This is a genomic window from Hyphomonas atlantica corrig. (genome assembly GCF_000682715.1).
Classification (GTDB): domain Bacteria; phylum Pseudomonadota; class Alphaproteobacteria; order Caulobacterales; family Hyphomonadaceae; genus Hyphomonas; species Hyphomonas atlantica.
The window spans coordinates 1-56,423 of the sequence record NZ_AWFH01000004.1; the positions used below are offsets into that span (position 1 = coordinate 1).

The following is a 56,423-nucleotide window of genomic DNA, read 5'->3' on the forward strand; positions in this document are numbered from 1 at the left end:
ATTATGGAGCAGACTCACCATAAATGGTGACTTGATTTCCCTCACCTTTTATGGTGATAGTCCGTCATGGAACAAGAAATCAGATACGACCGTCCGAACACCGTGTCTGGCCTCATCGCCAAACACAAAGAGCTTACCCAACTTCGCGACTGGCACAAAGCTGAGATCAAGCGGCTAAATGCTGGAATAGATCAGATTGCGGCGGTCATCACGTTGTTTGACCCGTCCGCTGAAACGGAGGCCGCTAAGGAATTTGCGGAAAAAAGGAAACCAGCACGCCGAACCGGTATAAAGCGCTTTCTTCTAGCTACATTGCGCGAAGCTTCCGAGCCGATGACCTCTCGCCAGCTTGCCGAACTATGGGCGCGGGAGCGTGACATGGGCGACGATCGCCAAACCATCAACAAAGCTCGAAGTAGCGTCACCTACGCGATAAAGGACTCTATAAAGCAGGGGCTCGTTGAGTGCGCGGGCCAGACTACTGACCACGGGGCATACGGGCCTTACAAATTGTGGAAAGTAAAAGAAGGCGACGACTAGCGTCGCCCTCCTCTGTTGCTACGCCATCGGGAAGTCCGGTGGCAGACTCATTGCTGGCGGAATGTCGGGACAGATGCGCCCCTTCATAACGTCCGCAATGCGGCCCTGGTTGATCTGAAAGTACGACGCGATCCGCGCATAGTTGTACTTTTTCAACCTAGCCAACTTGATCACCGGAACCATGTCCGGAGTTACCTTACGGTCTTTCATAACCTTCCTTTCTGAAGGCTGCGACCGATCAGCGGGTTGACGGATTCGAAAGAATGAATCACATACAACGTACTGCACTGTGATGTCCGCTGAGCGGTCATCTGTTGCGCTTCGAGACCATTCTCGGAGCGGGTGGAGCCGGGGCGCAAGGCCCCGACCCCTGCCGCCCTAGTGGCGACTGCTGACGCAAACGGGTGGCTAGACCCGAGAGCACCAGGAAGCGGTCGTCATATGGGTTCCATCAGTCGTCGTCCTCCAAATCATCGAACAGGTCGAGGTTCATAGCGCCGTGGGGATCCGCAGCACTAGGGAACGCTTTGTAGAAGTTCCTTTCGAATTGCCTCTTGTTGCTGGACAACCTGCCAATTGCAACGACTTGCCAAATATGCGCTCGTAACGCTGGCATGCCCACTTCATCACTTAGGAACTGGAACAGCTTATAGCGCCGTCCACCATTGGCGTAGATGACTGGATTTTTCTGCTCTAACTCCTCAAGGATTGCGCCGTTAGATGAGGCGAGCGGCTTATAGATGTATTTCCGGATCAGTTTGCCGAAGAATTTCGGATGCTTTGTAGATTTTGGGTTCAGGCGTTTCAGGCCGTAGATCTGATAGAAGGCTTCAAAAAGCTCGTTCGGGAACTCTTGTTCCCAACGGGCATACTCGTGCCGAATGAACTGTAGCCATAGTTCCCGGTACTCGTCCTTACGCTTATCCTCGATGAAGCCCGTTGCTTCATCGACTAGTGCGATGATACCAATTTTAGCCGCAGCTCGGAGGATAATCTCAGCCTGATAGGCCAAAAACTGTTGAGAGGGGTGGAGCTGCGTTCGTCCAACCATCAACGCATCGCATAGATCAATCAGCACAGTGGCCTCATAGCCATGCGCCGGATCCCCGTTTAGTGGCTTGAAAACAATCGGGTTATCAATCTTTTCGCGAAGTTCTAGTGGGATAATGGATCCCAAGGATTTCCGGGAAAGCGTCTTCATCAGGGCGTTTCCGCCATCTGACTTCAAGCCAATCGCGCGTGCCATAGCTCGTTTGTGGATCAGTCGCCTCCTGTCCTTGAGGACATAACAGTCGATCTCAATTTCACCGATGCGTAGGGAGCCTGCCGAGTTAGCCTCTGGCATCTTCCCCACGTCTTCAGGCTTTGCCCAACGGGCTTTAGCAGCAGCGCGCGCGATCTCAGAACGTCGGCTAACCGAAAGCGCAGCGGTACGAGCAAGGCCGCCCTTCTGTTGAGGAGTTTCAGTCATATCAGCTTCCAGCAAGCACCCGAATAAGAACAACCCCCGCATGCATGCAGGAGTCGCAGCATGCATGCAAGCATTTTTTTCCGCTCTATGCTTGCTGGCGCTGCCAGTATCCACACCACACGTCAGACTTTGGTGCGATAGCCGCTGCACTCACTATCATGGCAAACTGCGAGCCATTGGCGACGCGGCGGGCATCCTCGCGCCATGCCATCTCGCCAGCATAGGCGGCGAGGTACTTGCCAGCGATATGGTGGTGAGTGCCGATCTCGGCGCGGCGAACGCGGCTAAAGAAGCTCTCAGCTTGGTTGGTGCATGCGCCATCCAGTGAGTAAGCCTTCTGGTGATTGATCCGCTTTATCGGGAAGTGAGCCGCCAGCTTGTCCCAATGCGAAGCCTCGTCAGCGTGGACAGTCGCGCCAGTGGCAACGTTCGCTTTGGCGGCAGCGACGCCTTCCGCTTCAGATACGCCCACATGCGTCAGGGTACGGCCGCCACGTTCACGCATGACAACAACGACTTGGCGCTTGCCAGACTGGTGGATTTTCTTGCGGCGGTCCTTGCGATCTTCGCGCTTGTTGGCAGGCTTTACGTAGCCACCGAAATAAGCGCCATCGACCTCAACGTCTCCACTGAGCGCGCCAGCGTCACGGGCAAGCCCTATCGCTTCACGGCATTTGTGTAGCAGCACGAAGGCGGTCTTGTAATCAATATCCAAATCGCGGGACAGTTGGAGTGCGGAATATCCTTTTGCGCCATTGGTGAAGATGGCAATCGCGCCGAGAATGTCGCGGATGCTCAGCTTGCGGCTGTGAAAGATCGTGCCGCTGGTCCGGCTGAACTGCTTTGAACAGCCCTTGCACTTCCAGACTGGACGGCTCTTAAGGTTGTAGTGCTCAAGGCAGCCGCACTCAGGGCAGACCGGCTCACCATCTGTGTCCGCCCAGCGGATCATGCGGAAGGCCTTCTCGGCATCCTGGTCCGACATGCGGAGGATTTTCGCCAGTGAAAGCGTCTTTGCTGCGGGAGAGAGAAGGAAGTGCTGAGCCATTTCGTAATCACCATTTTTGGTGATTTGAATATGGCCATTTACGGAATCGCCGTCAAGTGGTATTTTCACCGAAAATGGTGATTTGTTTGGAGGTCCCATGACACTGGTAAAGTCGAGCCCGCCACCCAAGGCGCAACCGCGCAAGGATGCCCCCATTAATGCAGAGTACCAGGAGAAGGCAAAGGCCCTGCTTCGCGACATGATCGAAGGGGATTACGCCATGCTCGCTGAAAAGCTGAATGCTATGGGTATAGAGATAACCGCTCGCGGGCTGGAGAACAAAATTAGTCGCGGCGGGTTTTCGGCCGCATTTCTTCTCCAGTGCCGAGATGCTCTTGGCCTGCAGGTCATAAGGTGAAGGTCTGGACTCTGCGGTTGAATTAAGCGTCACTTGCAGTTGAGCCCGCGCTGATTCGTGGTCAGGGCGGGCTCTGTCTGTAACCCCGGAAGGGGCTTGGTGTGCACAGGTTATTCGTGGATTGTAACGCCTGACTCGTCAAGCCCCCTCCAAGCAGGAAAGGGCCAACACATGGCCATATATCTGATTGCTTACGATCTTCGCAACGAAACGGGATCACACGATTACCAGCCTCTCTGGGATCGATTGGAAGAGCTCGATTGTCACAAGACCCAATATTCAGTCTGGTTGGGAAACTTCAGCAATTCGGCAAAGGAAGTGCATGATCACCTCAAAACCTATATGGACGATGACGACCGCCTGATGGTGAGCGAGTTCACCAAGTATCATTGGTATTCCAACGCCATCGGCGGAACTAATGAATGGCTGAAGAAAAATCCCCCTCAGCGGTAGGTCTGCGAGCACCCCTTGATACCTCTCCGATCTTGATCGATATGCCGAGCGCCTTGGCCATGATGTGCAGAATATAGTTTCTCATTTCACTCTCCATACTGAGGCCCGGCACCATGCTGGGCCTTGAAGTTCCATAAATTACAAGTGGTCACCATTTATGGTGAGTCTGCTCCATAATGCCGCAGGACCGTACACCTCCCGCAAAGCCCATCCTGTCCCTGACCCCACAACCAGAACGGCACCTGATCCGGCTCCTGTGAGGGCAGAGGGAGAGTATGGGACGCGCGGGTATCAGACGGATTGGGGGCGGTAACTTGCCGTCGTCACCCCCGATGGCACAGCCATCAGGGGGCCCATCTCCGGACGGCGCGGCAGGAAATCCGGGGCATGGAAGAGACTGAATCCCCTGAACCGTGCAGGACGCACTCGTCGCATCTTTCAGAGATGGGCCCCCAGACCGCTGGCGCGGTCGGGGTGACGCCAAAGAGGGTAAACCGTGTTCCCTACCCCGTAATCTCGAACCACAAATCCTTCCAATCGGGATTGCGTTCCGTGATCAGATTGATCTTGTTTTTCCGGCGATAGGATTTCAGGGATTTTTCGCGAGCAATCGCTGTGCTGATCTCATCATGCAACTCATACCAGACGAGCGTCTTGCACCCATACTTCTGCGTGAACCCGCCGAAAATGCCTTCACGGTGTTGCCAGACACGCTGGACAAGGTGGGACGTAACCCCGGTGTAGAGCGCGCCCTGCTTGCGATTGGCCATCATGTAGACGGCAATTATGCGGTCCTCATTGGCCATGCCCAGCCCCCTTCCCCAACCTCCCTACACAATAACAAAGGTCGCGTCATTCCCGATGGCCGCAGGCCATCTGGGAACCCATCTCTGAACGAAATGACAGAGTACGCCATGTAATGTGTGGGGAAACCCGCACGCCCCCCGCACCGGACGCACCCGGTCGCCGCGTTCAGAGATGGGCCCCCAGACGCTGCGCGTCGGGGGTGACGCCAGGAGGGGAGGAAATGCGTAGGGCGGGTCATGACCCGCCATGCCGCGAGAACGGACGGAGGGTTACACTTAGCTAACCGGCCCTTCTGCGAAGGCTGAGCATTGCATTGCTTCATTTTGCAAAGCCTTTAACTTTCGTTCTGAAATTCAGAGAATTCGTCTGCAGCCTCAATCCACCACATTCAAAGTCCTTCAGTATACCGAAGAACGGTCGAGCGCTTGGGTTTGAATAAAGCAAGTGAATGTTTTCTTGCTGGACCTGTTTCATTTTTTCCCTTTGGTTCCGAGAAAGAGAATTGATCCACTTGGGCTCAAAGAAAATGTTCTCAGAGTGCTCAAGACCAAGCTGAAACACAAACTCCTGCAATGCTGACCGAGCAAATTTGAAACGCTTCACAACTGGAGCAACAATTCGCTCGGCCCCTTTCTTCCAAGCAAAAATGAATTGGCTCCCTCCTTCCACAGGTATTACTCCAATCACACATCCATCCTCAGAAGCATCAGCCTGATGGTCAACCTCATGGTACTGAGGGAAAAATTTGAAGTTTGTTGCAGCCAAATATGCGAAAGGAAGACGCTTTGGAAAGGTTATGCTTGCATACTTTATTCTGGAGAAATCCTGTGAGTTGATCAATTTCCGCTGGGCCATGAATGCTGCGTGGTTATCCCTTAATCCAAGAAGGGTACCATACTCCATTGCGCGTTTTTCAATACTGGGTAAACCAGCATCATCTAAAATCTCGTATGAGTCGAAGATCGCCAAGTTTCGTGACTTCTTGAAAAGTTCTTGAGCGGTAGCCCTAAACATATAGAGCGCTATGTTCTCTGGCGTCACGTCGAGTCGATTGCTGTCTATTGGCTTAAATATGTCACGATCATGGTCTTTGCAGAACCCTTTGAAACAAGAGGCTAACCTTACCGTCATGGGGCGCTCTTCAAGGAAGTCTTGCTCAGTACTTGAGACCATATTCATCCCAAAACGGATCACTTCGGAATCATTGGCTATCAGCTTCAAATTTGCTGCAGAAATAGAGTGTGAATTTACTGCAGCACCATTGCATTCATCAAAAAGTGACAGCACGCAAAGCGAGTTGTTGTCGAACCTCCTAATCACTCTCTTATAGTGATTGGACAGCTCGAATAAGCGCTGCATGTTTCACCTCAGGCACGACTCATTGAAATCATAGATCAATATTTGTGTTCACCAAAGATATTCGATCGATTCGCTATAAAGGCATGTGGTTTGGATTCACCCCTAACTCATCCACCTCAGCACCCGCGCCTCAATCGGGTTCGCGAAATCCCGCCCCTCGGTCCGGCATTCCGTCCACTCACGTTTTAGCCGCTGGTACCATTTGGCCTGGATGTCGATGTCGTCGATCCACATCATCGCCTTCTGGTGGGCCATGCCCTGGTTTTGCAGGTCCACCATGTCGCCATCCTGGCGCAGGAATTTGCGGGCCATCGGCTTGGCGATCGGCACGGCGAGGTGGAGCAGCGGCGCGCCGGTCCACCAGGTGAACTGGGTGATCCGTGTACGTTTCGGGGCCTCTGGCGTCAGGCAGGTAAGCGTCAGGAGGCGCGCCTTGTCGTTCGAGATGATTTCCCAGCGATAGCCGGGCAGCTGAAACCGGATTTCGGTTTCCACATCATCGCCAAACACCCAGCGATAGAGTTTCGAGTTCGAGCTGGGCGGGTGACGGTCAATCGCCCAGCCGCGCGTCGTGGGCACAAAGGGCTTTTCCTTCAGCTTCAGGCCCACCGAGGGCGGGCGCCACCACCATTGATTGTGCACGAACGGAACATGGGCCGGATCCATCAGGCCGACCACGGCATCATCCATATGCGCGTTGAACACATCATGGATGACGAAACCGGGCTTGTCCGGCAGCGGGCCGAATTCCGGCGGGGGCACGACCGGCGGCTCCGCGCTGCGGGGGTTGTGCGCGACATAGAGATAGACCGCGCCATTGGCCTCATGCACCGGATAGCGACGCACCTTGACCTTTGACGGGTCATAGGGGCTGTCGTCTGTAAGGGATGGCATCAGCTTGCAGCCGCCATCCGTGCCGAAGCGCCAGCCATGATAAGGGCATTGCAGCGTCCACTCGCCATCGGTTTCCAGCTGCTGGCCCGCCGATAGCGGCACAAGCCGGTGCGGGCAGATATCGCGCAGGGCGAACGCCTCCCCTGCCGGAGTGCGGCCGACCACGACGGGTTCGCCCAGCACCATGATGCGCTGCTGCTTGCCGGGCTTCAGCTCATCCGAGGGCGCGGCCAGATACCAGCTATCCGTCAGGAAGCCATTATCGGTGATGCCCTGCTTGGGCGCATTGTGCTGTGTGTCGGGCATGGGCGGGGCCGTTTGTTCAAGTGAGACGCCTGATTACCGCATTTGACAGGGGCGAACCAGTGTTCGGGCTGTCGCGCATATGGCGCCGAATATTGCCAGCGCGGCAATTGGCAATATGGTGTCGCCTTTGGCGAGGAAACAATGGGGTATCGGGCATGGCCGAGACAGTGACCAATAAGGGATTCCTGGGATGGGTGGAGAAGACGGGCAACCGCCTGCCCGATCCGGTCTTCCTGTTCTTCTACCTGATCATCGCCCTGATGGCGATTTCGCAGATCGCGGCCTGGACCAGTTTCAGCGCGCCGCACCCGACGCAGGTAACAGACGGCGGCACGCCGTTGATCATCGAGTCGGCCAGCCTGTTCTCGGCGGAAAACATCCAGCGGCTCTGGGTGGAGATGCCGAAAACGTTCACACACTTCCATCCACTTGGCTATGTGCTGGTCGTGATGCTGGGCGCGGGCGTGGCAGAGCGCTCGGGCCTGTTCTCAAGCGCAATTCGCGCGGCCGTGCGCAATGCGCCGAAATTCCTGCTGACGCCGCTGGTCGCGCTGGTGGCCATGCTGTCGAACCATGCCGCCGATGCGGGCTATGTGGTGATGATCCCGCTGGCAGGCATCCTGTTTGCCTCGGCCGGGCGCCACCCTCTGGCAGGGATCGCCGCGGCCTTTGCGGGCGTCTCGGGCGGGTTTTCGGCCAATATCTCGCCCGGCCAACTCGACGCGCTGTTGTTCGGCATCACTGAAGCAGCCTATGGCGCGAGCAATATCGATGCGGGCTGGACGATGAACATTGCCGGCAACACCTACTTCATCATCGCGCTGCTTCTGATCTACCTGCCGGTCATCTGGTTCGTGACGGACAAGGTGATCGAACCGCGCCTTGGCAAATGGACCCCTGCCCCGGACGCAGCTGTTCAGGCGGGCGATGAAGACAAGCCGCTGACCGCTGAGCAGCAAAAGGGCCTGCGCATGGCCGGGCTCGCCGTGCTGGGCGTGTGCGCCCTGTGGGCCCTGATGACGTTCGGGCCGGGTACGCCGCTTCTGGCGGATGGACCGGGCACAGATGGCGACCCGTGGTACCAGAAGGCCGGGCCATTCTTCCGGTCGCTGGTGGCAGGTTTCCTCATCCTGTTCCTGGCGGCAGGCTGGGCCTATGGCGCGGCGGCCAATACGATCAACAATCACCGTGACCTCGTGAACATGATGACCGAGGCGATGAAGGATCTGGGCTATTACCTCGTCCTCGCCTTCGCGGCGGCGCATTTCGTGGCAATGTTCGGCTGGTCGAATCTAGGCCTGATCTCGGCAGTGCATGGCGCAGATGCGATCCAGTCCAGCGGCCTGCCGCTGCCGATCGTTCTGGGCCTCATCGTGCTGTTCTCGGCGCTTTTGAACCTGTTCGTCGGCTCGGCCAGCGCGAAGTGGGCGCTATTGGCGCCTGTGCTGGTGCCGATGCTGATGCTGCTGGGTGTCAGCCCGGAAGGTGCGACGGCAGCGTATCGCGTGGGCGATGGCGCAACCAACATCATCACGCCGCTGATGGTCTACTTCCCGCTGATCCTGGTGTTTGCGCGTCGCTGGCAAAGTGATTTCGGCCTCGGCAGCCTGACGGCAATGATGATCCCGTATTCGGTCTGGATGCTGATCACGGGCGTGGTGCTGATGATGGGCTGGATCTTCCTGGGGCTCGATTTCGGCCCCGGCGCGCCGGCGCACATCACCGTTCCTGGTACCGGCGGATAGGCAAGAGACAGCGAGAGACATGGCAAGCCCGGCCTGACAGAAGTCAGAGCCGGGCTTCCTCCCCTATTGGCAGGGTATGCGAGGCGCCTTAGGCGGCTTCGCGGTTCACTTCGCCTTCGGCCAGCTGAGACATTTCCCGGTCGCCGGAATAAGTGCTGTCGAGGCAGGCTTGCAGCGTGCGTACATCATCGCTCAAGCGCAGGCGGCGGGCAAAGGCAACAACGGTGCCATAGCCGGCCAGGGCATAGTGGGTCATGCGCTGGTATTGGGAGATGATCGACGCATCGAGCACATCCTTGTCGTCAATATCGGCCTCAATGGCGTGCGCCTTGGCTTCCTTCACCAGGCCTTCCATGCCCTGGCAGAATTCGCCGCGCGGATCGGCCTCGTGCTTGCGGATCAGGCCCTCAACGGCGTCAATACCGTCTTCGATACCCTTCACGCCGCGCTGGAGCGCGTCTTTCAGCTTTGCATTGCTGGCCTTGTCGGCAAGCTTCTGCGTGACTTTCAGGGACTGGCGGTTGGCGCTGTAAAGGTCTTGCAGCTGGTCAATGTAGAGATCATTCAGAGTGGTGATACTCATGGGGGAATCCTTCCGTGCGTTGGTATTCTTGTGACGTCGAATCAATGGAAGGCCGGGCCAATCGTTCCGGAATTGCCCGAATTTAATGGAAAACAGCGATATTCTGCCCGTCTGCGGCCCTGTGGCATGCTCTGCCTGAACGAGACCGCTTCCCGACAGGGCAAAGCGCGGCTATATCCCGCCCATGATATCACGTGACAAAATCCGCAATTTCTCGATCATCGCCCATATCGACCATGGCAAGTCGACGCTGGCCGACCGCCTCATCCAGCATTGCGGCGGCCTGACCGACCGTGAGATGAAGGAACAGGTGCTCGACTCGATGGACATCGAGAAAGAGCGCGGCATCACCATCAAGGCCCAGACCGTGCGCCTGACCTATACGGCGCAGGACGGCGAAACCTATGTGCTGAACCTGATGGACACGCCGGGGCATGTGGACTTCGCCTATGAGGTCAGCCGCTGTCTCGCCGCATGCGAAGGCTCACTTCTGGTGGTTGATGCCAGCCAAGGCGTCGAAGCGCAGACACTGGCCAATGTCTATCAGGCGATCGACCAGGATCATGAAATTGTGCCCGTGCTCAACAAGGTGGATTTGCCCGCCGCAGACGTTGACCGCGTGAAAGCGCAGATCGAGGACGTGATCGGGCTCGACGCGTCTGACGCACTGGAAATCTCGGCCAAGACGGGTCTTGGCGTCCCCGATGTGCTGGAGGCCATCGTCCAGCGCCTGCCCGCCCCGCAAACGGGCGAGGCGGATGCCCCGCTGAAGGCCGCGCTGGTTGACGCGTATTACGACCCATATCTGGGCGTTGTCGTCATCGTGCGCGTGCATGATGGCGTGCTGAAGAAGAAGCAGAAGATCAAGATGATGCGCACCGGCGCGACCTATGAGGTCGACAAGGTGGGCACGTTCAATCCGAAGATTACCGAAACCGATGCGCTGGGGCCGGGCGAAGTCGGCTTCCTCGTCGCCTCCATCAAGGAAGTCAGCGACACGGCCATCGGTGATACGATCACGGAAGAAAAGCGCCCAACGGACAAGGCCCTGCCCGGCTATAAGGACGTGCAACCAGTCGTATTCTGTGGCCTGTTCCCGATGGACGCAAATGATTTTGATGAACTGCGCGCCGCGATGGGCAAGCTGCGCCTGAATGATGCGAGCTTCACGTGGGAGATGGAAACCTCTGCCGCGCTGGGCATGGGCTTCCGCTGCGGCTTCCTCGGCCTGTTGCACCTGGAAATCATCCAGGAACGCCTCAGCCGCGAGTTCGACCTGGACCTGATCGCGACCGCGCCGAGCGTTGTCTATGAAATGACGATGACGGACGATACGGAGATCGAGCTGCACAATCCGGCCGACATGCCGGAAGTGACCAAGATCAAGGAAATCCGCGAGCCGTGGATCAATGCCACGATCTACACGCCGGACGAATATCTCGGCGGCATTCTGAAGCTCTGCCAGGACCGGCGCGGCATCCAGACCGAGCTATCCTATGTCGGCGGGCGCGCAATGGTGAAGTATGAGCTGCCGCTCAACGAAGTCGTGTTCGATTTCTATGACCGCCTCAAATCCATCAGCCGCGGCTATGCCAGCTTTGACTATGAGATTGTCGGCCACCGCGCAGAGAATCTCGTCAAGCTGCAGATCCTGGTGAATGACGAGCCGGTCGATGCGCTCGCCATGCTGGTGCACCGCGACCGCGCCGAAAGCCGGGGCCGGCAGATGTGTGAGCGGCTGAAGGATCTGATCCCCCGCCAGATGTTCAAGATCCCGATCCAGGCAGCCATTGGCGGCAAGGTGATCGCACGCGAAACGCTCAGTGCCCTGCGCAAGGATGTGACGGCGAAATGCTATGGCGGCGACGCCAGCCGGAAGCGGAAACTGCTCGACAAGCAGGCCGCCGGTAAAAAACGCATGCGCCAGTTCGGCAAGGTAGAGATTCCGCAGGAAGCCTTTGTGGCGGCACTCCGGATGGATGGGGACTAATCGTTCCGTCCGTTAAGGCCCGTTGATCTACCAGAGCCCACCGAAATCCGCCCCGTCATGGCGGCGCGGAGGATGCGGCGGAAGTGCGGACATTCCATATGGCTCGGCGCGCGGCAATTGGCGGCGTGGCGCAGGCCATCGCGCATGATCGTCAACTGACGGATTTTTTCGTCCAATTCTTCCGCCTTTGAGACGAGCGCGGTGCGTTCGATGCGGGGCCCCTCTTCCGACATCATGGCGGCAATCTCTTCCAGCGTGAAACCGGCGGCACGGCCGAGGGAAATGAGGCCGAGCCGTTCCAGCACGTCCGGCTCGAATAGGCGGCGCAGGCCCCGCCGCCCGGCCGAGCGGATCAAGCCACGCTCTTCATAATAGCGCAGGGTGGAGGCCGGGATGCCGGATTGCTTTGCGACGTCGGAAATTTCCAACATAGGTCTTGACCTCAAGCTGACTTGAAGTGGCAGGATGCCGTCATCAACGCAAGTAGGCAAGGAAAAGGCAGGCAGGATGAGCATCGCAAACAAGGATCAGGAAGAGTTGTGGAACGGCCCGGGCGGCAAGGCTTGGGTGCGGGCGCAGGCGCTGCTGGATGCGGCCTTCACGCCATTCGAGCGCATACTGGTTGAGACCGCGACGGCAGCGGGGGCGGCCCGCGTGCTGGACATTGGCTGCGGCACCGGCGCGACGACCCTGGCGATGAGCAGCGCCCTTGGCGCGGATGCAGAATGCCTTGGCCTCGACATATCCGGGACGATGATCACGCATGCCCGCAAACGGGCTGCTGAAGCCGGGTCAAACGCCGAATTCATTGTGGCTGATGCCCAGACGCATGAATTTGCCGCCAATCATCATGATCTGATCACCTCCCGCTTCGGCGTGATGTTCTTTGAAGATCCCGTCGCGGCCTTTCGCAATCTGAACCGCGCCGCTGCACCGGAAGCCAGTATGGTGCTGCTCAGTTGGCGTGACCCGGCGGAGAACCCGTTCATGACGGCCGCTGAAGCCGCCGCCCGTCCCTTGCTGCCAGACCTTCCAGTGCGCGAGCCGAACGCGCGGGGCCAGTTTGGCTTTGCCGATTCTGCACGCGTGGAGCGCATTCTGTCCGAGGCCGGATGGCAGGATGTCACGACTGGCAAGCTGGACGTGGAATGCCGGTTTCCGCTCTCTGCGCTGGACCTCTATGTCTCACTGATGGGCCCGGTCGGGTATGCGATGGCGCAAGGCGTGGATGAGGCGATCAAAGAAAAGGTAATCGAAGTGGTCCGAGCTGCCTTTATGGAATTTGCCGTGGGCGACGAAATCGTCTTCACGGCAGCCTGCTGGAAGACTGCCGCGAGGGCAGCCTAGGCCCACTCGCCTGACCGCGTTACCTTCCCTTCCAAAACAAGAGGGAGATACGCCGTGGCGGACACAGACACAAAACCAGCCGAAATTCTTTATGAGGTGGCCGACCATGTGGCGACCATCACGCTGAATGCGCCGGAGCGGATGAACACGATTTCCGGCCCCATGCTGGATGAATTGTGCGAGGCGCTGCTGAAAGCGGACGCCGACAAAGGTGTGCGCTGCGTGATCCTGACCGGTGCGGGCAGGGCCTTTTGTGCGGGGCTCAATCTGGAAAGCGCGACCAAGGGCGAAGGCATCGGGTCTGGCGCAGTTGCGAGCGCGACGCTGGACCTGCGCAATACACCGCCAACTGTATTGTTCAACATGGACACGCCCACCATCTGCGCCATCAATGGCGGCGCGGCTGGCTATGGCATGGACACCGCGCTCGGCTGTGACATCCGCATCATGTCGGACAAGGCCAAGATGGCGGCGGCCTTCACCAAGCGCGGCATCCTGCCGGAATCGGGCGGCACCTGGTTCCTGCCCCGCATGTTGGGTTGGGAGAAAGCATGCGAGCTGATCTTCACCGGCCGAACCCTGAGCGCTGAGGACTGCCTGGCCGAACGCCTGTGCGCAAAAGTCGTGCCGCACGACACGCTGATGGATGAAGCCCGCGCAATGGCAAAGGAAATCGCCGCCAATGCGCCGCTCGCCGTGCAGGCGTCCAAGCGGTTGATGCGGATGGGACTGTCTGAGCCGTTTACGGAACATGTGCATCATGTCTTCCTGCAATTGCTGCCCCTGTTGAAAACAGAAGACGCCCGCGAAGGCATGATGGCGTTCCTCGAAAAGCGACCGGCTGCCTTCAAGGGTCAATAGAGCCAAGCGCTCCGGCCTGCCTGGCTCAGGCCGGAGCGTGGTTCATACTGGCGATCTCTGACAGAATCTCCGCCCACGCAGTGTCCATGGCAGGGGTCCACTCCCCTGCCAGCGTGTCCCGGCAGGTATCACGGATAATGGTGAACATGTCGTCCAGCCTGGCCTCCGGCACACCATAGCCCTGATGTGAGAGGCGGGCGGACTGAAGCTCAAAGCGCGGCAACTGGCTGCCTTCGGCAAGGCCAATGATGCATTCGAAACAGGTGGTCAGCATGGAGCCACGTACGCCGCCATCACTGTCCATCGCGAAAAGGTCTTCAAACTCCGGATGCTGCGCGAACAGGCGCTGGTAAATCAGCGGTGCGGGATCGGCGCACAACGCGCCGAAGCGTTCAAGGGAATGCATGATCTGGTCAGACGAGGTCATGAGTCACCCTACCGGCCCCTCACCCGCCACGCAATCGCAAGACGAGACGACGCGTGGCGCGTTGGTTCATCTTTCGGTGACGGGCGATGCGTTTGGCAAGATTCTGGCGCTCTTCGCGTGTCCGGCCAAGATCATAGAGCTGCGTCGCAAAGCCGAGCGCGGCCTGCTGGTCACGGCTGGGACGCCGCGCCGCGCCTTCCTCCTCGGCCCATCGCCCCGGATGAAAGCTGGCAGTCACCTTGGGTTGGTCATTGCCCAGATAGTAGAGAAAGGCGGCAGGCGCGGAGACATTGCGGATGATCGTGTCCGGAATGAAGTGCAGCCAGTCCTGATGCTGTTGCCAGCGCCAGGTATTGGGGGAGTTCTTCGTGCGCACACGCAGGCCAATGATGCGCAGTCTTCGCTGAACGGCGGTCCAGTCCTGCCCTTCTTGTTCTGCCTGCATCTTCATCAGGCGGATCAGCCCTTCCATCGTGCCGCCGGACGCGACGAAGTCGACCAGGGCAATCGGGCGTGGCCCCGTCGCAATGGCCTTTGGTCCGAGGCCCAAGGCAGTAAGATAGTCAAACAAGCCCTGTCGCGTAGACTCCGGCAATTGCTCAACCGAGCCCGCATTGCGGAGCGAGTATTGGACAAGATGAAGCTGAGGCGTATCGCGCAAGCCCTCGAAACATCCGGACAGGTAATCATAGAGGTTTTCCGGCGTGCGCCCGATGAAGGCGAGGTCAGACCGGTTGGCATGGGCCAGGATGCGCGCAGCGGTCGCGCGAAGGGATTCAAGGAACATGTCGTTCAGCCGCTGCGGCGGCGAAACCCCGGAAATCAGGCTACCCAACTGCTCCCGACGGGCGATGTTCCACCGAAACGGTGTCGCCACAATGCTTCCTCCCATTGTTTTTCCTGAATATAGCGCCTGCGGGCCGCGCTTTCCAAATGGGAATGAGGCGCTTACATGCCCTGCATGAGCAAGACGCTGACAGTTCTGGGCATTGAAACCAGCTGCGACGAGACCGCCGCCGCCGTTCTGCGCCTGACGGATGGGCGGGCCGAGCTGTTGTCGGACGTGATCCGCACTCAGCTGGAAGAACACGCACCTTATCTCGGCGTGGTGCCGGAAATCGCTGCGCGAGCGCATGCCGAACTCGCGGACCTCACCGTGAAGGCCGCGATGCATGAATCAGGCGTTTCCTATTCAGAGCTGGATGGCGTGGCGGCCACATCGGGGCCCGGCCTGATCGGCGGGGTGCTCGTCGGCATGATGACCGGCAAGGCGATCGCGCAGGCAGCCAGCAAGCCCTTTGTGGCGGTGAACCATCTGGAAGGTCATGCGCTGAGCCCGCGGCTCGGGAATGACTGCCCGTTCCCCTACCTGTTATTGCTCGTCTCAGGCGGGCATTGCCAATTCCTGGAAGTCAGGGGTCTTGGCCAGTATCGCAGGCTCGGCTCGACGATTGATGACGCCGTCGGAGAAGCGTTCGACAAGACGGCCAAGACACTTGGCCTTGGCTTTCCGGGCGGCCCTGCAGTTGAGCGGCTGGCGGAAGGCGGGAATGCGGAGGCCTTTGACCTGCCCCGCCCCCTGCTTAACCGGCCGGGACTGGACATGAGCTTTGCAGGCTTGAAAACGGCTGTTGCACGCGCAGCCGCAGACACGGACATGTCAGAAGCTGAGCTGAAGGATCTCTGCGCCAGTTTCCAAGGCGCCGTGACCGACATTCTCTCAACCAAGGCCGCATTGGCTCTGGCTGATTTTGATCCGGGTGAAGACGGACATAAACGCTTTGTCGTCGCTGGGGGTGTTGCGGCCAACAAAGCGATCCGGGCCGCATTGACCCGCGTGGCCGAGGAGGCTGGCGCGACACTGATTGCGCCGCCGCTACGGCACTGTACGGACAATGCGGCAATGATCGCGCTGGCGGGTGCGGAGCGACTGGCTGCCGGACTGGTGGAAGGTGACGCCGGCGACCTTGCCACCGGGGCGAGACCGCGCTGGCCGCTGGACGAGGCCGCCGCGAAGGCCGCCCCTGTTTACGATACGGGCCGCCGAGGCGCTAAGGCCTAGAACGGCCCCATCAAAGTCTAAACGACGTACTCAGCCAGCGAATATGTTGCGGCGAGGATGGCAACCGCCACCGGAAGTGCCGCAAGAAGAGCGACCAGGGACTGGCGGGCTTCGGTCTTGGACAGGGTCATTGTTCTGATCTTTCAGCATGAAACGACAGCGCCAATCGCTGCCGATGCCTGCCATATAGCAACGACCTGAATAATAATCAATGAATGAAAACGAAAATGTTCAGAGTTTATCTATTTTGCGATCCGGAATTGTCGCACCAGGGGACAATCCAGCGAGAACAAGGTTCATCACACCGGCCTGCTCACGCTTCAGTTTCGGCAGCGTCAGGTGCGAGAACATTTGCGGGAACCGGAACTTCATCATCGCCGCCTGGATCATCTCGGCCGTCTCGTCCTTGTGCTCGATCTGCCGGAATTCTCCGGCATCCATACCGGCTTCGAGAATCTGGACGAGGTAGACGCGCTCCTGCGCCAGCTGCTCGTTGAAGAAGAGCGGACGCTCGTCGCTCAGCGTCTCAGCCAGCTCGATCAACTTGTCCTTTTCCTCAAAGGCTTCAAAGGTGCGCACCATGCTGAATTCGAAAAACCGGCGCAGGCGATCTGCGGCAGAATCAGACTGGCGACAGATTCCCGCATAGGTTTGGTACAGCTCGGAATTGAACTTGCGCGCGATCGCCTCGGCAATGTCCAGCTTGGACGCGAAGAAGCGATAGATGTTGCCCGCGGACATGTTGCAGTCCTTGGCAATCTCGGACATCGTCGTCTTCGAGTAACCATAATGGACGATGCGCTCCATCGCGGCATCCAGAATGAGCTGGCGGGTATCGGTTGTGTCGTTCATGCGGGCACCATACTCCGAGTTACTGAAGGATCAATGATTCATTCAGCCGATTTGTTCCTCAATTCCCCCCTATGGGCAGGACAAGGGCAATATGCCATACGCCTGAACACACATACTGCTGCCGGAGCCCAGATAGATGCCGCTTTTTGCCTTCCACAATCTCGACAATGAAATCAATGGCGCAGAGCTGCGCGCTGCCAACCGCCCGGCCCACCTTGCCTGGGTGCAAACACTGGGCGACTCCGTGCGCATGGCCGGGCCCTTGATGTCGGAAGATGGTCAGATGATCGGCTCACTCTGCCTGATAAAGGTCGAGAGCCTGGCCGCCGCGAAGGCGCTCGGCGCCGAAGACCCCTATGCGAAGGCTGGCGTGTTCGGCCACACGCACGTGCATGAAGTCAAATGGCTGGTCGGAGAAGGAAAGCCTGCATGAGACAGCTCATCCTCGGAAACCTGAACTATTCCAGCTGGTCGATCCGGCCGCTGCTGGTTGCGCGCCGTATTGGCCTGCCCGTGGAAGAAGTGATCGTGCCGCTCGATTTCCCGGACACATCCGCAAAGCTGAAAGAGATCAGCCCGACGGCGAAGGTGCCGCTGCTGATCTGGGATGATGTGACGGTGTGGGAAAGCCTGGCCATCACCGAATGGATTGCAGACTGGGCCCCTGTCGGAGCGGTCTGGCCAGAGGACGCTGGCAAGCGCGCGATCGCCCGCGCGGTGACAAGCGAAATGCATGCAGGCTTCCCGGCACTGCGCAAGGCATGCCCGATGGACATTCGCAGCCGCTCTGAAACGCCGGACATGACTGAAGCGCTTGAGGCCGACATTGCCCGCATCCAGACGATGTGGGACGAGATGCGCGCGCAACATGGCGCGGGCGGGGATTTCCTGTTTGGCAAATGGAGCGCGGCTGACGCTTTCTACGCGCCGGTCGTGACACGTTTCCGCACCTATGGCCTGCCCCTGACGGGCGCCGCTGCGGAATACTCGGCAGCCGTGCTGGAAGACCCGCTTTTCCTGGAACTGGAAAAGCAGGCTGAAGCCGAACCCTGGTGGATCAAGTACACGCCCGACGGACGCTCAAGCGGTTATCTCAAGCCGGAAGGCTGAGCAGGTCATAGTCCAGATCGTGCCGGAACAGGGTTCGGACATGATCGGCATAAATGTCCATCGCCTCTCCGGTGAACAGTTCTGACAGCGGAGTCTTGCGATTCTGCAGCACGTTGGGTTCAGCGTCCGGGTCGACCTTTTCGGCCATCGCTTCCTTTGTGCCTGCTGCGAGCGCCGTATCCAGCGCCATCGCCGTCAGGCCCAGCCCCCAATGGTCCGATACGGCTTGAAGGATGGCGCGCGGGTCTTTCTGGGTCTGCTCGTACTGGACCAGGAAGATGCTGTCGCCATGCTTGGCCCGGATATCGCCCCAACGGTTCCAGAAGCGGGCAAGCCAGTAGAGATCGCAGCGATACTTCGACCCGCCGGGATCGCCTTTCAGATAGGTCAGCCAGTCAACCTTGATGTCATATTCCCATTTGGCGTGATGGCTGGCGAGAATGGACATGGGATGGCGCACCGCCAGCACGTAAGGCGGCAGGCTGGCCATGCTGCGCGCCCATCCCCATTCGGCCAGATGGTGCGGGATCGTGTGGCTGAAGGCCAGTCGTGGAAGCTGTGGGAACGTCACATCATCCTTGGGCCAGCCAATATAAGGCCGCACGGCGTTCTCCGAGAAATAGGGCGGATGGGCGATGCCATACGTTTCCGCCAACGCCACCGCCAACATGTATTTCAGCCAATGGGTCCCGGAATTCTTTGACGTGACCAGCATGCCATCGAACCGGCCATGCCGCAGGACGGAGAAATTCGTCCAGGATTCGTTGAACACCTTGGCGCGATATTCACTGGGAAGAGACTCTGACATGGACTGAATCCCTATTGCGCCGGGGCGAGGCGCGCAACCACTGTTAAGCGGCTGAGCGGGTCAGGTCTTCAGGCCTGCCTTGTCTCTGAACACTTGCAACAGGGTAAGTTGTTCCCGCGTCGGCACGCCTTCGGCCTCGGAGACGGCGACCAGCATGGCGTCGAGATCGACAATTTCCTTTGGGCCGAGCTGAGGCGCACTCACGATGAGTTGGCTGAGCTTACGCATGGCCGCTTGCGGGTCCGGCAGGGAATTCATCACCCAGGCGGCATGGGCAGACAACTCGTCCGCCTCGGCCTGCGTGAAATTGAAGTGGGCGATCATTTCCTGATCGATCACTCTTGCCTGCGCCTCCGTCAGCGGGCCTTCGCGGGCACGGGCCACCTCCATCATCATGATGGCAGCGGCCTCTCTCGGGTCTTCGATCAGGCTGATGCCACCCTTCCCCGCCTTGTAGCGAAAGGCGAACCGGCGCGGTGCATTCGCGATGGCGCCAGCTGCATCCAGCGCCGCCTTCGCGCCACGGCGTGCCATCTGGAGACGCCATGACCAAACGCCAATCGTCATCAGGATGCCGAATATCAGGACCAGAATGTGCATGGGCACAATGTAGCGCGCCCCCGCAGGCCGCGCCACTCACAAAACGGTCAGTTCTCGCCAGCCTCGGCCGTCGCAGCTGCATGGGCCTGAGCGAGCACATAGGCGCGGATGGATTCCGACTGCTCCGGGGTCAGATAATCCGCAAAGGACACCATGCCGTTCACCGCCAAATTGCCATCGATCACGACGCCTTTCCATGCGGTTTCGTTCCCGGTGATGGCGGACCAGCGCAAGTCTGGCAGGACACCCGAGCTGACCGCCAGCGGCCCATGGCAAACCGTGCAATTGCGCGCATAGTGGACCGCGCCTTCCGCGATCATTGTCTCGTCGCCAAAGGAATCCGCTTTGGGCGTCTTGTCGATCATCGGGAAATCGGGATCTGCAATCTCACCCTCACCGCCCAACTTGAACGTCACGACCTTGCCGACCGTGGAAGGCACCGTCTCGTCATAGGCAAAGCCTGCTGACAGACCAAAGGCGCTGCCCCAGCCCGTTGTGATCGTAACGTACTGCTCGCCGTCAATCATGAATGTGCCCGGGCCAGACGCGCCGCCAGACTTCAAGTCATGGCTCCAGAGCTTGTCGCCAGTTGCCGCGTCATAAGCGGCAAACTCACCATTCAGCTTTCCTTGAAATACCAAACCGCCCGCCGTGGACAGTACCCCCCCATTCCAGGCATTGTCGTGCTCGACCGTCCAGCGCGGCTCTCCGGCAATCGGATCCCACGCAATCAGGCGGCCCTTCAAGCTTGAGCGAAGGAATTTGGCGACCTCCGGCGGGGCAATCGGGGGCACACCTGCGGAAAAGTCCGCACCGGTATTCCAGGCGATCGCGTCACTCTCGAACCGCGGATCGCGTGCATAGGCCTGCGGGATCTCCTGCGCCGGAATGTAGGCGAGGTTCAGCTCCGGATTGAAGGCCATCGGGTGCCAGTTGTGCGCCCCGAGAGGACCGGGTGTCTGCTGGTAAGGCACTTCTCCATACCGCGCATCCGCGATCTCGATGGGGCGGCCATTCTCATCCAGGCCGGTTGTCCAATTCTGCGGGACGAAAGCATCCCCGGACAGGAACTCCCCGGTCTCGGCATCCAGTACGTAGAAGAAGCCGTTCTTGGGGGCCTGCATCGCGATGCGGCGGCTTGCACCATCTTCGCCGAGCGGCAGGTCGGCCAGAATAATGGTCTGCGTTGCCGTGTAGTCCCAATTGTCGCCCGGCGTCGTCTGGAAGTGCCATTTATAGGTGCCGGTTTCGGGATCCACCGCGACAATCGACGACAGGAAGAGATTGTCACCGCCAGACGGATCACGGAAATCACGGTTCCAGGGAGAGCCATTCCCTACGCCGAAGATGATTTGGTCGTTGACCTCGTCATACACGATGGAATCCCAGACGGTGCCGCCACCGCCATCGGTGACCCATGCGCCGTCATCGCCCCATGTGACATTGCCGATGTCCTCAAATGCGGCATCGGACACTTCGCCATCCGGCTGTTTTTCAGGATTGGGCACCGTGTAGAACCGCCAGACCTTGTCGCCGGTATTCGCATCATAAGCAGAGATGTAGCCGCGCACACCCAACTCCGCGCCGCCATTGCCGATCAACACTTTGCCGTTCACCACGCGCGGCGCGCCGGTGATCGTGTAGGGCTTGGACTGGTCGACGGTTACCTTGCTCCAGACGACTTCGCCGGTTTCGGCGTCCAACGCCTCCAGCCGGCCATCAATGATACCGACATAAACCTTGCCATCATAGACAGCGACCCCGCGGTTCACGACATCACAACAGGCCTTAACACCCACAGCGCGATCCACGTCCGGATCATAGACCCACAGCTCTTCGCCTGTCTTTGCGTCCAGCGCGTAGACCAGCGACCAGGCCGAAGTGACATACATTACACCGTCAACCACGATGGGGGTCGATTCCACGCCGCGATTTGTCGCCAGATCATAGGTCCATGCCACGCCGAGATCGGAGACCGTGTCCGTGTTGACGTTCGTCAGGCTGGAATGGCGCTGCTCATCATAGGTGCCGCCATATGTCAGCCATTCCTCGCCTGCGCTGCCCGTGCTGATGCGCTGGGTGTCGACCGCCGCGAAGGCTTCCGGTTCCGCCGATGGGGCCTGATCGGCGGTTTTCGCCTGCCCGCAAGCGACGAGAATTGCAAAGGATGCCCCTGCAATCAGTGTGGACTGCCAGTGTGTCATGGCGGTTCCTCTCCCTGTTCGTTTCCTTGAAACGGTCTGATGCCGCTTTGGAGTGCGAGAGTAGTGGAGGCAGGCCGATTGTCGAGACCTGTCTTTAGGTCAGGCGAGCGTTGCCGCGCCAAGCCGCGCATGCGTGGAGAGATCGGCCTGCGCCGCATCAATCGCAGCCTCGACAAGGGACGTCCACGCCGTCTTGTCGGCGGCAGATTCCGAACCGTCAGGGAAAGTTACCGACCGCGAGGCGTTCACCACACCACCTTCAAGACGCCCGTCCACTTCCGCAAAACCGGCAAGCGCATCCGCCGCGCCACCGCCCTGCGCGCCATATCCGGGCACGAGAAACAAGGCGTCCGGCGCGAGTGTCCTGAGTTTGCGAGCCTCATCTGGCCCTGTCGCCCCGGCCACCAGCATCAAGCTGGACCAGCCATCCGCGCCTTTGAGGCGCTCTATCGCGGGGGCGAGTGCCTCAACCACGCGGGCGTAAAGCGGCGCGCCTTCAAGATCCTTTGCCTGGAAATCGGCAGACCCAGGATTGGACGTTCGCGCCAATACGACGACGCCCTTCCCATTCGCTTCGGCCTGTTGAAGGAACGGCTCCAGCGTGTCCATGCCCATGTACGGGTTCACCGTGACAGCATCAGAATAGAATGGCGCGTCCTGTGACAGATAGGCAGCAGCATACCCTTTGGCAGTCGTGCCTATGTCGCCACGTTTCGCATCTGTGATGACCATGAGACCCGCCGCTTTCGACGCATCACACACGCGCTGAAGGGCGCGCATGCCGTCCGGTCCATGGCGCTCGAACAGGCCGACTTGAGGTTTCACCACACAGGCGCGGCCAGCTGCTGCGGCGACCACGGCTTCGCCCCAGGCCGCCAGCCCGTCTGGTGTGTCGCCGCCAAACAGGGCAGGGATGCGCCCGGGATGCGGGTCAATGCCCACGCAAAGCGGGCCCAGCTGGCGCGCGCCAGCGATGAGATGAGAAGCAAAATGTGTCATGGGGTCACCCGGCAGGCCACTTTCACCACCTGCAAACGGCGGCGGGCATTATCAGATACAGGACCATAGGTCTCTTCAGCGAAGACTTCGGTTGGACCGTCTTCGCGGTTGATGCTCAGACTGGTCAGGAAGGCATCGACAGAGGTCGGCGCGGCGGTATAGATGCGGCCACGACGCGGGCTTTCCGCGACAATCACGCCCCGTACCGCACCATTCGCGTCAAACACCGGCCCACCGGAGATGCCCCCGAGCGGCCCGGTCAGGCCGCGTGTGCGTCCGATCTCGGCCCAGGCGAGAATGGGCTCTGCCCCTTCCCTGCGGCCCCGTGTGATCAGTTTCGAGCGGGACATCAGCTTGGTCGCCACTTCCCCCGGGCGCCCCTGTGGATAGCCAACATGATAGCCATAGGTGCCGATCCGGAGCGGAGATTCCAGATCCAGTTTCACCGGGTTCGGGCTACGACCTGTCGTCAGCAAGGCCAGGTCGTGATCAGGGTCCACGACAATACTGTCGACCGGAACATATTGGCCGGGGGCGACGAGCAGGCCGACAGAATTACATCCATCGACGACATGCCGCGCCGTGATCCACTGGCCCGACGTGTTTACGGCGAAAGCTGTTCCGATCCCGTCTTTCGGTTCGCTGACCTGCACCAGCACCTGTTCATCCAGCGGAGAGGGCGGCGGCAGCGTCGGGCCTTCTGATTCGATCTGGGCAATCGGAGGCTCCGGCGCGTCCGCTTTCGGATCTCGCGAGAACAGGGTCCAGACGACAACGCCCAGAACCAACGCATAGATCACCCAGTCGAACGAACGCATGAAGTCTCCAGCCCTCCCCTAGAACCTTTGCAGCACCGGGTCCCAAAGACCCGCTGCAATGATCAGGGCCGAAGCCAGCTTGGCAGACACCAGCACGACGGCGGCGCCCGCTTCTTCCTCCTCGATCCGACGTGGAATATCGGTCAGCAGCACGTCCACGAGCCGGTAGACGAGCAATTGGATCAACAATGACACGATGCCCCAGATGGCGAGGTCAACCAATGTAACGCTTGATGCCAAACAGGAGGCGATGGGAATGGCCAGCCCGACAATCGCGCCCGCCAGCGCGAACCCGGCGGCGGCGTTTCCGGACTTTACAAGCGCCAGTTCCTTCCAGGGCGTCAGCAGCACATAAATCGTGCTGGCAGCGACCAACATGATGCCGGCCGCCCCCGTCCAGACCAGGAAGCGCGGGAAGGCCTCGACAAAAGCTAAAGTCTCACCGCCCATAAACGCTCGCCATTTCCTCTGATTTCCATTGACCCGAACTGAGCCATACTTATCCCTACCCATAGCATGCCATTGCCTCAAGGAGACAGATTCATGATCAAGGGGAAAACCGCCCTCGTTACCGGCTCGACCAGCGGCATTGGAAAGGCGATCGCCGAGCGGCTCGCGCAGGCCGGGGCCGATATTGTGCTCAACGGCTTCGGCGACGCCGATGAAATTGCGTCTCTTCAGAAAGAGATGCATTCGGAACACGGCGTACAGGTTGGCTATTCAGGCGCTGACCTGACCAAACCGGACGCCATCGAAGGCATGTTCGACTATGTGAAGAAGGAATTCGGCGGGGTGGACATCCTCGTCAACAATGCCGGGACGCAATTTGTCTCTCCGCTGGAAGATTTCCCCGTTGCCAAATGGGATCTGATCATGGCGCTGAACCTGTCAGCGGCTTTTCACACTACGCGCCTTGCGCTCGGGCCGATGAAGGAAAAGGGCTGGGGCCGCATCATCAATACAGGCAGCGCACATGCCAAGGTCGCCTCTCCGTTCAAGGCCGCTTACGTCGCCGCCAAGCATGGCCTCGCCGGCCTGACCAAGGTGACTGCACTCGAAGGGGCGGAACACGGCGTACGGTGCAATCTTGTCTGTCCCGGCTATGTGCATACGCCGCTGGTTGATGGCCAGATTGACGACACTGCGAAGGCGCGCGGCATGACCCGCGACGAAGTGGTGAAAAATGTGCTGCTTGCTGCCCAGCCAACCAAGGAGTTCGTGACAGCAGAGCAGATTGGCGGCTTCGTCGCCTTCCTTTGCTCGCCTGACGCCGACCAGATCAATGGCGCAGACCTGTCGATCGATGGAGGCTGGGTGGCGCAATAGGTCACTGCCTTGTAATTTGACGGGCGCGGCCAGTTTCATGATAGGAGTTGGTCAATGCTCCAAAGGATTGCTCTTCTCTGCTTCAGCCTGCTGCTGATTGCGTCTGCCAAGGCGAGCCAGATGGTTCACGCAATGGCGGCCGATTGCGACATGGGCATGATGGAGCACGCCCCAGCCGACGCGCCTGATGAACCGATGGATGGCATGATGGACAGTACAGCGTGTTGCTGTCCTGCCATAGTTGCGGCGCTTCCATCAGCTACCGCAGGGGATAAGGTAAGCCAGACCTATCCACCGCTGTTCGATGCGCCGCTGGACGCAAGTCCTGTCTCGATCACCTTTGTACCGGAGCCGCCCCCTCCCCGGGTGTGATGTTTCCCGAGAAACATCCATTCAACCCGGAACAAAGGAGAAGGCCTTGTCCTTCCTATCCCGCGCCGCACCTGTTGCGGCATGCCTGACTTGGGCGGCCCTGGCCCCCATAGCCGAGGCACGTCCCGTTTCCTATCCCGGAGGCTGGACGGCAATGCAGATGAACAATGGCGATGCGTCGTCGCTGCATATTCATTATTCGCCAACGGCCTCGGATTCCATCGGCTTTTATGCCGAACGGAACTGGGCCGAAGACGTGCAATTCACCGGCCTGCAATACAATCGCCTGCTGAAGCGATGGAATGGCCCCAGCAGTCAGGCCAACACCTATCTGAAACTGGGCGTTGGTGAAGCTGACCCGTTCGGCGATGCGTCGGGAGAGCTTTCAGGTTTCGCGGCATTCGCTGCGGACTGGGAAACCCGGCGCTGGTTTACCTCCTATGAGGCACGGGCGACCGACTATGCCGGAAACCAGAGCCTGCGCCACAGTGCGCGGGTCGGTGTTGCCCCCTATATCGGCGACTTCGGAGACCTCCATACCTGGCTGATGCTGCAGGTGGACAACCACCCGGAAGCAGCCGAGCCCACAACCACAACCCCTCTCATCCGGTTCTTCAAGGACGTCCAGATGGTCGAAATCGGCTATACTCTGGAGACCGAGGAACTGCTTGCGAACTGGATCATCCGGTTCTGATTTACAGGAAACACAGACATGAAACTGAACAAGATCGCCTTTGGCATCCTCGCCCTTTCCGTCCTGACTACGCCAGCATTGGCTGACGAAATGATGGACCATTCAAAAATGGATCATTCTGCACATGAAGGTGCAGCGCCCGATCTGGTGGACACAAAAGACGTGGCCGACTCGGCCCAAATCGTCACCGCCAAGGTGAATGGCCTTGTCTGCGATTTTTGTGCGCAGGCCGTCCGCAAAGTGTTCAAGAAACAGGACGCCGTGGAAAGCGTGACTGTGGACCTGGACAACGGACAAATCGTCCTTGGCCTGAAGGCAGGCGCGAACATGGATGATGAAACAATCGGAAAGCTGATCCGCAAATCCGGCTATTCGCTCGTCAGCATAGACCGGGGCGACGACGCATGAGCGGCGAAGTAAAGGCGCCAAGTACGCTGCCGGCCTTCCTGTCTCTGTTCACTTCGACGGGAACCCTGATCTGCTGCGCCCTGCCCGCACTGCTGGTCAGCATCGGTGCCGGGGCCGTCATGGCGGGCCTGATCGAAGCGGTTCCGCAGATCACCTGGCTCGGCAAGAACAAGGAGCTGGTCTTCTCTATCGCAGCAGGGATGATCGCGGTGGCCGGAGCCTGGCAATGGCATGCACGTTCGCTGCCCTGCCCAGTCGACCCGGCCCAGGCACGCGCTTGCACACGGGCGCGCCGGATCAGCTGGATCGTCTGGTGGATCAGCGTTGGCGCATTCGTGATCGGCGCATTCTTTGCGTTTTTCGCAGCGGGCTTGCTGGCCTGAAACAGACAGGCCCGCCAGCACGGCGGGCCTTACCTATTCTGCCAGCAATTCGCCAAGGCAGGCCGAAATGGTCTCTGCCGTGTCTTCATGGGTGAAGAAGGTTTTCAGCTGCCAGTCCTCGTCCATCAGGTACAGCAAAGATGTGTGGTCCATCGTGTATTCAGACTGGCTGCCCGATTGTTCGATCCGGGAATAATCCGACAGGAACTCATCGGCTGCCGCGCGCACGTCTTCCGGTGAGCCTGTCAGCCCGACCAGGTTTTCCGGGAAACGGGGCGCTTTCACGTAAGCGGCAAGCGCTTCTGGCGTATCACGCTCGGGATCTACAGAGATCAACAGGGTCTGGGGCGGCTCAATATTTTCAGGCAACTGCGAGTAGGCGCGCTCCACATTCACCAGCGTCATCGGGCAGACATCCGGGCAATAGGTGAAGCCAAAATAGATCAGCGTCGGACGGCCCTTATAAGTCTCTTCCGTGACGCGCTCGCCCACATCATTGATCAGGGAAATCGGCCCGCCAATCTCGGGATAGGCCCGGCCAGTGCAGCTGGCCTGCACGCCGCTGGACTTGGCACGCGGGGCAGTATCAGCTTCCGGCGCAGACGATGGAGAACACGCGGCCAGCAAGGCGGCGGCCAGCAAGGCGGATGGGGCAAGGAGCGATCTGATCATCATGAAGGCGATATGGGCCGCAAGCGGCGCTTGGCGCAAGCGTCACGCTGCCGCATAAGGCACAAATGGATGATTTGACCCGCGACGGACACATAGATCTCGACGATGCGATCTTCACCCTGCCCCCGGAAGGGCTGGGATCGGCGCAGTCGGCCCTCGGGCGGACGCGCCTTCGTACATTCATCACTTTGCGCTGGCTCGCCGTGGCTGGGCAGACAGTGGCCGTCCTGTTCGTTGCATTTGGCCTGAATTTCGACATGCCGCTGGCGCTTTGCCTGTCGATTATCGCCGCCTCGGCGTGGCTCAACGTCTTTCTGTCTTTCGCCTTCCAGAGCCAGCGCCTGACGCGCGGCTGGGAGGCCACGCTGCAATTGGCCTTCGATACCGTGCAACTGGCGGCCTTGATTGCTGCGACGGGCGGCCTGTCCAATCCCTTCCTGTTGCTGTTGGTGGCTCCGGTGACAGTAGCCGCGCTGAGCCTCAGCCCGTTCCGGGCGACGCTGATTGCGCTGCTCGCTCTCCTGCTGGCCGCCCTCATGCCGATGATTCACCTGCCCCTGCCGTGGGGCGTTGCCGATAGCACTGTTGCCCTGCCGGCGTTGTTCCAGCTTGGGCAATTCGCGGCGCTTGCCGTCGGCGTTGTCTTTTTTGCCCTTTCGGCGGCGCGGGTCAGTCAGGATGAAGCGCGGCTCGTGCGGGCGCTGGACGCGGCCGGCGTGGTGATGGCGCGAGAACAGAGACTGTCAGCCTTGGGCGCGATGTCTGCCATGACAACCCACGAGCTCGGCACTCCGCTGGCGACAATTCATCTGGTTGCAAAGGAACTTCAGGGCGACCTGGGGCCGGACGACCCACGCGCAGAGGACATTATCCTGATTGCCGAACAGGCTGACCGCTGCCGCGCCATTCTGGCCACCATTCGCGAAGCGCGGGAAGCCACAGACATTGTCCACGCCCAGATCCCGCTCGATTCACTGGTTGCCGAGGCGGCCGCCCCCTTCAAAGGGCTGGGCGTTGAGGTACGTGTCCGGGCAGAGGCCGGAGACGGCGGTGATGCTCGCGCCCCGGTCCTCAAGCGCAGCCCGGAAGTGCTGCACGCGCTCGGTGCCTTCATTGAGAATGCTGTCAGCTTTGCCGATACGCGCGTGAATGTCGTCGCGACTTGGACGGCGGACCAGATCATCATCACAATCAGCGATGACGGCCCCGGATTTGCTCCGGAAGTGCTGCCGAAACTGGGCGAACCCTATGTGTCGCAACGCGGGGAAGCGCATCTGGGCGGCGGCGACATGGGACTCGGCTTTTTCATCGCAAAGACGCTGATCGAACGCACAGGCGGCCGAATCGCGACGCGAAACCGGACCCCGCCAAAACGTGGCGCTGTGGTTCAGACCCTGTGGCCACTGACTCTTTTGCAGGCGCCTGACTTGGATTAAGTGACGGTTCAGACCTATATGGCCAATATTACACCAAGGATAAGATCATGGATCGGCCAGTTAACGTAAATCTGCACGAGAGCCTCAAGGATGTTGAGGACCGCTCCTGTCTCGTCATGGATGATGATGGCCCCTTCGTGCAACGTATGGCCCGTGCCCTGGCTCAGCGCGGTTTTGTGGTCTCTGCGGTATCTTCGGTCTCTGAAGGCAAGGATATTGCCCGTCTTAACCCGCCCGCTTTCGCGGTTCTGGATCTGCGCCTGGAAGATGGCAGCGGTCTTGATGTGGTGGAAGTCCTGCAAAAACACCGTCCTGACGCGCGCGCAGTGATCCTCACCGGATATGGCGCAATTGCGACAGCAGTCGCCGCTGTGAAGGCCGGAGCCGTCGATTACCTGTCGAAGCCAGCCGATGTTGACGATATCATCCGTGCGCTCACGGCTTCACCAGACGAAAAACCTGCCCCGCCGGAAAATCCGATGTCTGCGGACCGTGTACGTTGGGAACACATTCAGCGCGTGTACGAATTGTGTAATCACAATGTTTCCGAAACGGCACGTCGCCTAAACATGCACCGGCGCACACTGCAGCGTATCCTCGCAAAACGGGCCCCCCGGTAAACCTGAACCTGCAGCAGTGTTGCCAGAATACGTCGGTTTCGCTCGTGCAGCTCAGCTATCAGCTAAATGAAGTTGCGTCGCATTCCAGCGGGTTGGTAACTGCCGCGCATGAAACAGAATTCGCGCTGCGTCGCCCCGCTCATTCTTGCCTCGCTTGCCCTGCCCGCCGCCGCCCAAACCGGTGACACGGCGCAAAGGCTGGACACAATCGTCACGACTGCCACGCCGAGCGCAGCGCCGCTTTCAGACATCCCCATGTCTGTCAGTGTAATCGATAGTGGCGACCTTTCACTGGCTGATGCCTATGTCAGCGCGGAAGACGTGACCGACCTGCTGACGGGTGTCGAAGCCGCCGTGGCCAATGGCACGCAAGTGGCCTTTCAGATACGTGGCGTTGGCGCGGTCGACCATCAGGCACTCACCCCAACAGCGGCGGCTGTTTACTCCGATGGCGTCTATCTTGCGACGAACGTGCAGACCGGATTGATGCTTTACGATCTGGACCGAATTGAAGTGCTGAAGGGCCCGCAAGGCACGCTGTACGGACGCAACGCCTCCGGTGGAGCAATCAATTTCATCACGGCCCGGCCGGACAATGACCAGCGCAGATATGTCCGTCTTGGCTATGGCAATCTGAACCGCATGGATCTGGATGGCGCATATGGCGACTCTTTCGATTCCGGGTTCAGCTATCGACTCGCCGGGCGCTACCTGTCCCGTGATGCAGCGTTGGACAATGTTGCAGGGCCAGAGGCAGCAGGCGGTGAGCGTGACGAGTTCGGTGTACGGCTCGGCCTCAATTGGGACAGCGTCGCGGATGGATCACTTTTGCTGCGCACGCATTATGAAGAGGGTAATGGCGTCAACGCCGCCCCGCGTAATGACACCCTTGATCTGGACGATCATGAAATCGCGGTTGGCAGCGACGGCATTCAGGATACGGACAACGAATTCTACGGCATCTCAGCCGAATACGCGCGCGATATTGGGCGCTGGGCACTCACATCCCTGACGGCGTTTGAGGGCTACAATCAGGAATACGGATTTGATTTCGACGGCGCGGTCGCACTGTTTGGCAATCCGAACTTCAACGCCAACCTCGCCTACCTCCGAGACTTCCGCCAATATTCGCAGGAAATCCGACTGCACACGGATTGGGATGGCGGCAGCACTATGATTGGTGTGTCGGGATCAGTTGAGAATTTCAGCCAGACCTACACAATCTGGTGCGGCGAACTCGACGCCGACACCCTGTTGGGAACCTGCCCCTATGTTGGCGCAGCGAGCCGCGCTGGCCCCACCCCCGTGTCTGATACCGCTGCCATGACGCTCGTGACAGACATCCGTCAGGATCGCTCCACCTTCGCGGCATTCACGCACAATGAGTTCGACCTCTCCGACAGCCTGACCGCGACGCTGGGCGCACGCGTTACGCGTGAGGAAATCGAGGGACAAGGCAGTGGGCGGCATATCTTTGAAGATGGCACCATTGGCTACAACAATGTGGGCGGGCTCGGCCTAGCTGCAGGGTCGAATGAAATTGAAGAGACATATCTCTCAGGCCACGCCGCCCTATCCTATGCGATGGAACATGGAACGGCCTATGCGTCCGTTTCCAACAGCTACAAGTCGGGCGGCTTCAATGGCGAAGTCCAGAACAATGTGACCCATTTCGCGGATGAAGGCCTGTTCGATGCGGAAACCGTGACGGCCTATGAGATCGGATATAAGGGGAAGACAGACCGACTGACCTATGCGGTCGCCGCCTTTGCACAGGACTATTCTGACCCGCAGGCCCGCATCTTCGTGAACTTTGTGTTGCCGGACGGCTCCAGCATCACCTCCAACTCCCTCTCCAATCTGGACAAGGCGATTTCCTATGGGATGGAGGCTGATTTCAATTGGCAGTCTACAGAGCAATTTGCCCTGCAAGGCGCACTCACCCTGCTCGAAACCGAAATTGATCAGGAATCCGACATTGGCGGCAATGCAGACACGTTTGACGGCAACCCCCTTCCCTTTGCACCTGACGTGTCAGCCACGTTCGGTGGCCAGTATGAATTTGCGGCCACGGACACGATTGATGGACGCATTTCCATTCACGCCAAATATCGCGGTGACTATTATCTCGATCCGGAAGGCTTGAAGAGCCGCATGCAGGAAGGCTTCACAACCCTGCAAGCCGAAGCAAGCTTCACCCTCAGAGACACGGGCGTCACGCTCACAGCCTGGGGTCGGAACCTGACAGATGAAGACTATGCCGTGTCCGGGTATGGCTTCATCGGCTATGACACGTTCCGGTCTGACCCGCGCACCTATGGCCTGCGGATCGGATACGAATTCTAGCCATCAGTCCGGACAGCCGCCCGCATCAAACCTCAAGGCGCGGAAGTTGACTGGATCACCGTTGGAATAGTTCAGCGCGTAATAGGATTCGGTCTCGGTCACGCAAAGCGACATCTGCTCTGCCTGTGACCGAAGGTGCGTGAGTTCATCCTGAATGGGCAGCTCGGCCTTGCGGTCTTCCAGATTGACCAGATAGACCACCGGATAGGCTGAAAGATCCTCAGGCAGGTCGAGCGGCGTCTCTGGCGGATGCAGATTCTGTGTGCCCAGCGTGAGCACATAGGACGGCTCTGCATACCCAAGCGCCAGAATGCGCTCTGGCGCTTCCCAAGCACATGCCTCACCCGGCACACCGCACACATCCTCCAGGGCGAGGCGCGCGGTCTCTGTCGGCTGCACCCAAATCTGGGTCGGCAACATGAAAATGCGAACATGCCAGCCAATCGCCACGGCGGCATAGATGGCAAACATGGCCGCGTTGCATTCATGCCGGCGGCTGAACTCGATAATGGCTACGCCGCACAGCGCAAAACCAATCCACCAGAACCAGAGCGGGAATTCCCGATAGTCCGTCCAAGTCTCCAACACATCCTTGGGCAGCGCCGTCGAAAAGTCGCCTGCCGTCTCTGCCATGAAATAGGTCGTGACCCCGGGAAAGGAGACCGCCAGCAACAGGATGGCACCGAGAGCGAACAGTGCAATGGACACCCACCGCGTGACCGGCAGGAACTCACCTTCCATCATGCGTGTCGAGGCATAGCCCGCCATGAGCCCAAACGCCGGGTAAGCTGGCAGAATGTAATGGCTGAGCAGCGTCGGCATCAGCTCAAAAAAGGCGTATGTCAGCAGAGCCCAGGCGACGAGCAAGCGCATGGCACGCGTCTCGTCAGGAATCACCTCCTCGCCCACAGGCCACCGCGCCATCCATGTGTCACGGCCCGACAGCCACCAGAACACGCCAATGAATAGCGCAGGCCAAGCCGGAAGCGGTTTCAATGATGCGACTGAGTTCAAGGCGCTTGCGATCATCCCATCGCCTTGCGGGCGCGGCATGAAGGGCAACACATAATTCAAGGCAAGCAGTCCGACGAAGATCGCACCGCTGACAAGCACAACATGCTTCAACCAGGCTTGCCCGCGCGGACGGCTGGGCTTTAGCCGTTTCCACGCCGCCACGAGCCCCGGAACGAAGAACAAGGTGGCCGGGAAGAACCAGGCCGGAATGTGCGTCAAATGATAAAAAGGCCAACCGCCGTGCCCTTCGGACGCGCCAGTGAACTTGTCTTTCAGATCCTTGCCAACCGCGCCCTTGATGTATTGCCCATCGGTCGCCGCCTGAATCCACAGGAACCAGGGCAGCACCATCGCCACGAAGATCGCGGGCCCCGGCCACCATGTCAGAACGCGCCACCAGTCGCCGCCCTTCCCATCTGTCGCCTTGGCCCAGACCCAGGCGCCCATGCCGGCATAGGCCGCCACCATAGGCGTAACTGGCCCCTTGATCAGGAAGCTTGTGCCCATGCAGGCCCAGAACAGTAGCGCCATCTTCTTGGACTGGTCTCGGCGCATGTAGAGGCGCGCCAATGCGCCAATGCTGAGCGTCGTCAGAAAAACCAGAACGCCATCGGTTTTCGAAATGTGTGCTTCCGAAGTCAGCAGCAGGGTCGCCCCAAACAGGGCCGAACCGACAAAGCTTGCCCTGCGGCCGACCAGGACCAGGCCGGTCCAGAAACAGGCAAGTGTGCCGAACGCTGCGCCGAGCCAACTGGGCACGCGATATGTCCAGATCTGTTTTGCCTCCGGGCCGGTGAAGACAGCCGTCGATGCCGCCTGCAGCCAGTGAATACCAGCCGGCTTCTTGTTGCGAAGCTCGTCCTGATACTGGATACGGATATAGTCCTTCTCTTCCAGCATCTCCTTGGAGGCCTGCGCAAACCGGCTTTCATCCCTGTCCAGCGCGGGCAGGTTGAACACGCCCGGCGCGGCTGCCCCGAAGGTCAGGATGAACAGGACAACCCACGGCTTCCAGCCGGTCGACAGTCGATCAAGCAAAGTCATAAATGCCGTTTACCGTGTTCATCCCGGCGCGTCTTCATTGTTTTGCGCTGAGTTTCAGTAAGCGATAGATGCGCCATAGGGCTCGCCTTGCGTCAAATCGCTTTGTATGAGCGTGCGAAACCTGCCTCGCGCGCGTGCGCGATTCCCTTGCTGAAAGGTGCCAGCCATGGCCCAGTCACTCGAATTTTCCATTGTCGTTCCGGTTCACAATGAATCCGGCAATGTCGAACCCCTGGTCACCGAGATTCATCGCGCGCTGGATGGCCGCGCCTTCGAGATGGTGTTTGTGGATGATGCATCCAGCGACGATACACGTGCACGTCTCGTGGACCTGAAGGCGCGTTTTCCAATGCTGCGCGTCATCAGCCACCGCAAGAATGCTGGCCAGAGCCGCGCTATACGGTCCGGTATCCTCGCCGCGCGCGCACCAGTGGTCGGCACACTTGATGGCGACGGTCAGAACGACCCGGCCGACCTGCCAGATCTCTACCGCCAGCTGACACGCGCTGACGCACCGGAATCCCTGAAAATGGTGATGGGGCGCCGCACCAAGCGCAAGGACACCGCGTGGAAACGCTTCGGCAGCACATTTGCCAACAGGATCCGCAAGCGTATGCTAAAAGATGATTGCGATGATGCGGGCTGCGGCGTGAAGGCGATTTATCGCGACGCGTTCCTGCAGCTTCCCTATTTCGATCACATCCATCGCTACGTCCCTGCCCTGATGCGGGCGGAGGGGTTCGATGTAGAGTATCGCGATGTGAACCACCGCGAGCGTGGCTCCGGCAAGTCGAACTACACCAATTTTGGCCGACTGGCTGATGCCCTGTCTGATCTTCGCGGCGTCATGTGGCTGATCCGCCGCCGTCGCAATCCGGGCGGCATGGACGAGCTTTAGCCTGGCGTTTTCAGAGCAAGGAAAAACCCCCGCCAGCCATCGCCGACGGGGGTTTTCCTATTGGGTCGGAAGAGTCAGGCCTGTCCGCTGACAGCGAGCACGTCTTCGACCGTGCGCAGGCCCGGCTTCGGCGAGGTGACCAGCACGGCCATGTTGCCCGGAAGGTGCTTGTTATCCAGCATCTTCTCGTGCGCTGCCGGAATGTCTGCCCAGGGGAAGACCTCCGACATGCCGGGATCAATCCGGCGATCAATGACCAGCTTGTTGGCGGCCGAAGCCTGTTTCAGGTTTGCAAAGTGGCTGCCCTGCACCCGCTTCTGGCGCATCCAGAGGAAGCGCGCATCCATAGTCAGGTTAAAGCCTGTCGTGCCGGCACAGATCACAACCATGCCGCCACGCTTGACGACAAAAACCGACACAGGGAACGTCGACTCGCCCGGATGTTCGAACACGATGTCGACATCCTGCTTGCCGGTGATTTCCCAGATCGCTTTGCCGAATTTGCGGCTTTCCTTCATGTAGTCGCTGAATTCCGGGCCGTTCACCGTGGGCAATTGGCCCCAGCAATTGAAGTCTTTCCGATTCAACACGCCTTTCGCGCCAAGCGACATGACGTGGTCGAACTTGTCATCTGACGAAACGACGCCAATCGCGTGCGCACCGGTGACAGCACAAAGCTGAACCCCAAAACTGCCAAGTCCGCCGGATGCGCCCCAGATCAGGGCGTGCTCACCGGGCTTCAAAATATGCGGGCGGTGTCCGAACAGCATCCGGTAGGCCGTTGCGAGTGTCAGCGTGTAGCAGGCGCTCTCCTCCCAGGTCAGATGTTTCGGACGCGGCATGCACTGACGCGCCTGAACGCGGCAGAATTGCGCAAAAGAACCGTCCGGAGTCTCATAACCCCAGATGCGCTGGCTCGGCGAGAACATCGGGTCGCCGCCATTGCACTCCTCATCATCGCCATCGTCCTGGTTACAGTGGATGACAACTTCATCGCCCGGCTTCACGCGAGTCACCTTGCGGCCGACCGCCCAGACAATCCCCGCGGCGTCTGAGCCTGCGATGTGATAATCCTGCTTGTGAATATCGAATGGCGAAATCGGCTCGCCCAGCCCGGCCCAGATGCCGTTATAATTCACGCCAGCTGCCATGACGAGCACCAGCACCTCGTCGGAATCGATCTCCGGCACAGGCACTTGCTCAAGCTGCATCGCCGTTGACGGTCGACCGTGGCGCTCCCGGCGAATTGCCCAGGCATGCATCATTTTCGGTACATGGAACTCCGGCGGGATCTCACCGAGTTCGTAAATGTCTTTTGTCTCCCTTGCCATGGCAGGGGGGCCCTCCTCCTTGATTACACTTCCGGAACGCATTGGCGCACATTTTTCATGTCTTCACAAAACATCCGGTTCCCGCCACCTTGGCCGCTGAGTGTGACGCATGCAAGAATTTTGTTGCGCTGCACAAAAATCAGCAAGGGGGCGTTGCATTCATGCCAATGGGCGACATTGTATATCTGAACGGCGCATTTACCCAGCGGCAGGATGCGCGGATTTCCCCACTGGATCGAGGATTCCTTTTTGCTCATGCCGCCTATGAAGTAACTGCAGTCTATGGCGGAAGATTGGTCGATTTCGAGGGCCACGTTTCACGGCTCCGTAACACGCTGGACGCCATCGCCATCCCGAACCCGCACAGCGCCGCTGACTGGGAAGACCTGCATGTACAGCTCCTTCACAGGAACGGTTTGCAGGAAGGTCTGATCTATTTGCAGGTCACAGCCGGCGCATATGACGGACGCGACTTTGCCGGGCCGGATGTCTTTACACCGACCGTACTTCTTTTCGCCGATCATCGCCCCTTGATCGGTCCGGTTGCGGAGCATGGAATTCGCGCGATCTTCCTGAACGATATTCGTTGGCGACGGCGCGACATCAAGACAACCCAGTTATTGTCTCAGGCCCTCGCCTATAGATCAGCGCGCGAAGCGGGCGCGCAAACCGCGTTCATGGTGGAAGATGGATACGTTACCGAAGCCGCCTCAGCCAATTCGTGGATCGTGACCGAGGACGACCAGATCATCACCCGCAACCTGTCCAGCGACATTCTGCCCGGCATCACGCGCGCACATGTTATTGCCCGCCTGAGAGATCGGGGCCTCACTGTGGAAGAACGCGCCTTCACTCCCGATGAAGCCTATGCTGCGCGGGAGATCTTCACCACCTCGGCCGGTGCGATGATTGCGCCTGTGGTCCAGTTGGAAGATCGCCCTGTCGGCGACGGCAAGCCCGGCCCAGTAACCCGTCTTGTACAGCGGCTATATTATGAAGCGCTGGGCGCAGACGTCTCCAAGGTGGCCGCCTGGGCCCTCGCCTGAAGCGTGTGGCGCACTTTCAGGCCCAAAATCACACTCGCCAGAAGGATTGTAACCAAGTTGGCGATGATAATCGGCATTGAGTTGAGCAGGAAGCCGTAGACCAACCAGCCCGTCACGCCCGCCGTGAACATCGTATACATGATCAGCGAAATGCCGTCCGTCCGGCCGGTCCGGATGACCATCAGGGCCTGTGGCAGGAATGAAAGCGTGGTGAGGGCAGCGGCCACAAGGCCGATCATGTCAGTCATCGCCGGAAACTCCGTGTACGCGGGGGCGCTATACCTGATTTCAGGCAGCCGCGAAATGTCCAGAAAGCCATAGCAAACATGGGGATGTTTGCGCTAACGGATTTCACACAGGAAAATGGCTATTCCTTGTCGATGATCTCGCCTTCGATGATTTCTCCGTCGCCGTCCCCTGCGCCGGAACTTGCGCTGTTGGAAAAGCCTGTATTCATGTGGCCCATCACTGCCGACACTTCCTGTGTTGCGATGCGCGCACTGAAAGTATTTGCCAGCAGGGCGATGCCCGTTGTCGCGCAGAATAGCCCGACATCCACCGCGCCATATCCGCGCGCCAGGGACGTCTCTCGAAACAACGCAAACACGCCGAGGCAGACAATGAACAATCCTGCCAGCAAACCCGCACGCACGGCGAACCCTGGCAGCAGTCCCGTCACTGCGGGATACCCTTCATGGCCAGTCAGTCGATGCAACCGGAAACGCTCAACCCAGCTGGCCAGAAGCATTCCGGCCGCCAACGCCGCCACCATAAGCACGCTGCGCTCCAGAAGCGCCGCGACGACCACGCCAAGCGGAAAGGTGAGGATAGCGATTATCCGCAGAAGCAAGGCGGACTGGATCAGACTGGTCGGCTGGTTCACGTATTTCTCCTCTCGCCTCCATCTGGTTGCTCTGACATCCTGACGCAAGCATGCACGCTTGCCTTGTGTCGTTTCACACGGCATGTTGCGGCGCAACATAATAAGGGGAGAATTCCGTGGCAGACATGGATAAAGCATACCAGCACGCGCCGGACCGCCCGTGGATCTTTCGGACCTATGCGGGCCATTCCACGGCGACGAAATCCAACGAGCTCTATCGCGGCAATCTCGCCAAGGGCCAGACAGGCCTGTCGATCGCCTTCGACCTGCCCACGCAGACCGCCTATGACGCCGACCACATCCTCTCAAAGGGTGAAGTCGGCAAGGTCGGCGTGCCAGTGAAGCATCTTGGCGATATGCGCCTGCTCTTCGATCAGTTGCCGCTGGAAGAGATGAACACCTCCATGACGATCAATGCGCCGGCGGCCTGGATGCTGGCGCTTTACGTCGCACTGGCAGATGAACGCGGAGATGATCGCAAGAAGCTGCGCGGAACGACCCAGAACGACATTGTTAAGGAGTATCTCTCCCGCGGAACCTATGTATTCCCACCCGAGCCGAGCCTTCGCCTGATCTCGGACATGGTCAGTTGGTGCTATACTGAAGTGCCCAAATGGAATCCGATGAATGTCTGCTCCTATCACCTGCAGGAAGCGGGCGCGACACCGGAGCAGGAACTGGCCTACGCGCTGGCGACGGCAATCTCTGTTCTGGATACGGTGAAAGCCGGCGGACAAGTTCCGGAATCAGACTTTGAGACTGTTTTCGGTCGTATTTCATTTTTTGTGAACGCCGGTGTCCGTTTCGTTACGGAACTTTGTAAGATGCGTGCCTTTGTGGAACTCTGGGAGGAGATTGGCCGCGAGCGCTATGGCGTCACCAGCCCAAAGGCGCTGCTGTTCCGCTACGGTGTTCAGGTCAACTCGCTCGGCCTGACCGAGCCGCAGCCTGAAAACAATGTCTATCGCATATTGATTGAAGCGATGGCGGTCACGCTGTCCAAAAAAGCTCGGTGCCGCGCCCTGCAATTGCCGGCCTGGAACGAGGCGCTTGGCCTGCCACGCCCGTGGGACCAGCAATGGTCTTTGCGCCTGCAACAGATCCTCGCCTATGAGACGGACCTTCTGGAATATGAAGACATTTTCGATGGCAGCCACGTCATCGAATCCAAGACTGAGGAATTGAAAGCGCTGGCCCGCGATACACTTGCCGACATTGATCAGCGCGGCGGGGCGACCAAATCGATCGATTTCATGAAAGAAAGTCTGGTCGACGCTCATATCGAACGCATCAAGGCCATCGAGAGCGGCGAGCTGACTGTGGTTGGCGTCAATCGTTATACAGAAAGCGAAGACAGCCCGCTCGGCGCGGGTGATGGCTCGATCCAGACTGTCGACCCCGCAGAAGAATCTGCCCAGGTGCGCGACTTGAAGGAATGGCGCAGCCAACGCGACCAGTCTGCCGTCGATGAGGCGCTCGCCAATCTGAAACAGGCCGCGCGCGATGGCACCAACATCATGGAGCCATCCATTGCCTGCGCGAAGGCCGGCGTTACGACCGGCGAATGGGGCACCGCGATGCGGGAGGTATTCGGTGAATTCCGTGCGCCGACGGGCGTTGCAATGGTTATCAAGACCGAAGGCGAGGAAGATGTCGCCGCGGTCCGCAAGGAAGTTGAACGCGTTTCCGAAGCGCTCGGTCGCCAGCTGACCTATGTGCTCGGCAAGCCAGGCCTTGATGGCCACTCCAATGGCGCCGAGCAGATCGCCGCGCGCGGCCGGGAAGTGGGCATGAATGTCGTCTATGAGGGCATTCGTTTCACACCATCCGAGATCGCCGCGCAGGCGAAGGAAAACAACGCCCATGTCGTGGGCCTGTCGATCCTGTCCGGAAGCCATTTGGATTTGGTGCGCGAAACGATTGCCGAGCTTCGCAAGGTCGGCCTCGACAACGTCCCGGTCGTTGTGGGAGGCATCATCCCACCGGAAGATTCCCGTGCCCTGCGCCAGATGGGCATCGCCCGCGTTTACACGCCGAAGGATTTCAAGATCACCGAGATCATGGGCGACGTGGTGGGCATCGTGGACAAGGCATGGCTGGTCGAAGGCTGAGGCACACAATCTGCGCATTATAGATTGAATACCTGACCGTTCGCCTTTATCGGGCGCGCACAAGCAGGAAGGCTTCACCATGCCCCATTCCAAACCTTTTGAACTCGGCTGGGAGGAATGGCTCGCGCTGCCTGATCTTGGCCTGCCAGCAATCAAGGCGAAGGTGGATACAGGCGCGCGCACGTCTGCGCTGCACGCCAGCGTGATCGAGCCATTTGGTCCGGCTGACGCGCCGCAAGTACGCTTCCTGATACAACCAGACCCGAACAATCCCGCGCTCGAGGTGACGTGTTCAGCACCGGTCGTGGACCGCCGCGACGTGACAAGCTCGAACGGGGAAACAGAGCTGCGCTATGTAATCCAGACCGATGTGGAAATGGGTGGCCGACGCTGGCCGATCCAACTGACGCTAACCAATCGCGAAAGCATGTCCTACCGAATGCTGTTCGGACGCGGCGCAATCCAGCCCGACATGATTGTCGATGCCAACGCGTCGTTCCGTCAACCGAAGCTGGACTTCGCCGCCTATGCCGGCCTGCCGAAAAAGCGCCCTGTAAAACGCCCCCTCCGGATCGCCCTGCTAACGCGTGAGCCGAAGAATTACTCCAGTCAGCGCCTGATAGAAGCAGCGCAAGCGCGCGGCCACGTGATCGAAGCCATCGACACGGCCCGCTGCTACATGCAAATCGGCACAACGCACCCGCAAGTGCATTATGATGGCAAGGCGCTGCCGCGTTATGACGCCGTCATCCCGCGTATCGGTGCGGGGATAACGGATTACGGGCTCGCCGTATTGCGCCAGTTCACCAACACTGGCGCCTTCTGCCTGAACAGCGCGAGTTCCATCGGGCATTCGCGCGACAAGCTGATGGCCCACCAATTACTTGCGCGCGCCAAGATAGACATGCCGGTCACCGCCTTTGCCCACAGCCCGAAAGACACCAAGGACCTTATCTCTCTGGCGGGTGGCGCGCCCGTGGTCGTGAAGCTGCTCTCATCGACACAGGGCAAAGGTGTTGTGTTGGCAGAAACACGCAAGGCTGCGGAAAGCCTGACGGATGCCTTCCGCGGGCTGGACGCCAACTTCCTGGTTCAGGAATTCGTGGAAGAGGCGGCCGGGACCGATGTGCGAGCCTTTGTGATTGGCAACAAGGTGGTCGGCGCAATGAAGCGCCAGGCACAGAAGGGCGAGTTCCGGTCCAATTTGCACCGTGGCGGCACCGCATCCACGATCAAACTGACGCGGCAGGAGAGAGATACGGCGCGGGAGGCAGCAAAGGTACTTGGCTTGCGCGTCGCTGGCGTAGACCTTCTGCAAACGGAGAAAGGCCCGAAAGTTCTGGAAGTGAATTCCTCCCCCGGCCTTGAAGGTATAGAGTCCGCCACGAGCAAGGATATTGCCGGCCTGATCATCGAACATCTTGAAAGCCAGGTCCGGCCGCTTGCGCGTGTTCGTGAACCTGCATCACGCAAACGCCGCTGAGAGGCAATCAGCGAGAACTGAACAGTTTTCCTTTTTCCGTGATCAGAACAACGATGAGCGATCCAACGCCGAGCGCCACAAAGCCGAGCATCAAGGGCAGGGTGGTTCCATTGTAATAGCTGCCGATCACCATGCCGAGCAGGCTGGAGACAGTCGTCGTCGCAAACCCGTAGGCTGCGGACGCCGTACCCGCGATCTTGCCAAGCGGCTCCATCGCCAGCGCTGAAAAGTTCGCACCCATCATGCCAAAACAGGCAAAGGTCAGCGTGAACATCGGGAAGAACCAGTAAAGGCTTTCACCAAACAGCCAGGTCCTCAACGCGAGCGCCGACGACATCAGGATGAACACAACCATCGCCCCGTGACTGAGCCGGCGCATACCTACACGCTCCACGAAACGGGAGTTGAAGAAGTTCGCGCCCGCCAGTGCGGCAGCGATGCCGGCGAACCAGAACGCAAACGTCTCTTCCTGTCCGAATACACCGCGGAAGACCTGCTCGGAGGAACCGATGAAGGAAAAGAGCGCACCAAATATGATGCCGGACGCACACATATAGCCGAAGGTGACGCGGCTGCGTCCGACTTCCAAATAGTTTCCAAAGGCCGACGCCAGATTGAGCGGCTTGCGCGAATCTTCGGGGAGGGTTTCTGGCAGGCGAAACCAGGTCCAGACCAGAAGCGCCAGACCAAACAGGGCCAGCACACCGAAGATCCATTGCCAAGGCGCGATGAACAAGACGACCTGCCCCATCGCTGGCGCGATCATTGGAACGATCATGAAGATGGTCATGACGAGAGACATGAATCCCGCCATACGACGGCCGGCATAAAGGTCCCGCACAACCGAGACCGCAACCAGGCGGGCGCCAGAGGCAAAAACGCCTTGAAGGAAACGCGCCGCCAACAGGGCGTGAAAATCTCGCAGTGCTGCGCACAGAACCGCCGTTAGCGCGTATCCGATCAGGCCAATGGACAATGGCATCCGCCGCCCAAACCGGTCAGAAATCGGTCCCCAGAAAAGCTGTGGGGCGCCAAAGCCGAGAATGTAGGCGAATATGATCAATTGCTGCCGGTTGGCATCTTCTGGCGAAGCGCCTGTCAGCCCGGTGGCACTGGCGATTTCCCCAAGTGCAGGCAGCATGATGTCGATGGCCAGAGCATTCAGTGCCATCAAGGCGGCAACCATGACCACCATCTCGGTTCGGCTTGGCACCGAGCGACCGTGTGCGCCTTGTTTTATGAGAGGTTGTTGCGGGGGTTGTTCTGAATCTGGCATGTCCGGAAAGTCCCCGCGTTTCGTCTAGCCGGTCCATTTGGGGCGCGTTGGGACCAAAGGCCAGTGGCGAAGACATAAAAAAGCCCCGCCAGAAGGCGGGGCTGCAATGCGGTTTCGCAATCAAGGGTCAGTTTGGTTGAGGCCGAACTATGTTCATGCCCAGATTGTAGGTTACCTGCTCAGCATCGAAATACGCCGCATCGTCAGGCTTCTTGCCCTTACCCATCAGGATTTCGGCAGATGCCACGTACTTGGTACGCTCACGATATTCAGATGGGCCGCCCCAATAAGGGTCGAGCGGTCCAAAACGCGCGTGCCGCGACCGCAGGAACGGATCGTGATAATAGCGGGCATAGGGGCCGAAATAGGCGTAATTCAGGTGAAAATGACTGTAATAAGGAGAATATGCTCCCCCAACAGGAACCAGTCGGCTGTTCGAGTCTGTTTCACGGCGCACAACCCGGAAATGATCATACCCATTCAGACGAGTCAGCTCTGCAGCGCGATAGAGCAGATAGGTCTCTACCGTCTTTCGGTCAGTCAGCGAATTACCGGAGAACTCGACCTGAAAGCGATTGTCTTCAATCTTCACTTCTGAGTAGCCGCTATTGCCGTCAATGGCAGCCTGATAGGGCGTAGCGGTGGCGCAGGCACCTAGTAAGGCCAGCGCGGCCAATGCGCCTGAAAGCTTTAATGTAGGCATGGGGCGAACCCTCCTCAGTGTTGATCCCGCCATTTTATGGAGGAAGCTGGCTGAACACTAGTTGAATTGGCTTCACGTTTCAGCGAGCAGATTGTTCCTGAAACAGAAAAGGGCGACCCGGAGGCCGCCCTGTACTCATTTGTCTGAAACGCCAGATTACGCGGCCTTGTAGCCCATCACGGCTTTCACTTCGAGGAACTCCTCGAAACCGTACTCGCCCCATTCGCGGCCATTGCCAGACTGGCCATAGCCACCAAATGGCGCCGTGAAGTCCGGGCGGGCTCCATTGACCTGGATCTGGCCAGCGCGGATGCGGTTGGCCACCTTGCGGGCCTCTTCTTCTGCGCCCTGCACATAGCCAGCAAGACCATAAACCGTATCGTTCGCCATCTGGACCGCATCGTCGACGTCCTCATACGGGATCATGACCAGCACCGGCCCGAAAATTTCTTCCCGAGCAATTGTCATGTCATTCGTGACGTTTGCAAACACGGTCGGACGCGCAAAATAGCCCTTGTTGAAGCCTTCCGGACGTCCCGGACCACCAGCAACCAGGGTTGCGCCCTCTTCAATACCCTTCTGGATCAGGTCCTGAACCTTCTGGTACTGATTTCCGTTGGAAATTGGTCCGATCGCGCCCGGCGTCGCCTCTGCAGGCATCATCACCTTCACAGATTCAGCAGCGGCTTTTGCAATAGCGATCGCCTGCTCCTGCTGGTCCTTCTGGACGAACATGCGCGACGGAGCGTTACAGGACTGACCAGAGTTGGTCATCATCTGCATCACGCCACCGCCGACGGCCTTTTCGAGATCCGCTGAAGGCAGGATGATATTCGGGCTTTTGCCACCCAGCTCCTGGGCGACGCGTTTCACCGTCGGTGCAGCGGCCTGGGCGACCAGAACACCAGCACGGGTCGAGCCGGTGAAGCTCATCATGTCAACATCCGGGTGTGCCGAGAGAGAGGAACCAACGCCCGGACCATCACCGTTCACGAGGTTGAACACGCCCTTCGGCACACCGGCCTCATGCATGATCTCAGTGAGGATCATGGCATCCAGGGGAGCAATCTCGGATGGCTTCAGAACCATCGTGCAGCCTGCTGCAATGGCAGGCGCCACTTTGCAGGCAATCTGATTGAGCGGCCAGTTCCATGGCGTGATGAACCCGCAGACGCCAATCGGCTCCTTGCGGAGCAATGTCGTGCCTTTCAATTCTTCGAATTGATATTCGCGAAGGATCGCAGCGGTGGTGCCGAAATGGCCCATACCAGCTGGCACTTGCGCAGCGTTGGCCAGCCACATCGGCGCGCCCATCTCATTTGAGATCGCCTCAGCCATTTCAGGCATACGCGCCTTGATGCCTGCAGCAATCTTTTCCAGCAACTCAGCGCGATACTCCACGCTCGTTTGCGAAAATGATGGAAAGGCAGCCTTCGCAGCAGCAACGGCCTTGTCGACATCTGCTTTCGAGCCGATCGAGATGACGGCAAAACTCTCTTCAGTTGCCGGATTTTCGATTTCCATTGTCCGTGGCTCTACGGGATCTACCCATGCGCCGTCGATATAGAACTGCTTGTATTCTTTCATGCTGTTCGGGCCTCCCTGTGGTCCATTTGCTGACACGACTATAGGTGCGCCACCCGCCACGGGCGAGTCCTGACGCAGCGTAATTTCAATGGCCGCGAAATCAGCTGCCGTGTACGTGATCTACGTCGAAAGCTGCAATCGTGGCGAGGTTCACAATGTCGCCCACGGTCGCACCGAGGGAGGCGATCTGAACCGGCTTTTCCAAACCAAGCAGCATCGGGCCGATCACCGTTGCACGACTCATGGACTCCAGAAGCTTGGTCGAGATTGAAGCTGCATGAATCGCAGGCATCACCAGCACGTTCGCCGGGCCAGTCAGGCGGGAGAACGGATAGAGCAGCTTGTGGCTCGGATTGAGTGCAACGTCGGCGCTCATATCGCCCTCGTACTCAAAATCGATGCCGCCCATACTGTCGAGAATTGCCACCGCTTCGCGCACTTTTTCCCCACGCTCACCCATCGGATTTCCGAACGTAGAGTAGGAGAGGAAGGCAACGCGCGGAGAGAATCCGAGCGAACGAACCGCGCGCGCAGATTCCATTGCGATGTTGGCGAGGTCTTCGCCCTGCGGCAGTTCGGTAACGCTCGTGTCCGCAATAAAGACGGTGCGTCCCCGGTTAATCACCATGGACATGCCGATTACAGCTTGGCCCGGGATCGGGTCCAGGACGAGCAGCGAGTCATTCAACGCGACGTCGTAGTTCCGGGTCACCCCGGTCACCATGCCGTCAGCATCGCCATTCTTCAGCATGCAGCAACCGAACACGTTCCGGTCCTGATTGACGAGACGCTGGGCGTCGCGCTTCAGGTAGCCGTCACGCTGGAGGCGCGCATACAGCATGTCCGTATAGAGCGGATTGTTGTCGGATACGCGCGCATTGATGATTTCCAGCGACCCCTTGGCGACACCCATCTGTTCCATGGCGCGCTCGACCTGAGCTTCGCGGCCGATGAGGATCGGATGGCCAAGCCCCTGGTTCTTGAAGCTGAAAGCGGCACGTACAACGGCAGGCTCTTCGCCCTCTGCGAACACGATCCGTCGCTGCAGCTCCTTGCAGCGCGCCTGAACGCCTTGAATGAACGAAGCCGATGGGTCAGCCCGGCGAGCCAACGAGTGGCGGTAGGCTTCCATGTCTTCAATAGGTTTACGCGCAACGCCGGTATCCATTGCGGCCTGGGCCACGAATGGCGGGATAAAGCTGATCAGACGCGGGTCAAACGGGGTTGGAATAATATATTCACGCCCGAAGCTTGGGCGGGCACCGTGGTACGCAGCTGCCACTTCATCCGGCACGTCTTCACGCGCCAGCTCGGCCAGCGCCTGCGCAGCCGCGACTTTCATTTCCTCATTGATACCACGAGCCCGCACATCAAGCGCGCCGCGGAAAATATATGGGAAGCCGAGAACGTTGTTGACCTGGTTTGGATAGTCTGACCGTCCGGTCGCAATAATCGCATCATCACGAACCGACTTGATGTCTTCCGGCGTAATCTCCGGATCCGGATTAGCCATTGCAAAAATGATCGGGTCCTCTGCCATGGACTTCACCATCTCTGTTGAGACAGCGCCCTTCACCGACAGCCCTAGAAAGACATCGGCGCCATCCATGGCTTCCGCAAGCGTGCGCTTGGTTGTCTTCACCGCGAAGGCAGACTTGAACTGATCCATCTTCTCGGAGCGCCCCTCATAGACCACACCAGTGGAGTCGCACATCAGGATATTCTCGGCTTTCACGCCGAGGTGCCGGATAAGTCCTGCACAGGAAAGGCCGGCAGCCCCTGCCCCGGACACAGCAACTTTCAGGTCTTCCAGTTTGCGGCCCGTAATGTGGCACGCATTGATCAGGCCAGCCGCCGCGATGATCGCGGTGCCGTGCTGGTCATCATGGAAGACTGGAATGTCCAATTCTTCACGCAGACGACTCTCAATGATGAAGCAATCCGGCGAGGAAATGTCTTCCAGATTGATCCCGCCCCAAGTCGCGCCGATATTGCGAACTGTTGTGATGAACTCCTCGACGTCCGTCGTGCTGACTTCCACATCGAAGCTGTCAATGTCAGCGAACCGTTTGAACAGGACGGATTTGCCTTCCATCACCGGTTTGGATGCCATTGGCCCCAGATTCCCGAGACCAAGAATAGCGGTACCGTTGGAGATAACAGCCACCATGTTGCCCTTGGCCGTGTAATCGTAGGCGCGATCCTCATCCTCAGCGATGGCGAGAACAGGAACGGCAACGCCGGGACTGTAGGCCAGCGACAGATCGCGCTGAGTGCCCATTGGCTTGGTCGGCACCATCGAAATCTTGCCAGCATGTGGCTGCGAGTGGAAATCGAGGGCTTCCTGATCTGTGAAGCTCGGCCGTTTTGTGGTCATCGCGCGGAAAATCCGTTGTTGCAAAAAGTTTCAGATGAGGCCGCAAACTAGGCCGGTGCGATTGGCATGCCAACAGCAAAACCGGCCAATCAGTGCGATATGATCACTTTGTCGCGCGCAAGCTGGTGCGAGGCTTTGCGAATCTCTGGCACTGGCGCTAGCGTCCCGCTCCATGGCTGATACCGCTACACCCTCGAAACCTGCGTCCGCGCCGAGCCCGTTCATGGCGCAATACCTGTCGATCAAGGCACGGCACGCCGATGCCCTGCTCTTCTTTCGTATGGGTGATTTCTACGAGCTCTTCTTCGAGGACGCTATTGAAGCCGCGAAGGTGCTAGACATCACGCTAACCTCTCGGGGGGAGTATGATGGCAAGCCCATTCCGATGGCGGGCGTACCCTACCATGCCGCCGAGGGATATCTCGCACGACTGATCAAGGCCGGATGCCGGGTTGCGGTATGTGAGCAGACAGAAACTCCGGCGGAAGCCAAGAAACGCGGTTCGAAGGCGATCGTTAATCGCGACATCGTCCGCATCGTAACGCCAGGAACGCTGACCGAAGACGCGCTGCTGCCGGCACGACAGGATCAGGCGCTTGCCGCCATCGCGCTCGGGACCGGTGGCACCGAAGCTGCGATTGCGGTGTGCGATGTTTCAACCGGACGATTTGATGTCACGGCGCTTGCTGCCGATGCGTTGGCCGACTCCCTCATGGCCTACCCCCTCTCGGAATTGTTGGTGTCCGACGGCGATCTCGACAAGACTGCCGTCGCCAACACGGTCGCGCTCTCAAGCGCTCCGGTCACATTCCGCCCGGCCCGTAGCGCCAATCACAAAGCTGGCGAAAACCTGCTGAAGGAGACCTTCAACATTGCCGCGCTGGAGGCGCTCGGTGATTTCAATCGCGCAGAGCTCGCAGCGATTGGATTGTTGCTGGATTATGTGAAGCTGACCCAGGCAGGCAGCGAGATCCGCCTGGACCCACCGGTTCGAGCTCGATCGGAAGGCCATCTCGCCATTGATCCGGCAACACGAACAAGCCTCGAGATCGACCGGTCCATGCGCGGAGATCGCAATGGCTCTCTGCTCGGCACGATTGATCGGACTGTCACAGCGCCCGGCGCGCGCCTTCTGGCCGCCAGGCTGGCGCGTCCGTCCGTCGACCGGGAAGAGATTGAGGCACGCCTTGATGCCGTGTCCTGGTTTGCCGACGACCGCGATACGGTTGAGACGGTCAGATCGAGCCTCAAAGCAGCGCCAGACCTTGAACGGGCACGAACCCGCCTCCGCCTCGGGCGAGGTGGACCGCGGGATCTTGTCGCCATTGGTCGCGCATTGGTTGCCGCCCACGAAGCTGCAAGCCGCCTCACGGCTCTGGGAACCGTTTTGCCGTCCAGGATTTCTGACGCAACCCAAGCGCTGAACCTCAACAAGGATGCCTCGCTTGCCGAGCTCTCCCGCGATCTCGAAACAGCGTTGTCCGAAAACCCACCTACCTTGGCCCGTGACGGCGGATTCATCGCCCAAGGTTGGGACGCTGCGCTGGACGAGGCGCGCGGCCTTCGTGATGACAGCCGCCAGATCATTGCTGCGCTCCAGGCCCGATATGCGGACGACACCGGCATTTCCGCGTTGAAGATCAAATTCAACAATGTGCTCGGCTATTTTGTTGATGTGCCTGCCCGGCATGGGGACGCTCTCATGAAGCCCCCCTTGTCAGAGACCTTCATCCATCGCCAGACACTGGCTAGCAATGTTCGCTTTTCAACGCAGGAATTGTCTGAACTCGCCGGGAAAATATCGCGCGCAGAAGACGAAGCCAAAGGACGCGAACTTGCAATCTTTGACCAGTTCTGCAGCCGCATTGATGAGCTGAACCCTTCTCTGTCCCGGTCGGCCTCTGCCATTGCTGAACTGGATGTCGCCGCCGCTTCCGCGGAATGGGCATTCGAAGCGGATGCGGTTCGCCCGGCCCTGACCGATGACACCACATTCAAGGCGACCGGCTTGCGCCATCCGGTCGTCGAAGCCGCGCTGAAGAAAGATGGGCAAGGCTTCACTGCAAATGATCTGAACCTGAGCGGCGACGATACGGGTACGCACCTACTTCTCGTCACCGGTCCAAACATGGCAGGTAAGTCGACCTATTTGCGGCAGGGTGCACTGGCGGTGATATTGGCCCAGTCCGGTTTATTCGTGCCCGCACGATCCATCACCCTCGGCCTCTGTGACCGCATCTTCTCTCGCGTCGGCGCGTCGGACGACCTGGCCCGAGGCAGATCAACCTTCATGGTTGAAATGGTGGAAACTGCCGCAATCCTCAACCAGGCAACCGAGCGCAGCTTCGTCATCATGGACGAAGTCGGTCGCGGCACTTCAACATGGGATGGCCTTGCCATCGCCTGGGCAGCGGTCGAACATTTGCACTCAGTCAATAAATCGCGGGCCTTGTTTGCCACGCATTATCATGAACTGACAAAGCTCGTCGAAGATCTGCCCGGCGCAGCAAACGCGTCGCTGCGCGCGAAAGAGTGGAAAGATGACCTTGTCTTCCTGCACGAAGTACAATCTGGCCCGGCGGACAAATCCTATGGTGTTCAAGTTGCCAAACTGGCGGGACTTCCGAAGAAGGCCGTCAGACGCGCCGGGCAAATACTGAAACAGCTGGAAGCGGAACCCAGTGCACCCGAAAGCCTGCCCCTGTTCGCAGCTGCGTCTTTTACACCGGACACGGAAGACAATGCTGTCCCCGAAGAGATCGTCCCCCCATCAGAGGCAGATAAAGCTTTGCAACAAATAGATCCGGACTCGCTCACACCCCGCGAAGCGCTTGATCTAATATATCGACTGAAGGCGTTGGCCTCAGACTAAGCTCCCGGCCGAAGCCCCAGCCGTTTGAGCGGAGACCCGAGACCGCCACTTACCATGGCCGCCAGAATTTTCGGAGCGGGAGATATACGACTGACTGGAGCCGCCAGCCAATCCCTGAGCCAGGCGAGACTTCCGGAATCGGATTGATAGGCCGGCGTGAACAACCAACTCATGGCCTGAAACAATCGAACATGCATTTTTCGCATGCGGGCATAGTACATCAATTGTCGGTCGAGCTCGTCTGACTCTCCCAACGCGCGCGCCAACGCATACGCATCCAGCAACGCCATATTGGCTCCCTGCCCCAATTGCGGACTGGCAGCATGCCAACTATCGCCAATGTGAACGACACGCTGGTCAACAACCGGCCTGTGCGTGCGATGTTCATATCGGGCAAATGTCAACTGATCGTGGTTTTCCAGCGGCTCCAGCAACGCGGAGGTCTCCGGCCAGAGATCAATGGCCTCACCCTTCCAGTCTGATAATGGCGCCTGTTTCCACTGCATGTATGCATCATTGCGGATAGACCAGAAATAGGTAAGGCATTCCTGCGCAGAGTCGCTTGAACGGCCAGATGGCATGACGCCTGACATTTGGCGCGCCTGTCTGTACCGCTGGACCAGCGCGTCCAACTCGAAGCCAGCATTCTCTTGCCACGGAAGAGTTGCCCACAATGCTCCATATGGAAGTGCATGGCGAGCCCGCAGGGATAACGGCGACCGAACGCCAAGTGCATCCACCACAATGTCAAAAGGGCCAAGTGTGGTCCCCGCCCCTGTCGTCAACAGGCCTTGTCCGGCGCTTGCGGAAATGATCCGCGTCGAAGGCACAATTTCTGCGCCTGCGTACACAGCGGCTTGGTATACGAGATCAAACAGTGCGCCCCGCTGTATCGCAACCCCGCAAAGTCCCGGTCGCAAAGCCCCATACTGAACATCCAGCACCGTCCGTCCATTGTCCACGGATTGTCCATGCAGGCGACGAATGGTTGAACCAAGCTCCGACGCAGCTTCGCGCAGTCCCAGCTCGCCCAATATGGTGAGACCGGTTTCCTGCAGGATCAGTCCAGCCCCGACAGGTCTCGGTGCGTCGAACTGGTCGAATACGGAAACCTTGTGGCCGTCGCTGGCAAGAAACGCCGCTGCTGCAAGTCCGCCAATGCCCGCACCGGCAATCGCAATCTTGCAGGCCTCAGACATGTCAGCCGGCAACCCTTACCGGGTTATGATTGCAAACGAGCTGCTTCACGAACTCAACATGGCTTCGCAAGCGATAAAGGTCATCCGTGTAGGACAAGGGAACCTCCACCGCGCCGATCTCGGCTTGTAATGCCTCCAGTTCTTCAAGCACCTGATCTCGCTGATCATCGCGATCTGCAGCCCGGCCCCGCTCTTCAAGCGTGCGTAAGTCTTCATACCAGACATAGATCTTCCGGCGCACGCGCCAGCGATAGATAGGTGGCGCCACCCGAACGAGCGGAAACAGAAGCGTCAGAAGCGGAATTGCCAGAACCCAGGCGCGCTCCAGAAAGTTGGCCACATCAAAAGAGAAATAGCGCCGAAGAAAGGAGGGACCATTCTGGTAGTATCGGCGCGCCTGATCCGTTATCGGCAAATCAATCAGATCAGGGTCCGGGTAGTGTCCAGCAGGCGCGAGAAGCGTGCCTTCGGAATGGATTGATGTAGCCGCGTCGATGAGCAGTGCCTCAATCGCCGGGTGCAAATCCTTGCGGACGACCAGTTGAGCCACCGGAGCGACAAGGGGCACATCTGCTGCCGGAATGTCCTCTCCAATGTCCACCACACCGCGCAACAGGATGATATCGGACAAAGCCTCGTGACGCCGAGCCAGCGCAGGCGCGCGCTCGAATGGTAGTAGGCGCACATCCTCATTGACCAGAAGCCGATCAATATAGGAGGACTCCACAGAAGCCGCGAACGCAGCGGCATCGACCTCACCTGCCAGAAGCGCGTCCGCCGCTGTCGTGCCGGATAGCGTCAATCGCGTCGTGTCGATCCATTCCCCGCCATAATCTGCCTGCAGGTCCAGCGCCAGAATACGCGTGCCTGAGCCATCTCCCCCAATAGCGATGCGGGCTGCGCGCAAGTCTCCCAGGCTTTCCGCGGGAAAATCACTGCGAACGAAAACCCAGAACGGCTCCGGAAACAGCCCACCAATCGACCGCAATTCTTCGCGGTCGCGATCCGTCGCAAGACCGCCTTGCACCAGTCCGACATCGGCTTCGGAATCGTCGAGCAGACGCAGATTGTCGATCGAACCTTGAGTCTCAACAAGTTCGACCTCGACCCCCTCTTCCGCAAGCAAGCGCTGATACCGCTCTGCAAATGCATGATAGGCGCCGCCCGGGCTACCGGCAGCGAATCGAATATTCTTTGGAGGGGCCGGGTCCATAAGCACAAGGGCCAGCAACACCCCGGCAAGGGCGACGACCACCAATGGCCAATAGACTTTCAGGAAATCCCGCAATCCCGACATCAACCAGGCCTCCCACCTCGCACTTCCATGACGGTTAAAGCTCTAGGCCGGGAACTTGCAAGGATCAACAAAGCGTAACGCGCTGCCTTCAAATGGCCGCATGCACGCCGCGCATGGAACCTATTCCGTTAGGAGAGTGTTCATATAGGCAACGCGGCACCAAATAGGCCCGAGCAGCAAGAAAGGACCGAACCGGTGAGCAATCCAATTTCCCTGACAAGACTTCTGTCAGTTACGGTGATGGGCCTGATTGCCGCTCTGGCGTTCATCATGATCCTGATGCCTGCGCCATCGCTCTACGCTGGTTAGTCTTTGTGATAGGGCGTTCCCGCCAGAATCGACACAGCACGATAGACCTGTTCTGAAATCATGACGCGAACGAATCTGTGTGGCCAGGTCTGAGGCCCGAATGCGATTGTGTCCGGCACCGCTGTTTTCACTGCGTCGCCATAGCCTTCCGCTCCACCAATAAGGAACACCAGGTCAGGGACACCCTGGTCGCGCCATTTTGCAAGATTGGTGGCGAAATCACGGGATCGATGTGCTCGTCCGAACTCGTCCAGTCGAATACATTTGGCGCCAGCGGGCAGTTTCGCCAGGATCCGCTCGGCCTCTGCGTCGAGCCCGCCCCCGCTCGCCACCTCGACCTCTTCAATTCTTCTAAATCCAAGAGACCGCGCAATGGGGCCGGCCCGCTTGATGTATTCATCGACAAGTTCGCGCTCCGGCCCGGACTTCATCCGGCCGACGACGAGAAAAATGATCCGCATCCGTGCGCGCTAATTCGCGGGTGTGCGGTGGGCGTTGTCAGAGGCCCAGATCTTTTCGAGATTGTAGAACTCACGGACCTCGGGACGGAACAGATGCACGATAACATCCCCGGTATCGATCAACACCCAGTCAGCATTGGGCATACCTTCGATGCTGGCCGGGCGTCCGGTCAGCTTCTTGATGTCCTGTGCGAGATGATCTGCCAGAGCCGCGACGTGACGACCGGAACGGCCTGATGCGATGATCATGAAGTCAGCGAGCGAAGATTTGCCTTCAAGGTCTATGAAGAGAACATCTTCCGCCTTGTCATCCTCAAGGGCCTTGGCGAGAGTTTCGGCCACGTTACGGATGTCGTCGAGAGTGGCCTGCTGGGCGGGCTGTAGCCGCGGGGCGCTAGGGGTCAGGGGTCCGGTTCCTTCTGGTTACGATCTGCTCAAGATAATAGCATCCGCAGGCCGGAACAACCAGTGAATTACGGGTGATTCGGATCGATTTCAGCGGGAAACCATGCCAATTTGCAGTTGGTGTCAGTCTCGCCAGATTTTCGCCGCAACCTGATGGCAGGTACGCACATTGATAAGATCGCTGATGGAGTAGACTCATATGCGCACGCAACTTGCCGCCGCCGCCCTTGTGTTGGCCATGCCCCTTTGCGGTTGTGCCGCAGCGGCCCTTGGTACAGCTGGCGCTGTCGGTGTCGCCGCTGTTCAGGACAAATCACTTGGCGAAGCCGTCGACGATGCGACCGCTTCAAATCAGATCAAAAGCAAGCTTCTTTCCGAAAGCGCAAATCGGTTCGGCGAAGTTGATGTTGAAGTAACGAGCGGTCTCGTTCTGTTGTCAGGGCGCGTTGATACGCCGGAAGACCGGGTCAAAGCCGAAGGCATAGCCTGGACGTCGCCGCTGACACGTGACGTCGCAAACGAGATTCGGATCGAACCAGCAGGCGGCTTCCTGGCCAATGTATCGGACGAGTTGATCACGGCACGGGTTCGCTCTCGCCTTGTTGGATCGAGCTCCGTCAAGAGTGTGAACTTCAATATCGAAACCTATAATGGCGTCGTTTACCTGATGGGCATCGCCCGCTCAGCAGAAGAACTGAAGCGCGCCGCTGAGGAAGCGAGCGTCGTTGGCGGCGTGAAGCAGGTTGTATCTTATGTTCGCGTGCGGGATGGCCGCTCTCAACAGGCTGCGCCAACACTCCAGGGCGGAGCCTCTTATCAAAGCGCGCCTGATGCCTCATATGACACAAGTGCCGACGGCGAGCTGATCGGCGCAAGTTACTAAGCAGGGCCTCACCGCACGGGCGGTGGCCCATGAAGGAGCCGCCCCCATGAGTTTGCGCGTTGCGATCCAGATGGATCCGCTCGAATCCGTCAATATTGACGGTGACACCACATTCGCCCTGGCTGAGACCGCGCAGGCGCGCGGCATGGAGCTGTTCGTCTACGGCCCCGAAAAACTCAGCACGGAGGCAGGCCGGCTTACGGCAGAAGTGCGCCCGGCGCGCGTACAGCGCGTCAGGGAAACGCCGGGCTTGTTCGGCGACACGACACGACTGGACCTTGCAACCGATGTCGATGTCATCCTGATGCGTCAGGATCCGCCCTTCGACATGAGCTATATTACGGCCTGTCACCAGCTGGAGCAGATTTCGGACAAGACACTGGTCGTGAATGATCCGGAAGGCGTGCGCTCAAGCCCGGAAAAAATCTTTCCGCTGATGTTCCCGGAGCTAATGCCCCCTACCCTTGTGTCGCGCGATCTAGAAGCAATTCAGGAGTTTCGTGACAGGCACAAGGACATCATCATCAAGCCCCTTTATGGGCATGGCGGTGCAGGTGTATTCCGCCTGAAGAACGGCGACTCCAATTTTGACTCCCTCACCGAACTCTTTTTTAGCCGCTCCCGCGAACCAGTGATGGTTCAGGCATTCCTTCCAGCCGTCAGCGAAGGTGACAAGCGGATCATCCTGATCGATGGCAAGGCCATAGGCGCAGTGAACCGCCGCCCCAAGGATGGGCAGGTCCGTTCCAACCTCGTTGTTGGCGGCACTGCCGAAGCCAGCGACCTGAGCGATGCCGACAAACGAATTTGTGATGCCATCGGTCCGGAGCTGAAGCGTCGGGGACTTGTTCTCACAGGCATAGACGTCATTGGCGGTCGCCTGACCGAGGTGAATGTCACATCTCCAACCGGAGTTCAGGCGATCAAGAAGCTGAGCGGCATTGATATCGCCTCCATTTTCTGGGACTCTGTGCTGGACAAACTTGCGAGCCGCTAGGGCACGCGCCAAGAATGGGGACATGTTCATGAAACTGACGACAACCTTTGCGCTCGCTTCACTTTGCCTTGTGGGCACCGCCTGTTCGCAGGCGGCTGACAGCGAAGAGGCGCAAGCCGTCATTGCAACAGAGACCGCTCAGATCGAAGATGAGTACACAGGGTCGCTGAACCTGAATCTTCCATCAACCACCCTGTCGGACGACTCGACCTCTGGCGCATTGAACCTGCGCATTGGACAGGGTGATGAAGATGATAGCCTGTTGATCCGGTCCGGTGAGTTTGGAACGGGAAACTTTGACGATGAGCCGTCCACTATCCTGTCCATGCCAGAACAATCGGCAGAATC

General features: G+C 59.0%; 56 protein-coding genes (1 of these 56 running past the window's edge). 26 read left to right on the forward strand and 30 right to left on the reverse strand.

Annotated elements, in window-relative coordinates; translation table 11 throughout:
- Nucleotides 1-66 precede the first annotated feature (66 nt).
- Complete coding sequence (locus tag HY36_RS04385; protein ID WP_035549101.1) at nt 67-540, forward strand: hypothetical protein; 474 nt, start codon at nt 67-69, stop codon at nt 538-540.
- Between the two features lie 18 nt (nt 541-558).
- On the opposite strand, the gene HY36_RS04390 is transcribed toward HY36_RS04385, so the two are convergent.
- The 3 genes from HY36_RS04390 to HY36_RS04400 form a co-directional block, all read right to left on the reverse strand.
- Nucleotides 559-750 (reverse strand): hypothetical protein, encoded by a 192-nt coding sequence (locus HY36_RS04390; protein WP_035549104.1) that lies wholly within the window; start codon nt 748-750, stop codon nt 559-561.
- A gap of 241 nt (nt 751-991) precedes the next feature.
- Nucleotides 992-2,011, reverse strand: a complete 1,020-nt coding sequence (locus tag HY36_RS04395; RefSeq protein WP_162175947.1) for a P63C domain-containing protein — start codon at nt 2,009-2,011, stop codon at nt 992-994.
- Between the two features lie 85 nt (nt 2,012-2,096).
- Nucleotides 2,097-3,059 carry an IS1595 family transposase gene (locus HY36_RS04400; protein ID WP_035549334.1) on the reverse strand — a complete coding sequence of 321 codons (963 nt, stop codon included), beginning with the start codon at nt 3,057-3,059 and terminating at the stop codon, nt 2,097-2,099.
- 97 nt (nt 3,060-3,156) lie between these two features.
- On the opposite strand from HY36_RS04400, the gene HY36_RS04405 reads away from it, so the two are divergent.
- A complete protein-coding gene (locus tag HY36_RS04405; protein ID WP_035549107.1) occupies nt 3,157-3,417 on the forward strand; it encodes a DUF6471 domain-containing protein in 261 nt (86 codons plus the stop codon).
- 171 nt (nt 3,418-3,588) lie between these two features.
- Nucleotides 3,589-3,870 carry a CRISPR-associated endoribonuclease Cas2 gene (locus HY36_RS04410; RefSeq protein ID WP_035549109.1) on the forward strand — a complete coding sequence of 94 codons (282 nt, stop codon included), beginning with the start codon at nt 3,589-3,591 and terminating at the stop codon, nt 3,868-3,870.
- Nucleotides 3,871-4,373: 503 nt separating this feature from the next.
- On the opposite strand, the gene HY36_RS04415 is transcribed toward HY36_RS04410, so the two are convergent.
- The 3 genes from HY36_RS04415 to HY36_RS04425 all read right to left on the reverse strand — a co-directional run bounded on the left by HY36_RS04415 (nt 4,374) and on the right by HY36_RS04425 (nt 7,236).
- Complete coding sequence (locus HY36_RS04415) at nt 4,374-4,676, reverse strand: GIY-YIG nuclease family protein (protein WP_035549112.1); 303 nt, start codon at nt 4,674-4,676, stop codon at nt 4,374-4,376.
- A 319-nt stretch (nt 4,677-4,995) separates the two neighbouring features.
- Nucleotides 4,996-6,036 carry a hypothetical protein gene (locus HY36_RS04420; protein ID WP_035549115.1) on the reverse strand — a complete coding sequence of 347 codons (1,041 nt, stop codon included), beginning with the start codon at nt 6,034-6,036 and terminating at the stop codon, nt 4,996-4,998.
- A gap of 102 nt (nt 6,037-6,138) precedes the next feature.
- Complete coding sequence (locus HY36_RS04425) at nt 6,139-7,236, reverse strand: aromatic ring-hydroxylating oxygenase subunit alpha (protein ID WP_035549118.1); 1,098 nt, start codon at nt 7,234-7,236, stop codon at nt 6,139-6,141.
- A gap of 155 nt (nt 7,237-7,391) precedes the next feature.
- Between HY36_RS04425 and HY36_RS04430 the strand changes: the two genes are divergently transcribed.
- Nucleotides 7,392-8,981, forward strand: coding sequence for an AbgT family transporter (locus tag HY36_RS04430; protein ID WP_035549125.1), 1,590 nt, complete (start codon nt 7,392-7,394; stop codon nt 8,979-8,981).
- An 88-nt stretch (nt 8,982-9,069) separates the two neighbouring features.
- On the opposite strand, the gene HY36_RS04435 is transcribed toward HY36_RS04430, so the two are convergent.
- Nucleotides 9,070-9,564 (reverse strand): ferritin-like domain-containing protein, encoded by a 495-nt coding sequence (locus tag HY36_RS04435; protein WP_035549128.1) that lies wholly within the window; start codon nt 9,562-9,564, stop codon nt 9,070-9,072.
- Between the two features lie 184 nt (nt 9,565-9,748).
- Between HY36_RS04435 and lepA the strand changes: the two genes are divergently transcribed.
- On the forward strand, nt 9,749-11,554 hold the full coding sequence (lepA, locus tag HY36_RS04440; protein WP_035549133.1) for a translation elongation factor 4: 1,806 nt from the start codon (nt 9,749-9,751) through the stop codon (nt 11,552-11,554).
- Here lepA and HY36_RS04445 read toward each other — a convergent pair.
- On the reverse strand, nt 11,551-11,985 hold the full coding sequence (locus tag HY36_RS04445; protein WP_035549135.1) for a helix-turn-helix domain-containing protein: 435 nt from the start codon (nt 11,983-11,985) through the stop codon (nt 11,551-11,553). The two genes, lepA and HY36_RS04445, sit on opposite strands and share 4 nt — an antisense overlap.
- A 76-nt stretch (nt 11,986-12,061) precedes the next feature.
- Here HY36_RS04445 and HY36_RS04450 point away from each other — a divergent pair, with 76 nt between their 5' ends.
- Together HY36_RS04450 and HY36_RS04455 are read left to right on the forward strand one after the other, a co-directional pair.
- A complete protein-coding gene (locus HY36_RS04450) occupies nt 12,062-12,901 on the forward strand; it encodes a class I SAM-dependent methyltransferase (RefSeq protein WP_035549137.1) in 840 nt (279 codons plus the stop codon).
- Between the two features lie 54 nt (nt 12,902-12,955).
- On the forward strand, nt 12,956-13,762 hold the full coding sequence (locus HY36_RS04455; protein ID WP_035549140.1) for an enoyl-CoA hydratase/isomerase family protein: 807 nt from the start codon (nt 12,956-12,958) through the stop codon (nt 13,760-13,762).
- 25 nt (nt 13,763-13,787) lie between these two features.
- Here the strand turns inward: HY36_RS04455 and HY36_RS04460 are convergent, their stop codons facing one another.
- Both HY36_RS04460 and HY36_RS17650 read right to left on the reverse strand, forming a co-directional pair.
- Nucleotides 13,788-14,189: a globin gene (locus tag HY36_RS04460; RefSeq protein ID WP_051602503.1), complete on the reverse strand. Its 402-nt coding sequence runs from the start codon at nt 14,187-14,189 to the stop codon at nt 13,788-13,790.
- Between the two features lie 19 nt (nt 14,190-14,208).
- Complete coding sequence (locus tag HY36_RS17650; RefSeq protein WP_051602504.1) at nt 14,209-15,081, reverse strand: hypothetical protein; 873 nt, start codon at nt 15,079-15,081, stop codon at nt 14,209-14,211.
- A 60-nt stretch (nt 15,082-15,141) separates the two neighbouring features.
- On the opposite strand from HY36_RS17650, the gene tsaD reads away from it, so the two are divergent.
- A complete protein-coding gene (tsaD, locus tag HY36_RS04470) occupies nt 15,142-16,251 on the forward strand; it encodes a tRNA (adenosine(37)-N6)-threonylcarbamoyltransferase complex transferase subunit TsaD (protein WP_035549141.1) in 1,110 nt (369 codons plus the stop codon).
- A 231-nt stretch (nt 16,252-16,482) separates the two neighbouring features.
- Here tsaD and HY36_RS04475 read toward each other — a convergent pair whose 3' ends face one another.
- Nucleotides 16,483-17,103, reverse strand: a complete 621-nt coding sequence (locus HY36_RS04475; protein ID WP_035549144.1) for a TetR/AcrR family transcriptional regulator — start codon at nt 17,101-17,103, stop codon at nt 16,483-16,485.
- Between the two features lie 136 nt (nt 17,104-17,239).
- Here HY36_RS04475 and HY36_RS04480 point away from each other — a divergent pair, with 136 nt between their 5' ends.
- Both HY36_RS04480 and HY36_RS04485 read left to right on the forward strand, forming a co-directional pair.
- Nucleotides 17,240-17,536, forward strand: coding sequence for a YciI family protein (locus tag HY36_RS04480; protein ID WP_051602505.1), 297 nt, complete (start codon nt 17,240-17,242; stop codon nt 17,534-17,536).
- Nucleotides 17,533-18,213, forward strand: a complete 681-nt coding sequence (locus HY36_RS04485; protein ID WP_035549147.1) for a glutathione S-transferase family protein — start codon at nt 17,533-17,535, stop codon at nt 18,211-18,213. The genes HY36_RS04480 and HY36_RS04485 overlap by 4 nt, the downstream gene beginning before the upstream one ends.
- Here the strand turns inward: HY36_RS04485 and HY36_RS04490 are convergent.
- The 6 genes from HY36_RS04490 to HY36_RS04515 all read right to left on the reverse strand — a co-directional run bounded on the left by HY36_RS04490 (nt 18,197) and on the right by HY36_RS04515 (nt 24,092).
- Entirely contained in the window at nt 18,197-19,021 is an 825-nt protein-coding gene (locus HY36_RS04490; RefSeq protein WP_035549149.1) for a sulfotransferase domain-containing protein, read from the reverse strand. The genes HY36_RS04485 and HY36_RS04490 overlap by 17 nt on opposite strands.
- 60 nt (nt 19,022-19,081) lie before the next feature.
- On the reverse strand, nt 19,082-19,621 hold the full coding sequence (locus HY36_RS04495) for a TerB family tellurite resistance protein (protein ID WP_035549151.1): 540 nt from the start codon (nt 19,619-19,621) through the stop codon (nt 19,082-19,084).
- Between the two features lie 47 nt (nt 19,622-19,668).
- The gene (locus HY36_RS04500; protein ID WP_035549157.1) at nt 19,669-21,825 is read right to left on the reverse strand and encodes a PQQ-dependent dehydrogenase, methanol/ethanol family; all 2,157 of its coding nucleotides are present in this window, start codon (nt 21,823-21,825) and stop codon (nt 19,669-19,671) included.
- Nucleotides 21,826-21,924: 99 nt separating this feature from the next.
- The gene (pyrF, locus tag HY36_RS04505) at nt 21,925-22,824 is read right to left on the reverse strand and encodes an orotidine-5'-phosphate decarboxylase (RefSeq protein WP_035549159.1); all 900 of its coding nucleotides are present in this window, start codon (nt 22,822-22,824) and stop codon (nt 21,925-21,927) included.
- Entirely contained in the window at nt 22,821-23,642 is an 822-nt protein-coding gene (locus tag HY36_RS04510) for a S1 family peptidase (RefSeq protein WP_035549161.1), read from the reverse strand. Before HY36_RS04510 ends, pyrF begins: the two co-directional genes overlap by 4 nt.
- Nucleotides 23,643-23,660: 18 nt before the next feature.
- On the reverse strand, nt 23,661-24,092 hold the full coding sequence (locus tag HY36_RS04515; protein WP_035549169.1) for a DUF350 domain-containing protein: 432 nt from the start codon (nt 24,090-24,092) through the stop codon (nt 23,661-23,663).
- A 93-nt stretch (nt 24,093-24,185) separates the two neighbouring features.
- On the opposite strand from HY36_RS04515, the gene HY36_RS04520 reads away from it, so the two are divergent.
- Genes HY36_RS04520 through HY36_RS04540 form a run of 5 tightly spaced genes read left to right on the forward strand, consistent with a single transcriptional unit; the run spans nt 24,186 to nt 26,825 of the window.
- Nucleotides 24,186-24,968, forward strand: a complete 783-nt coding sequence (locus tag HY36_RS04520; RefSeq protein WP_035549170.1) for a 3-hydroxybutyrate dehydrogenase — start codon at nt 24,186-24,188, stop codon at nt 24,966-24,968.
- Nucleotides 24,969-25,022: 54 nt separating this feature from the next.
- Nucleotides 25,023-25,340 carry a hypothetical protein gene (locus HY36_RS04525; RefSeq protein WP_035549173.1) on the forward strand — a complete coding sequence of 106 codons (318 nt, stop codon included), beginning with the start codon at nt 25,023-25,025 and terminating at the stop codon, nt 25,338-25,340.
- Nucleotides 25,341-25,386: 46 nt separating this feature from the next.
- Nucleotides 25,387-26,034, forward strand: a complete 648-nt coding sequence (locus HY36_RS04530; protein WP_155841701.1) for a hypothetical protein — start codon at nt 25,387-25,389, stop codon at nt 26,032-26,034.
- Between the two features lie 18 nt (nt 26,035-26,052).
- The gene (locus HY36_RS04535) at nt 26,053-26,442 is read left to right on the forward strand and encodes a heavy-metal-associated domain-containing protein (RefSeq protein WP_035549175.1); all 390 of its coding nucleotides are present in this window, start codon (nt 26,053-26,055) and stop codon (nt 26,440-26,442) included.
- Complete coding sequence (locus HY36_RS04540; RefSeq protein WP_035549178.1) at nt 26,439-26,825, forward strand: hypothetical protein; 387 nt, start codon at nt 26,439-26,441, stop codon at nt 26,823-26,825. The genes HY36_RS04535 and HY36_RS04540 overlap by 4 nt, the downstream gene beginning before the upstream one ends.
- A 33-nt stretch (nt 26,826-26,858) precedes the next feature.
- Here the strand turns inward: HY36_RS04540 and HY36_RS04545 are convergent, their stop codons facing one another.
- A complete protein-coding gene (locus HY36_RS04545; RefSeq protein WP_035549347.1) occupies nt 26,859-27,500 on the reverse strand; it encodes an SCO family protein in 642 nt (213 codons plus the stop codon).
- A gap of 62 nt (nt 27,501-27,562) precedes the next feature.
- Between HY36_RS04545 and HY36_RS04550 the strand changes: the two genes are divergently transcribed.
- From HY36_RS04550 to HY36_RS04560, 3 genes are all read left to right on the forward strand, one after another.
- The gene (locus HY36_RS04550) at nt 27,563-28,933 is read left to right on the forward strand and encodes an ActS/PrrB/RegB family redox-sensitive histidine kinase (protein ID WP_035549181.1); all 1,371 of its coding nucleotides are present in this window, start codon (nt 27,563-27,565) and stop codon (nt 28,931-28,933) included.
- A 47-nt stretch (nt 28,934-28,980) separates the two neighbouring features.
- Nucleotides 28,981-29,553 carry an ActR/PrrA/RegA family redox response regulator transcription factor gene (locus tag HY36_RS04555; protein WP_035549182.1) on the forward strand — a complete coding sequence of 191 codons (573 nt, stop codon included), beginning with the start codon at nt 28,981-28,983 and terminating at the stop codon, nt 29,551-29,553.
- Between the two features lie 108 nt (nt 29,554-29,661).
- Nucleotides 29,662-31,899: a TonB-dependent receptor gene (locus tag HY36_RS04560; RefSeq protein ID WP_035549185.1), complete on the forward strand. Its 2,238-nt coding sequence runs from the start codon at nt 29,662-29,664 to the stop codon at nt 31,897-31,899.
- 3 nt (nt 31,900-31,902) lie between these two features.
- Here HY36_RS04560 and HY36_RS18730 read toward each other — a convergent pair whose 3' ends face one another.
- On the reverse strand, nt 31,903-33,957 hold the full coding sequence (locus HY36_RS18730) for an ArnT family glycosyltransferase (protein ID WP_035549188.1): 2,055 nt from the start codon (nt 33,955-33,957) through the stop codon (nt 31,903-31,905).
- Between the two features lie 166 nt (nt 33,958-34,123).
- On the opposite strand from HY36_RS18730, the gene HY36_RS04570 reads away from it, so the two are divergent.
- Complete coding sequence (locus HY36_RS04570; protein WP_035549191.1) at nt 34,124-34,855, forward strand: glycosyltransferase family 2 protein; 732 nt, start codon at nt 34,124-34,126, stop codon at nt 34,853-34,855.
- A gap of 74 nt (nt 34,856-34,929) precedes the next feature.
- On the opposite strand, the gene ccrA is transcribed toward HY36_RS04570, so the two are convergent.
- Nucleotides 34,930-36,186, reverse strand: coding sequence for a crotonyl-CoA carboxylase/reductase (gene ccrA / locus HY36_RS04575; RefSeq protein WP_035549350.1), 1,257 nt, complete (start codon nt 36,184-36,186; stop codon nt 34,930-34,932).
- A 167-nt stretch (nt 36,187-36,353) separates the two neighbouring features.
- Here ccrA and HY36_RS04580 point away from each other — a divergent pair, with 167 nt between their 5' ends.
- Nucleotides 36,354-37,232, forward strand: a complete 879-nt coding sequence (locus HY36_RS04580) for an aminotransferase class IV (protein ID WP_241764144.1) — start codon at nt 36,354-36,356, stop codon at nt 37,230-37,232.
- On the opposite strand, the gene HY36_RS04585 is transcribed toward HY36_RS04580, so the two are convergent.
- Both HY36_RS04585 and HY36_RS04590 read right to left on the reverse strand, forming a co-directional pair.
- Complete coding sequence (locus tag HY36_RS04585; RefSeq protein WP_051602507.1) at nt 37,178-37,480, reverse strand: SemiSWEET transporter; 303 nt, start codon at nt 37,478-37,480, stop codon at nt 37,178-37,180. The genes HY36_RS04580 and HY36_RS04585 overlap by 55 nt on opposite strands.
- A 119-nt stretch (nt 37,481-37,599) precedes the next feature.
- The gene (locus HY36_RS04590; protein ID WP_035549194.1) at nt 37,600-38,115 is read right to left on the reverse strand and encodes a hypothetical protein; all 516 of its coding nucleotides are present in this window, start codon (nt 38,113-38,115) and stop codon (nt 37,600-37,602) included.
- Nucleotides 38,116-38,240: 125 nt separating this feature from the next.
- Here HY36_RS04590 and HY36_RS04595 point away from each other — a divergent pair, with 125 nt between their 5' ends.
- Both HY36_RS04595 and rimK read left to right on the forward strand, forming a co-directional pair.
- A complete protein-coding gene (locus HY36_RS04595) occupies nt 38,241-40,226 on the forward strand; it encodes a protein meaA (RefSeq protein WP_035549197.1) in 1,986 nt (661 codons plus the stop codon).
- Nucleotides 40,227-40,305: 79 nt separating this feature from the next.
- Nucleotides 40,306-41,709, forward strand: coding sequence for a 30S ribosomal protein S6--L-glutamate ligase (gene rimK / locus HY36_RS04600; RefSeq protein WP_035549199.1), 1,404 nt, complete (start codon nt 40,306-40,308; stop codon nt 41,707-41,709).
- A 7-nt stretch (nt 41,710-41,716) separates the two neighbouring features.
- Here the strand turns inward: rimK and HY36_RS04605 are convergent, their stop codons facing one another.
- The 4 genes from HY36_RS04605 to HY36_RS04620 form a co-directional block, all read right to left on the reverse strand.
- Nucleotides 41,717-42,985, reverse strand: coding sequence for a multidrug effflux MFS transporter (locus tag HY36_RS04605; protein WP_081806037.1), 1,269 nt, complete (start codon nt 42,983-42,985; stop codon nt 41,717-41,719).
- Nucleotides 42,986-43,112: 127 nt separating this feature from the next.
- A complete protein-coding gene (locus tag HY36_RS04610) occupies nt 43,113-43,688 on the reverse strand; it encodes a CC0125/CC1285 family lipoprotein (RefSeq protein ID WP_035549205.1) in 576 nt (191 codons plus the stop codon).
- 156 nt (nt 43,689-43,844) lie between these two features.
- The gene (locus HY36_RS04615) at nt 43,845-45,275 is read right to left on the reverse strand and encodes an aldehyde dehydrogenase family protein (protein WP_035549206.1); all 1,431 of its coding nucleotides are present in this window, start codon (nt 45,273-45,275) and stop codon (nt 43,845-43,847) included.
- 100 nt (nt 45,276-45,375) lie between these two features.
- Complete coding sequence (locus HY36_RS04620; RefSeq protein WP_035549209.1) at nt 45,376-47,652, reverse strand: NADP-dependent malic enzyme; 2,277 nt, start codon at nt 47,650-47,652, stop codon at nt 45,376-45,378.
- A 172-nt stretch (nt 47,653-47,824) separates the two neighbouring features.
- Between HY36_RS04620 and mutS the strand changes: the two genes are divergently transcribed.
- Nucleotides 47,825-50,524 carry a DNA mismatch repair protein MutS gene (mutS, locus tag HY36_RS04625; RefSeq protein WP_035549212.1) on the forward strand — a complete coding sequence of 900 codons (2,700 nt, stop codon included), beginning with the start codon at nt 47,825-47,827 and terminating at the stop codon, nt 50,522-50,524.
- On the opposite strand, the gene HY36_RS04630 is transcribed toward mutS, so the two are convergent.
- The 4 genes from HY36_RS04630 to rsfS form a co-directional block, all read right to left on the reverse strand.
- Entirely contained in the window at nt 50,521-51,723 is a 1,203-nt protein-coding gene (locus tag HY36_RS04630) for an FAD-dependent oxidoreductase (RefSeq protein WP_035549214.1), read from the reverse strand. The genes mutS and HY36_RS04630 overlap by 4 nt on opposite strands.
- A gap of 1 nt (nt 51,724) precedes the next feature.
- Nucleotides 51,725-53,020, reverse strand: coding sequence for a TAXI family TRAP transporter solute-binding subunit (locus tag HY36_RS04635; protein WP_035549216.1), 1,296 nt, complete (start codon nt 53,018-53,020; stop codon nt 51,725-51,727).
- Between the two features lie 305 nt (nt 53,021-53,325).
- Nucleotides 53,326-53,790 carry a 23S rRNA (pseudouridine(1915)-N(3))-methyltransferase RlmH gene (locus HY36_RS04640; RefSeq protein ID WP_035549219.1) on the reverse strand — a complete coding sequence of 155 codons (465 nt, stop codon included), beginning with the start codon at nt 53,788-53,790 and terminating at the stop codon, nt 53,326-53,328.
- Nucleotides 53,791-53,799: 9 nt separating this feature from the next.
- Entirely contained in the window at nt 53,800-54,132 is a 333-nt protein-coding gene (rsfS, locus tag HY36_RS04645; protein WP_206741152.1) for a ribosome silencing factor, read from the reverse strand.
- 262 nt (nt 54,133-54,394) lie between these two features.
- On the opposite strand from rsfS, the gene HY36_RS04650 reads away from it, so the two are divergent.
- The 3 genes in view from HY36_RS04650 to HY36_RS04660 are tightly spaced (at most 46 nt apart) and all read left to right on the forward strand, a layout consistent with a single transcriptional unit that may run on beyond the window.
- The gene (locus HY36_RS04650; RefSeq protein WP_081806038.1) at nt 54,395-55,078 is read left to right on the forward strand and encodes a BON domain-containing protein; all 684 of its coding nucleotides are present in this window, start codon (nt 54,395-54,397) and stop codon (nt 55,076-55,078) included.
- Nucleotides 55,079-55,124: 46 nt separating this feature from the next.
- Nucleotides 55,125-56,075, forward strand: a complete 951-nt coding sequence (gene gshB, locus HY36_RS04655; protein WP_035549223.1) for a glutathione synthase — start codon at nt 55,125-55,127, stop codon at nt 56,073-56,075.
- Nucleotides 56,076-56,103: 28 nt separating this feature from the next.
- Nucleotides 56,104-56,423: the 5' portion of a hypothetical protein gene (locus HY36_RS04660; RefSeq protein ID WP_155841703.1), read on the forward strand. It continues 34 nt past the right edge of the window; only the first 320 of its 354 coding nucleotides appear in the window; the start codon lies at nt 56,104-56,106; its stop codon lies off the right edge, out of view.

Coding starts and splice junctions, on each gene's coding strand:
- HY36_RS04385 (WP_035549101.1), top strand. CDS start 67: ATGGAACAAGAAATCAGATACGACCGTCCGAACACCGTGTCTGGCCTC.
- HY36_RS04390 (WP_035549104.1), bottom strand. CDS start 750: ATGAAAGACCGTAAGGTAACTCCGGACATGGTTCCGGTGATCAAGTTG.
- HY36_RS04395 (WP_162175947.1), bottom strand. CDS start 2,011: ATGACTGAAACTCCTCAACAGAAGGGCGGCCTTGCTCGTACCGCTGCG.
- HY36_RS04400 (WP_035549334.1), bottom strand. CDS start 3,059: ATGGCTCAGCACTTCCTTCTCTCTCCCGCAGCAAAGACGCTTTCACTG.
- HY36_RS04405 (WP_035549107.1), top strand. CDS start 3,157: ATGACACTGGTAAAGTCGAGCCCGCCACCCAAGGCGCAACCGCGCAAG.
- HY36_RS04410 (WP_035549109.1), top strand. CDS start 3,589: ATGGCCATATATCTGATTGCTTACGATCTTCGCAACGAAACGGGATCA.
- HY36_RS04415 (WP_035549112.1), bottom strand. CDS start 4,676: ATGGCCAATGAGGACCGCATAATTGCCGTCTACATGATGGCCAATCGC.
- HY36_RS04420 (WP_035549115.1), bottom strand. CDS start 6,036: ATGCAGCGCTTATTCGAGCTGTCCAATCACTATAAGAGAGTGATTAGG.
- HY36_RS04425 (WP_035549118.1), bottom strand. CDS start 7,236: ATGCCCGACACACAGCACAATGCGCCCAAGCAGGGCATCACCGATAAT.
- HY36_RS04430 (WP_035549125.1), top strand. CDS start 7,392: ATGGCCGAGACAGTGACCAATAAGGGATTCCTGGGATGGGTGGAGAAG.
- HY36_RS04435 (WP_035549128.1), bottom strand. CDS start 9,564: ATGAGTATCACCACTCTGAATGATCTCTACATTGACCAGCTGCAAGAC.
- lepA (WP_035549133.1), top strand. CDS start 9,749: ATGATATCACGTGACAAAATCCGCAATTTCTCGATCATCGCCCATATC.
- HY36_RS04445 (WP_035549135.1), bottom strand. CDS start 11,985: ATGTTGGAAATTTCCGACGTCGCAAAGCAATCCGGCATCCCGGCCTCC.
- HY36_RS04450 (WP_035549137.1), top strand. CDS start 12,062: ATGAGCATCGCAAACAAGGATCAGGAAGAGTTGTGGAACGGCCCGGGC.
- HY36_RS04460 (WP_051602503.1), bottom strand. CDS start 14,189: ATGACCTCGTCTGACCAGATCATGCATTCCCTTGAACGCTTCGGCGCG.
- HY36_RS17650 (WP_051602504.1), bottom strand. CDS start 15,081: ATGGGAGGAAGCATTGTGGCGACACCGTTTCGGTGGAACATCGCCCGT.
- tsaD (WP_035549141.1), top strand. CDS start 15,142: ATGCCCTGCATGAGCAAGACGCTGACAGTTCTGGGCATTGAAACCAGC.
- HY36_RS04475 (WP_035549144.1), bottom strand. CDS start 17,103: ATGAACGACACAACCGATACCCGCCAGCTCATTCTGGATGCCGCGATG.
- HY36_RS04480 (WP_051602505.1), top strand. CDS start 17,240: ATGCCGCTTTTTGCCTTCCACAATCTCGACAATGAAATCAATGGCGCA.
- HY36_RS04485 (WP_035549147.1), top strand. CDS start 17,533: ATGAGACAGCTCATCCTCGGAAACCTGAACTATTCCAGCTGGTCGATC.
- HY36_RS04490 (WP_035549149.1), bottom strand. CDS start 19,021: ATGTCAGAGTCTCTTCCCAGTGAATATCGCGCCAAGGTGTTCAACGAA.
- HY36_RS04495 (WP_035549151.1), bottom strand. CDS start 19,621: ATGCACATTCTGGTCCTGATATTCGGCATCCTGATGACGATTGGCGTT.
- HY36_RS04500 (WP_035549157.1), bottom strand. CDS start 21,825: ATGACACACTGGCAGTCCACACTGATTGCAGGGGCATCCTTTGCAATT.
- pyrF (WP_035549159.1), bottom strand. CDS start 22,824: ATGACACATTTTGCTTCTCATCTCATCGCTGGCGCGCGCCAGCTGGGC.
- HY36_RS04510 (WP_035549161.1), bottom strand. CDS start 23,642: ATGCGTTCGTTCGACTGGGTGATCTATGCGTTGGTTCTGGGCGTTGTC.
- HY36_RS04515 (WP_035549169.1), bottom strand. CDS start 24,092: ATGGGCGGTGAGACTTTAGCTTTTGTCGAGGCCTTCCCGCGCTTCCTG.
- HY36_RS04520 (WP_035549170.1), top strand. CDS start 24,186: ATGATCAAGGGGAAAACCGCCCTCGTTACCGGCTCGACCAGCGGCATT.
- HY36_RS04525 (WP_035549173.1), top strand. CDS start 25,023: ATGCTCCAAAGGATTGCTCTTCTCTGCTTCAGCCTGCTGCTGATTGCG.
- HY36_RS04535 (WP_035549175.1), top strand. CDS start 26,053: ATGAAACTGAACAAGATCGCCTTTGGCATCCTCGCCCTTTCCGTCCTG.
- HY36_RS04540 (WP_035549178.1), top strand. CDS start 26,439: ATGAGCGGCGAAGTAAAGGCGCCAAGTACGCTGCCGGCCTTCCTGTCT.
- HY36_RS04545 (WP_035549347.1), bottom strand. CDS start 27,500: ATGATGATCAGATCGCTCCTTGCCCCATCCGCCTTGCTGGCCGCCGCC.
- HY36_RS04550 (WP_035549181.1), top strand. CDS start 27,563: ATGGATGATTTGACCCGCGACGGACACATAGATCTCGACGATGCGATC.
- HY36_RS04555 (WP_035549182.1), top strand. CDS start 28,981: ATGGATCGGCCAGTTAACGTAAATCTGCACGAGAGCCTCAAGGATGTT.
- HY36_RS04560 (WP_035549185.1), top strand. CDS start 29,662: ATGAAACAGAATTCGCGCTGCGTCGCCCCGCTCATTCTTGCCTCGCTT.
- HY36_RS18730 (WP_035549188.1), bottom strand. CDS start 33,957: ATGACTTTGCTTGATCGACTGTCGACCGGCTGGAAGCCGTGGGTTGTC.
- HY36_RS04570 (WP_035549191.1), top strand. CDS start 34,124: ATGGCCCAGTCACTCGAATTTTCCATTGTCGTTCCGGTTCACAATGAA.
- ccrA (WP_035549350.1), bottom strand. CDS start 36,186: ATGGCAAGGGAGACAAAAGACATTTACGAACTCGGTGAGATCCCGCCG.
- HY36_RS04580 (WP_241764144.1), top strand. CDS start 36,354: ATGGGCGACATTGTATATCTGAACGGCGCATTTACCCAGCGGCAGGAT.
- HY36_RS04585 (WP_051602507.1), bottom strand. CDS start 37,480: ATGACTGACATGATCGGCCTTGTGGCCGCTGCCCTCACCACGCTTTCA.
- HY36_RS04595 (WP_035549197.1), top strand. CDS start 38,241: ATGGATAAAGCATACCAGCACGCGCCGGACCGCCCGTGGATCTTTCGG.
- rimK (WP_035549199.1), top strand. CDS start 40,306: ATGCCCCATTCCAAACCTTTTGAACTCGGCTGGGAGGAATGGCTCGCG.
- HY36_RS04605 (WP_081806037.1), bottom strand. CDS start 42,985: ATGCCAGATTCAGAACAACCCCCGCAACAACCTCTCATAAAACAAGGC.
- HY36_RS04610 (WP_035549205.1), bottom strand. CDS start 43,688: ATGCCTACATTAAAGCTTTCAGGCGCATTGGCCGCGCTGGCCTTACTA.
- HY36_RS04615 (WP_035549206.1), bottom strand. CDS start 45,275: ATGAAAGAATACAAGCAGTTCTATATCGACGGCGCATGGGTAGATCCC.
- HY36_RS04620 (WP_035549209.1), bottom strand. CDS start 47,652: ATGACCACAAAACGGCCGAGCTTCACAGATCAGGAAGCCCTCGATTTC.
- mutS (WP_035549212.1), top strand. CDS start 47,825: ATGGCTGATACCGCTACACCCTCGAAACCTGCGTCCGCGCCGAGCCCG.
- HY36_RS04630 (WP_035549214.1), bottom strand. CDS start 51,723: ATGTCTGAGGCCTGCAAGATTGCGATTGCCGGTGCGGGCATTGGCGGA.
- HY36_RS04635 (WP_035549216.1), bottom strand. CDS start 53,020: ATGTCGGGATTGCGGGATTTCCTGAAAGTCTATTGGCCATTGGTGGTC.
- HY36_RS04640 (WP_035549219.1), bottom strand. CDS start 53,790: ATGCGGATCATTTTTCTCGTCGTCGGCCGGATGAAGTCCGGGCCGGAG.
- HY36_RS04650 (WP_081806038.1), top strand. CDS start 54,395: ATGCGCACGCAACTTGCCGCCGCCGCCCTTGTGTTGGCCATGCCCCTT.
- gshB (WP_035549223.1), top strand. CDS start 55,125: ATGAGTTTGCGCGTTGCGATCCAGATGGATCCGCTCGAATCCGTCAAT.